We start from the raw sequence: 57,671 nt of genomic DNA, 5'->3' as shown, positions 1-57,671 counted from the left end.
TTCCAGCGTGCGCTGGCTGAAGCGCTAAGCCATCGCCCCGCCGCCAGCCGCGCCACAATAGAACCGCTCACCCCGCCAGAAGACGCACCGCTGCCGGAAGTGTTCGGCAACAATCGTCGCAAGCGCGATGAAGACAGCGCCGATGCGCCAGCCACGGAGCCCGCAGCGCCCGTTTTCGCGCTGGATGAACCGCCCGCTCCCCCGGCCGCCAAGCCGAGGTCGGCGCACCACTACGGCGATCTGGGCCTGGATGAAGAGGCCCGCGAGGAAGACGTCGCACCGCGACGCCGTCACCCCGCCCTGAACATACTGATGGGTGTGCTGGGGATTTTGGGCGTGCTGCTGGTAGCCGGTCAGCTGGTTTATTTCAACCGCACCCGCATTGCGGCGGAAGTACCAGAGATGCGCCCCACGCTGGAAAGCCTGTGCAAAGCCGCGGGCTGCGCCGTCCCCTGGCCGACCGATGTTTCGCAGATCCGCACGGAATGGTCCGAACTTGCCTTCGTGCCTGACCACCCCAACCTGATCCAGCTTTCCGCCACACTGAAGAATCACGCATCTTTTGCGCAGACATATCCGATGCTGGAGCTGTCGCTGAAAGATGCCGACGATCAGGTGCTGATCCGCAAGGTATTTACCCCCAAGGAATACCTGAAAGCCGATGATCTCAAGCTGCAGCACTTCAATCCCAACAGCGAAGTGAAGATCACCATGCGGCTGGACGCCGGCAAGGTGAGAGCCATGGGATACAGCCTTTACTGGTTTTATCCCTGACCGGCACAACTGACGGCCATATGGCAACCTGCGGGTTGCCATTTTCATTTGTACAACGCGCTTGCTTTTCCGCACAGACCGGCCAACCATACAGGACGCACAAGGAGGAAGCCCATGAGTGAGTTCATGCTGCGATACGGCGATGAAGCCATCCCGGTGGTTGGCGATTTTCCCGAGACTGGCGACTGTCTGCCCAGCTTCATGCTGGTGGACGAAAGCAAGCAGGACATAGCGCTAGAGCGCTTTGCCGGCGAGCCCAAGGTGATTGTGACCCTGCTGTCGCTGGATGAGGAAGAACACGGCGGCATGGACCTTCTGCGCAAGATCCGTCGCGATCTCGCCGCCTGGCCCATGCTGCGGCTGATCGTCATCAGCGTTGACTCCCCCTCTTCGCTGCAACGCGCCCGGCGCGAGCATGGTCTGCCCGGCGTGGTGTTGTTGTCCACCCTGCGCGGCCGGGACTTTCACAAGCAGTACGGCGTGCTGGCCATGGGCCATCCGCTGAGCGGCTATACGGCGCCTGCCATCCTGATTGCAGATGCCAACGACCGCGTTTATTACGCGGAAAGGCTGGTCAGTACAACCGGCCACTTCGACATGGACGCCATCACCGCCTTGCTGCTGCGAGAAAGCGAAGCACCTGCCTCTTCCGGTACGGAAGAAGACAAACCAAGCTGACCAGCCCGCCGCCAACAATTACCCCTGCACGCCTCGCCCTTGCCCAGCCCGCCCTCAGCATGCCTGCCGGCGGGTTTTACGCTTAAAATAATTTACCAAAAAGAAACAGTTTATAATTTTTTGCGATATTTATCTCAAATTATCACGCAAATATACTGGCATCACACTTAAGCGCTGCCAGACAGCGCGCTAACCAAGGATGCCCGTCATGAAAACCGTTGCTATCGCTCTTTCCGCTCTTGCTTTTTCCACCGCCGCCTTCGCTGAAGGCGTGCAACCGTCCACGCCCACCCCGGCAACCGTCGCCGCCTGGAACGCCGATCAGGCCGCCATCCGCGACAGCTACGCCAAACTGCCCGCTGCCGACCAGCAGGCCCTCCAAGCCACCAATGCCTATTGGGCTGCGCAAAGCCAGCGCGAAAACCAGCGCAATCACTAAGCGCACTATTCGCTACGAACAAAACCGCCTCCCAATGGGAGGCGGTTTTGTTTTGTCTTGGTACAAATGGACTCGGCACAGGCTGAGCAAACGATGCCGTCAATGACATGCGAGTCAACTGCCAGTAAAGCGGGTCGACTCTGGCAGGTCAAGAAAGTTTCCCCATTATTGAGTAATTATAGTAAACAATAAGTTGATTAATTCCATATTTATCATGCCAATTCATACCAATATACTGGCTTCACATTTTCAGCGCTGACTGACAGCGCGCTACTCAAGGATGCTAATCATGAAAACCGTTGCTATCGCCCTCTCCGCTCTTGTCCTGTCCTCTGCTGCTTTTGCCCAAGGCGTTCAGCCGTCCACGCCGGCGCCGGCCACCGTCGCCGCCTGGAATGCTGACCAGGCCGCCATCCGCGACAGCTACGCCAAGCTGCCGGCCGCAGAGCAGCAAGCCTTGCAAGCCACCAATGCCTACTGGGCCGAAAAGAGCTTCAAAGAAAACCTGAGCCGCCACTGAGCCTGGTTGCCGCGCCAACGTGCGGAAATGCAAAAAGCCTCCCGTCGGGAGGCTTTTGTTTTGCCGGGCCTTGTCGCCGCTCAGGCCAGCGCGCCGCCGCCTTCCGCTTTGGGTGAGCGGCTGAGTAACCCTTCCACCGCGCGATGCGGGTCTGTGCCCTGATACAGCAAACCGCATACGGCAGCCGTGATCGGCATGTCCACTTCCAGCCGCTCAGCCATGGTCAGCACCTCGCGAGCGGTCGGCACGCCTTCGGCGACGTGTCCCAGCTCGGCCAGAATGACCTCCAGCGATTTGCCTTCGGCCAACTTCAGGCCCACTTGCCGGTTGCGCGACAGCGCGCCGGTACACGTAAGGATGAGATCCCCCATGCCGGACAGACCCATCATAGTGTGCTGACTGGCGCCCAGCGCGCTGGCCAGACGCGTGATTTCCGCAAGGCCGCGAGTAATGAGCGCCGCGCGGGCATTCATGCCGAAACCCAGGCCATCGGCCACGCCGGTAGCAATGGCCATGACGTTTTTCACCGCGCCGCCCACTTCCACGCCCACCAGATCATCATTGGCGTACAGGCGCAGCAGGGAGCTATGCAGCTCGCGCACAATGCGGCGCGCGAAGGCGTCGTCGTCGGAAGCAATGGTGACCGCCGCGGGCAAGCCCTCCGCCACCTCTCGGGCAAAACTGGGGCCGGACAAGACGCCGCAGGGGTGATCGGGCGGCAGCTCTTCCGCCACGACTTGGTGCGGCAGCAGACTTGAGCCGGCTTCGAAACCCTTGCAAGCCCAGAGTACCGGGGGAAGACGGGATGTCAGCGCCGTCAGCGCGCGCAAGGTGGGCCGAAGGCCGACGATGGGCGTGACGATGAGAATGAGTTCCGCGCCCTGAATGGCGCGCGGCAGTTCCGCCGTCAGCGTCAGGCTGTCGGGAAAGGGGCAGCCGTCCAGATAGCGCTGGTTGATGCGACTGGCGGCCATGTCGGCCACGTGAGCCGGGTCGCGCCCCCAGAGAATGACATCATGATGGCGGGCGAAGGCCATGGCCAGGGCCGTGCCCCAGGCGCCGCTGCCGAGAATGGCCAGCTTCATGGCTTACAGCCCCCAAAGATCGGTAATGCGGGCATAGCCTGCGGTACCGTCGCGGTGCTTGACCTTGGCCCAGCCTTCCTTCGGCGCTTCCACCAGTTGCAGCACGCCATCGCGGGCCATGCTGAACAAGGGTTTGCCGTCGGCCGAAGCACTGTCGCGCACTTGCGTCTGTTCCGCCGTGACCAGCACCCAGCGCTGCGAAGACAAGGCCGCAGCGGGAATCCAGCTGATGCCGCCGGTGGCGTCGCGCACGCGCGACCACTCCTTCTGGCTGGACAGCACTTCCACCGGGTAATAGCGGCTGACCGCGAACAACTTCTTCGCGGTCAGGCTGGGCGCCTCGTACAGCGCCACGCCGGTTTCCTTGACCGAACGGAACTCCAGGGCATGGGCGGACATGGCCGCCATGCCGCCCAACAGGGCCAGCAGGGTGACGAGGCGTCTTGTCATCAGGCGTTACCGGCTTCGGCCTGTTGCGCGCGTTGCTGCATGTACAGGGCTTCGAAGTTGATCGGGGACAGCAGCACCGGCGGGAAGCCAGCGCGATTGATCAGGTTGGACACGGTTTCGCGAGCGTAGGGGAACAGGATGTTCGGGCAAGCCACGCCGAGGATGGGCTCCACGTCTTCAGCCGGTACGTTGGCGATGCGGAAGATGCCGGCTTCGGTCACTTCGCACAGGAACATGGTTTTTTCCGGCAGCTTGGCGGTAACGGTAACGGTCAGGGCCACTTCGTAGAAGCCTTCGTCGATTTGCTTGCCTTCGCTAGCCAGCTGCATGTCGATTTCCGGCTGGGCGTTTTCCAGAAACACTTGCGGGGCGCCCGGCACTTCCAGCGACAGGTCTTTGACGTAGATCTTCTCGATGGAGAATACCGGTTGCAGCTCTTGTTGTTCGCTCATGTCTATGTCTCTTGCGGGGCCGCGGGGCGCGGCCGGTTGATGTAAAAATCCAGCCTCGCATCATCGCATGAAATACGAGCGCGCAGCCAGTTGCCGTCGCATCGTTCATGACGACGATCAGGCGGCGCGCCAGTATGGCGACGGCGGGTTGCGCGCTGATGAAATCGGCCCGGCGCGGCGACTCAATCCGCCAGCAGCACGTCCAGTTTGCCGGCCTGGTTCAACGCCACCAGATCGTCGCAACCGCCCACATGGGTGTCGCCGATGTAGATTTGCGGCACAGTGCGGCGGCCGGTGTCGCGCATCATGCGATCGCGGGCTTCCGGGTCGAGGTCGATGCGGATTTCTTCAATGCCGCTCACGCCCTTGCTGGCCAGAAGTTGCTTGGCGCGAATGCAATAGGGGCAGACGGCGGTGGTGTACATGGTGACGGGTTTCATGATGCTTCCTGCTTTTCAATCGAATAGTCCGGCGAACCGGCCAGAGATTTCATTATACGATATGTATCGGCTATTGCGCACTTGAATCAAATTGACGAATTGCATCGCCAACCACAGCATCCAGCGCCGCGCCCATCTCCAGGGCGCGCGGACTGTTGACGATGGCCACCAGCGCAAGCCGCCGACCATCCGCCGCCTGCCAGTAGCCCGCCAGCGCCTTGACGTTCTTGAGCGTGCCGGTTTTCATGCGGATGCGCGGCCCCCAGACGGCGAAGCGCTTTTTCAGCGTGCCATCTTCGCTGGCGATGGGCAGGCTGGCGATCAGCTCGCCGCCATACGGACCACGCGCCGCGTCGCGCAACACTTCGCCAAGCATGCGCGCGGTCACCCGCTCGCGGCGGGACAGCCCACTACCATTTTCCAGCACCAGCGCCGAGGCATCGATCTGGCGTGAAGCCAGCAATTGCCGTACTGCTTTGCCGGCATCCGCTACCGGGTTGTCGCCGCCGGCTTCATGGCCGATGGTGAGGAACAGGGTGCGGGCCATGGTGTTGTTGCTGTATTTGTTCATGTCGGCCAGCGCCGCCGTCATCGGCTCGGATTGATGGCTGGCCAGTTCACGTGCGCCGGCTGGCGCGGTTCCCACGCCAAAACCCTGAGGACCGGCGCCGCCCTGCTCTTGCCACCAGGCGCTGAAGGACTGATTGGCGAAGCTGTTGTGATCCAGCACATTCAGGTAGGCGCGCGCACCGTCGCAAGCGCGCGGCAGCACGCCGCTGATACTGACCTTGTCGCCCTCTTGCCGGATGCTGGCCCACTGGCGCACATCCTTGCAGCTTTCATTGCCGCTCGGCCTGAGCGCGCTGTTGACGCTGATGCCCGGCAAGGGCGGATCCAGTACCACGCGCGCACCGTTCTCATCATTGAAGAAACGCAACCAGGCCACCTTGAGCCCGGTAAGGTGACTGTCCGGTCCCACGGTAAAGGTTTTGCCTTCGTCTTCCTCAAAGCCGTCGGCGTTGGACAGTTGGCCGAAGACGCTCTTGTCCAGCATCAGCCGGCCCTCGATGCGGCGCACCCCGCGCAGACGCAGATCGCGCAGCAACTGAGAGAGGTCCGCTTCGCTGAAGCGCGGATCGCCCGCGCCTATCCAGTAGAGGTCGCCTTTGAGCGCGCCGTCCACCACGGGCGCGTCGCTCACCAGCCGCGTGGTCCAGCGATAGGTTGGCCGAAGGATTTCCAGCGCCGCCCAGCTGGTGACCAGTTTCATGGTGGAGGCCGGATTCACCGGCGCATCCGCCCTATGGGCCAGCAACTCGCCCTTGTTTTCCACCGGCGCCGCCCACAGGGCGATTTCATCCGGGCGCAAGCCATGCAGATCCAGCGCCGCGGCCTGACCGGCCAGGACGCACAGACTCAAGCACATCCAGACTGACTTCTTCACTCAACACTCCTGCGGGTCGACATCAAGCGACCAGCGCAAACCGCGCGACTGACGACGGGCCTCAGCCTCCGCCAGCGGCAACAATTGATCTATGAAAGCGTGCAGCGCCTGCCGGCTGGAGGACTCCAGCACCAGTTGGGCCCGCTCGCGATTGGCCAGCCGCACCATCAGCGCCGGCGCGGGGCCGGACACCAGTACGCCTTCGGCTAGGCTCTCCGCCGCCGCGCGCACCGCGGTGAGAAAACGGCTTGCGTCCTGCAGCGCCGGGGCATCGGCCCGCAACATGGCCTGATAGGCGGCGGGCGGGAAGCCCAGTTGACGGCGCTCGCTCAGCAAATGCCGGGCGAAACCGTCAAAATCGTGGCGAATCAAGGCCTGGTATAGCGGATGATCCGGCCATTGCGTCTGCACCAGTACTTCGCCCGGCGCATCCGCGCGCCCGGCACGGCCGGCCACTTGCATCAACTGGGCAAACAGCCGTTCGGCGGCGCGAAAATCAGCCGAGTACAGTCCGCCGTCCGCGCCCAGCACCGTTACCAGCGAGAGGTTGCCGAAGTCGTGGCCTTTGGCCAGCATCTGCGTCCCCACCAGGATATCGACTTCCCCGGCGTTGACGCTGCGGTATATCTCATCCCACGCCTGCTTGCGTTGCGTGGTGTCCCGGTCGATGCGCAGAATGCGCGCTTGGGGAAAACGCTGAGCCAGCGCGGTCTCCAGCCTTTGCGTGCCCTCGCCCAGCGGTTTGATGTCCGGCGCGCCGCACTCAGGACAAGCCGGCGGCACCGTTTCTTCCCAGCCGCAATGGTGGCAGCGCAGTTGTCGCTCACGCAGATGCAACACCAGCCGCGTGGAACAGCGCGGGCAACCGCTGGTCCAGCCGCAATCGGTGCAGGCCAGCACCGGAGCAAAGCCGCGACGGTTGATGAACACCAGGCTCATTTCCCGTTTTGCCAGCCGCGCCTCCAGCGCCGACATCACCTGGGGCGACAAGCCGTCCTGCAGGCGCAAGCGACGGGTGTCGATCAGCCCCACGCGCGGCAAGCTGGCCGCCCCGTGTGCGCGTTTGTCCAGCACCAGCCGGCGATAGCGCCCCGCCTCCACATTGGCCATGGTCTCGAGGCTGGGTGTGGCGGAGCCCAGCAGCACCGGTACGCCGGCTTCGCGCGCGCGCCATACCGCCAGATCGCGGGCATGGTAACGCAGGCCATCCTGTTGCTTGAAGGAACCGTCATGCTCCTCGTCCACCACGATCAAACCCAAGCGCGGCATGGGCGTAAACACCGACAGACGGGTACCGATCACTACATCCGCCCTGCCCTGCCAGGCATCCACCCAGCCGCGCAAGCGCTCGCCATCGGCGAGATTGCTATGCTGCACGGCAATGCGACTGGCGGGAAAACGCAGCAGAAAGCGGTTGATCAGTTGCGGCGTCAGATTGATTTCCGGCACCAACACCAGCACCTGCCGGCCTGCCGCCAGCAGCCGGGCTATCCATTGCAGGTAGACCTCGGTTTTGCCGCTGCCGGTCACCCCGTGCAGCAACCAGGCCGAGTAGCCTGCCGGCGCAGCGTAAAGCTGCTCTAGCGCCGCCGCTTGCTGCCCGGTCAAGGGCGGCGTATTGCCCACCACCAGCGGCGTGGGCTCGGGCTCAACCCGTTCCACCCGGCCGGCGTCCAGTTCTTCGGCCAACCACTTGCCGGCCTGCGCGTATAACTCACGTGCAGCCGCCAGACTGACGGGACCGTCCTGCATGGCCTGCCACAAGGCCAGGCGGCCGCGGCTGCGCGCCGGTGGTGCTTCTGCCAGCCCCGCATCGGTCAGGCCGAAGAGACGTTCATCAACCCGGCGGATGTCTTTGGGATCGCGCAAGGCGGTGGGCAGCGCCGTGAACAGGGTCTGCCCTTCCGGGTAGTGGTAGTAAGCGGAAGCAAAGGAAACCAGCCGCAAAAAATCCGCGGGCAACGGCGGCAGCCCCTCCAGCGGGCGGATGATGGACTTGAGTCGACTCTCGTCTACACCCTCGGGGGGTATGCCAGTGACAACCACGCCACACAACTGACGTTTGCCGAAGGGAACGACCACGCGCTGCCCGGCCATGACATCAAAATGAGACAGGTAGGTGAATGCGCCAAACAGGGGCACATCGACAAGCACCTGGTGGCGGACGGCGGGCTGGTTCAACGGTTCCTCGCTGGCGAAGGCAGGTCTGACAAGGCTTTGCGGCACCTATGCACAGAAGCTGTGGATATCTTTGTGGACAACAGCTGGCGATGCAATAAAAAAGCCATGAACAGGCTGTTTCCATTGGATTGCACAAAAATTAATCAAATTTAAATATCTATATTTTTCATATAGTTAGCATCAGCGCACCGATTTTGCCCATCCGGCTTGACAAACGCGCCGCTTGCCGGTTCCACGTGTGCATAACTTTGAGAACACCAGCCGGCTCTCCTGTCAACCACCCCGTCACCCGGCCATGACAAAAGACAAAACATCGGGGAAAACCCACACCCGGATTGGAAGAATACCCCCAATGCCGCGTCACCGGCCAAGCCTGGTTCTGGCTTTAAAATCACGGCGTCATTATGGATGAACGACTGAAAAGACCGGTTTGAGACGCGATGCAGACTGAGGCTCCGGACGGTAAGCGGCGAACGCCGCCCCGAATCCGCCTATTTAACTACCTGAGCGCGAGGCTGCCAAGCATGGGTCGCAAGACGGAAACAACTGGCCCGCCTTGCGGCGGGCCGGGCAACTTACAGATGGTAGGGACGGGACAGCTTGTGCACCGCTTCAACCAGCGCGGCGGCGTGGGAAGGGTCCACATGCTGGGAAATGCCGTGGCCCAAGTTGAACACATGACCGCTGCCCTTGCCATAGGCAGCGAGGATGCGGCCGGCTTCGCGCTCGATGGCGGCCGGTTCGGCAAACAGGGCGTTGGGGTCGAAATTGCCTTGCAGCGCCACTTTGTCGCCCACCCGGGCACGGGCCAGGCCGATGTCGGTGGTCCAGTCCAGCCCGACGCAATCCGCGCCGATGGCGGCGATGTCCTCCAGCCACTGACCGCCGTTCTTGGTAAAGACGATTACCGGCACGCGACGACCGTCAGCTTCGCGCTTCAGGCCGGTGATGATGCGCTGCATGTAAGCCAGCGAGAACTCCTTATAGGCCGCGTGACTGAGCGCGCCGCCCCAGGTATCGAAAATCTGCACCGCTTGCGCGCCGGCGTCGATCTGGGCGTTCAGGTAGGCGGTGACGGTATCCGCCGTGACGGACAGGATGTGATGCAGCAGTTCCGGGCGGCTGTAGAGCATGGCCTTGATGTGGCGGAAATCATCGGAGCCGCCGCCTTCAATCATGTAACACGCCAGGGTGAACGGGCTGCCGGAGAAGCCGATCAGCGGTACGCGGCCATCCAGCGCCTTGCGAATGCTGGCAACGGCGTCGAACACGTACTGCAGGCGGCCAAGATCCGGCACGGCCAGCGCGCGAATGGCGGCTTCGTCGCGCAGCGGACGCTCGAACTTGGGGCCTTCGCCTTCGGCGAAATACAGACCCAGCCCCATGGCGTCCGGCACGGTGAGGATGTCGGAAAACAGGATGGCGGCGTCCAGCGGGAAGCGGTCCAGCGGCTGCAATGTCACTTCGGTGGCGAAGTCAGGGCTGGTGCACAGCCCCATGAAGCTGCCGGCGCGAGCGCGGCTGGCGCGGTATTCCGGCAGGTAGCGGCCCGCCTGGCGCATCATCCAGATCGGGGTGTATTCAACCGGCTCCTTCAGGAGCGCGCGCAGGAAGGTGTCGTTCTTGAGCTGGGTCATGGTGGCGCGTCGTAATGAAATCAGCCGGCATTATACCTGTCGGCCCTGCCTTGCGCAGGGGTATTACCGGGAGCGACGGCGCGGGATGCGCGCGCCACTGTCGCCGCCACACGGCCTGCCAGTAGCGGCCATCCCAGCAGCTGGCCCCGCGCGCGAATGCCTCGGGCAACGATTGCCAGCCAAGATCGGGCCGCCGATGGTGCATGCCGCGCAAATGCGCGTTGAGCAGTGCTGGCCCCAAGCAGCGCGGCAGGGAGAGATTGGCCGCCAGCGACGGATCGCCCAGCCCTTGGCCGGCGAAGCACGGCTGATCGCCCAGAGACACCAGCAAGGCCCGCGCCGCCACGGCCAGCGCCAGCATCCAAAAGGCATCACCGTACAGCCAGGCGGCCAGTCCGTACAGCGCCGCGCCGGCGCCGGCGTCCCAGCGCAGACGTCTGGCGCGCCGGCCATGGCGCAGGGCCAAACGCAAACCTTTCGGCAAACCTCGCCGCCGCAGCCAGCACGCCGGCAAAAGACAGGCGAGCCCGGCCAGTACCGCCATCGCATAAGCTCCGCCCAGCAGTCGCAGCCACAAAGCCAGCCGGCAACGCCAGCGTTGCCACGGCCCCGGTTCATACACATCCACCTTGCCGCAGCGGCTGCGGCCGGCAACGTGATGCCAGCGGTGCGCCAGTCGCCACAAGTCGAAGGGCACCAAGAAGCACACCCCCATCACGCGCCCGCTCAGATCGTTGCGGCCACGCTGCGGCAGCAGCAGCCCATGCGCCGCCTCATGCAGCAATTGCCAGCGCAAGGGCGCAAACAAGGCAATGGCGATCAAGGGCAAGGCGCAGCGCGGATCGAACCAGCCCACCGCCAGCGGCACCGCCACCAGCTCGGCAAAGGCGAGCCGCAGCGACAAGGCGGTCAGCAGCAGATTGAGGCGCGCGCTCTGGCGGGAAAGGGTCACTCGTCGGCTCCGGAAACGGGCGTGGCCTGCAGACGGCGGGCCAAGCCGAGTGTGCCCGCAGACGATGAAACTGGCGTGACAGACTGGAGCAGGCGCGACGAGGCGGGTAAGCTCGTCCCATGAAAAAACGCACTCTGCTTTCCTGGAGCAGCGGCAAGGACAGCGCCTGGGCGCTGCACATCTTGCGTCAGGACCCGGAGGTCGAGCTTGTCGGCCTGTTCACCACCATCAACCAGGCCTTCGACCGCGTGGCCATGCACGGCGTGCGCGCCGAGTTGCTGCGCGCCCAGGCCGAAGCCGCCGGCCTCCCTCTGGACATCATCGCCCTGCCCTGGCCTTGCGACCACGCCGACTACGCCAGGTTGATGGCGGACTACGTGGGCGACTGCAAAACGCGTGGCATCAGCCACATGGCCTTTGGCGATCTGTATCTGGACAGCGTGCGTGCTTATCGCGAAGAGAATCTGGCCGGCAGCGGCATCGCGCCGCTGTTTCCACTATGGGGTCAGTCCACCCGCGAGTTACCCCACACCATGCTGGCGGCTGGCCTGAAAGCGCGCATCACCTGCCTGGACGGGCGCAAACTGCCGGCAGCCCTTGCCGGCAGCCGCTACGATGCGCAACTGCTGGCCGCCTTGCCGGCGGACTGCGACCCTTGCGCGGAAAACGGCGAATTCCACACCTTTGCCTGGGACGGGCCGATGTTCCGCCACCCCGTGGCGCATCGGGTGGGCGACACCGTCGAGCGCGACGGCTATCTGTTTACCGACCTGCTGCCCGCCTGCTGATCACACCCATCCCGCCACGCCGGCCAGCGCGCCGGCCGCCAGCAACCACAAAGGATGAATGCTGGTGCGCCAGGCCAGCGCGGTAACCAGCGCGCACAACAGCCATCCCGTCGGGCGGCCTTCATTGGCCGCGCCGCTCATCAGCCAGGCGCTGCCCGCCACCAGCCCGATGGTAAGCGGGGCCAGCGCGCGCTCGATGGCCCGCCGCCAGTGCGAATCATGCAAGCGCAACCAGAGACGGGCCACGTGATAAGACAACACCGATGATGGCCCGCACATGCCCACCGTGGCCGCCATCGCGCCGGCCAGGCCGGCCACCTTCCAACCGATCAGGCTCACTACCAGCACATTGGGGCCGGGCGCGGCCTGTGCGATGGCGAACAGCGAAGCGAATTCGGCGCTGCTCATCCAGCCATGGCTTTCCACCACAAAGTGATGCATTTCGGCAATCAAAGTGACCGCCCCGCCCACCGCCATCAGGGAAAACAGCGAAAACATCCCCAGCAACAGCAAGATCACCATGCTCCCTCTCCTTTCAGCCGCCCTCGCGCCAGCCACAGCGACACCGGCGCCAGCAGCAGCAGCACCGGCAGCATCGGCCAGCGCAACACGCCCACGGCCACGAACATCATCAGCGCCAGGGTCAGGCACTGCCAGTGGCGCTCCATTTTCCAGGCCAGCCGCAGGCACATGGCGGCCAGCAAGCCGGCAGCGGCGGAAGCGAGACCGTGCAAAGCGCCTTGCACATACGGCAACTGGCGGTAGTGCTCATACATCGCGGCCAGGGCCAGGACGATCACCATTGGCGCCAGCATGAGGCCCGCCACCGCCAGCAGCGCGCCGGCCACGCCGTGGAACCGCGAGCCGATGGCTACCGACATATTGAGGATGTTCGGGCCGGGCAGAATCTGCCCCAGGCCCAGCAGTTCGCTGAACTGGGCGTCGTCCAGCCAGCGGCGATCCTGTACCAGCTTGCGGTGCGCCAGGGGCAGCACGCCGCCAAAGCCGCTCAGGCCGATGGCAAAGAAGCCAGCAAACAGTTCTTTGCGCGTTGGGGTAACAAGCGATTTTTCCATAGATCAAGACTACGCTGCGTTTCAGCAGGCCACAAACGAGTAATAATGACTTTCTTTGTGAGCTAAACTCACCAGCATGAACCGCAAGATTCCCCCGCTGAACGCCCTGAAAGCCTTTGAAGCCGCCGCGCGGCTGGGCAGCTTCACCGCCGCCGCCGCCGCGCTGTTTGTGACCCACGGCGCCATCAGCCGGCAGATCCAGCAACTGGAGGCCTGGCTGGAGCTGCCGCTGTTTGAACGCCATGGCAGGCGGGTGCGGCTGACGCCGGCCGGACAAAGCTATCTGCCCGCCATCCAGTCCGCGCTGGACAATATTGCCGAAGCCACGGAAAAACTCAGCGCGCGCAGCCAGTCGCGCCGGCTCAATATCAACGTCACCCCCACGCTGGCCATGCACTGGCTGCTGCCCAGGCTGACCCGCTTTCAGCTGCGCTACCCGGGCGTGGAGCTGCGGCTGGCCACCTCGGACGCCAGCATCAACAATCAGAATGCCGATTTCGACATCGCCATCCGGCGCGGCAAGGATCACTGGCATGGGTTTGTCTCGCGGGCCTTTCTCACCGAACGGGAAATCCCGGTATGCAGCCCTGCCTTGCTGGCCAGACTGCCGCTGGAAAAACCGGAAGACCTCCGCCGCCATACCCTGCTGCATTCGGAAACCCGCCCCGTGGCCTGGGAGCGCTGGCTGGCGGCCGCCGGCGTACCGGCGCTGCAATCCGCGGCCGATCAGCATTTTGATCATTACTACCTAGCCTTGCAGGCGGCCGTGGACGGGCTGGGCGTCACGCTTGGGCCCTTGCCGGTGATCGAAAACGAGTTGGCTTCAGGCAAGCTGATAGCCCCCTTTACCGGCCCTGTCGTACCGGTAAAGGGCTATTCCTGGGCTGTGCCGCAAAGGCTGGCGGGTGATGAATTGGCGATGGCGTTTTGCGACTGGCTGGAAGAAGAAGGCGCTCAGCGCACCGGGACGGATTGGTGAGTATGCCGGCCCGACATGGTTGGTGGAGATATCGGCACGCCTGCTACGGCCCTCCCCCCCAGCAACAGCAGATTGAGTATCAGGGCTGAAACCACAGCCGCTTGTCCTCGAGCGGCGTGGCTTCGGGCAACAGCGGATCATCCAGCTCAATCACCACCCGCTTGGCCAACTTGAGCTCGCGAATGGCTTCACCGTTAAAGCGCATGAACAGTTGATTGAAACTGCCGTCCGCCACCGCAGCCTTGAGCCCACTGTCCAGCATGCTGGCCAGTTCCGGACGATGCCGACTGACAAAAAAGTAAAAGGCCGCCGGATAATGAATGGCGATGTGGTCGTCTATAATCAGCCCCTTGGCGGCCGCCGAGCGGACCTCCTGCCGCACTTCGATGACGCTGCGCGGGAAATAATCGTAACGACCATGACGCAGCATGGGGATCAGATTGCCGTAATCATTGGTCGTCAGCACCGGCAAGCCAGCGTTGCGCAGAATGCCGGTATCAGGCCAGTCTTCAGCCTGTCCCGCGTGAAAAGCGGCCAAGTCCGTCCGGGTTTTCACTTTGGCCAGCAATTGGGAATGGGCGTCGGTCACCAGTGCTACCCGCCAGCCGATCAAGCCTTTATACAGCGGCACGCGCACCGGCAGGGCAAGCTCCTCGCGGCGACGGCTGGTCATACCCCAAAACAAGTCCAGACCGCTGTCTTTCTTTTGCATCTGCGTCAGCGCCCGCGACTGGTTCATGTCCAGGGCCGGGCGGGATGCACAACGGGTTTTGGCCTTGTCGCAGGCCAATTGAAGCAGCGCTTGCATATAGGGCAGATGCGGGTCGTCAACGCCCGAGACTTGCGCATAGGTAAAGTTCATGACGCCGTCCGCCCGAGTCGCAGGCAGGACGAAAAGCAGACCGGAAACGGCCAGAATCAGGCAAACGACGCGCATGATGTCTCCCAGAGACGAGGTCCGAGCGCGGCAGGCGGCCGCTTCCCGCTTGGCCGACAGCCTTCGCAGAATCAGCGACTGCCAAGCGCCGATAAGCGGAAAGCATACTGCTTTCGGCCAACCTTGTAATGCCCCCGCTACCGAACCGCCTAGGTCTGCGCGCTACCACCCAGCTTGCGCCGCGTCCACAGCCTGAAACTGTCCAGATAGCTGTACACCACCGGCACCACAATCAGCGTCAGCGCGGTGGAGGTGATCATGCCGCCGATGATGGCGTGCGCCATCGGCCCGCGGGTTTCCGAACCGTCGCCGCTGCCGAAAGCCATGGGCAGCATGCCGAAAATCATGGCCAGACTGGTCATCATGATGGGACGCAACCGCACGCGCCCCGCTTCGACGATGGCGTCCTCCCGGCTCATGCCTTCGCGGCGAGAATGGTTGATGAAATCCACCAGCAGAATGCCGTTTTTGGAGGCTAGGCCCATCAGCATGATGATGCCGATCACCGAGAACATATTGAGCGTGGAGCCAAAGGCCAGCAAGGCGACAAACACACCGACGAAAGCCAGCGGCAGCGCCATCATGATGGAAATGGGCAGCGTGAAACTGCGGAACTGCGCCGCCAGAATCATGTAGATGAAGATCACGCCCATCGCCAGCGCCTGCACGGCGTAGCCCAGCGATTCCTCCATGTCGCGCCGCTCGCCCTCCTGCGCCAGCACCACCCCGGTCGGCAGTTTGAAGCTGTCGGTCAGTTTGGCGATATCGGCAAACACCGAGCCGGAATCGCGCCCGGCGATGTTGGCGGTGATGGTCACTTCGCGCAGCAAATCCACCCGGTCGATCTGGCGCGGGCTGAGGCCGCGACTCAGCTGGGTAACAGTGGACAGTGGCACCATGCTGGCCACGCCATTGGCGTCCGCCGAACCGGCCACGGTCAACACGTCCAGCAGCTCGCGCCGTCGCGACTCCTTGGGAATCTGCAACAGCACGTCGTAGTTCTCACCGTCCGGCGCTTCCCAGGTGCTGACCGTTTCGCCCGCCAGCAGCATGGACAGCGTATTGCCCACGCGGCTGAGATCCACGCCCAGTCCGGCGGCGGCGTCGCGCTTCACGGTGAGATTGATGGCGGGGTCGGCGTCGTTGAGGCTGCTCTGCATGTCGCTGACGCCGGGCACCTTGCCCAGCTCGGCCATCAGCCGGTCCGCGGTGGCCGACAACAAGGCCAGATCAGAGCCGCGCAGACCAATGTTCACCGGCTTGCCGCCCGGACCTTCCTTGCCCAGCTCCTCCACCGACAGGATGTCAACGCCGGCCACCAGCCCGGCTTGCTGCCGCGCTTGGCGCATCACGTCGAACAGATTGGCCTGCCGCTCGCGTTTGGCACCCAGATCCACTACCAGCCGGCCGTCGGTTTTGCCACTGCCGAAACTGCCGTCGCCCGCTGTCATGCTGACCGACTGTACGGCGGGCAGGCGGCGCATCAGTGCGGCCAGCTCCAGCCCCTTGCCTTCGGTGTACTCCAGCGATGAACCCGGTGCGGTCTTGAACGAGAGCGCAAACTTGCCCTTGTCCTGCCGGGGCATGAACTCTCCGCCCACCACCGGCACCAGCATGAAGCTACCCACCGTCAACAACAGCGCAGCCGCCAGCACCGTCTTGCGATGACCCAGCACCCAGCGAATGACCTTGACATAGATTTCTGCCAGACGGTCCAGCGAACCCTCGAACCAGTCCAGCATGCGGCCCAGCGGTCCGCGATGACGGTCACCGTGATGATGCGGGTCCGGCCAGATAGAAGACAGCATCGGGTCCAGCGTGAAACTCACCAGCATGGAAATCAGCACCGCCACCGTGACGGTGAGGCCGAACTGGTGGAAAAACTTGCCGATGATGCCGCTCATGAAACCTACCGGCAGGAACACCGCCACGATGGTGAGGGTGGTGGCCAGCACGGCGAGGCCGATCTCGTTGGTGCCATCCAGCGCCGCCTGGAAATGGCTCTTGCCCATATTGGCGTGGCGGACGATGTTCTCCCGCACCACGATGGCATCATCGATCAACAGACCGATGGACAAGGACAACGCCATCAGCGTCATCAGGTTGAGCGTGAAACCCAGCGCCTGCACGGCAAACAGCGTGCCCACCAGTGAGACCGGCAAGGTGAGGCCGGTGATGACGGTGCTGCGCCAACTGCCCAGAAAGAGAAACACGATCAGCACGGTCAGCAGTGCGCCTTCCAGCAAGGTGGCCTCCACATCCGCCAGCGACTTGCGCACTTCTTCAGACTTGTCGTAGGTGTAGCGCACATGGGTACCTGGCGGCATCTGCTTTTCCATCTCGCGGATCACCTGCTTCACCCCGTGCGCCACTTCCACCACATTGGCGCCGCGCGCGGCGCGGATGTCGATGCTGACGCCGGGCTTGCCGTCGATCAGCGAGATACTGCTTTTTTCCGCCTCCGCGTCAGCCACGCTGGCAATGTCCGCCAAGCGGATCGGGTTGCCGTGGCGATAGCCGATCACCAGCGTCGCGAAATCATCCGGCGACTTGAGCTTGCCCGCCACACGAATGCTCAGCTCGCTGGCGGCGGTGCTCAAGGCGCCGGCGGGAAAATCGCGATTGGCGGCGCGGATGCCGTCGGCCACTTCCTGCAGCGACAGGCCGGAAGACTCCAGCCGGTAGGGGTCGACATCGATGCGGATCTGCCGCTTCACGCCGCCCACCACCCGTGCTTCGCCCACGCCGGACACGGTCTGGATGCGTTTCTTGAGGGTGTTTTCCACCCAGGTGGTCATGGCGCGCGGCGTAGCCTCCAGCGAGCTGAAGGTCACCGACAGCAAAGGCTGGTCATTGGGATTGAACTGCGACACCGACGGCGTGCCGATTTCACGGCGGAAGCGCCCCTGCACGCTACCCACCCGGTCGCGCACGTCCTGCACGCCGGCATTGGGGTCCACGCTCAGTTCGAACTCCACCACGATGGTGGAATTGCCCTCAAACGAGTAAGAACGGATGTGCTTGATACCGTTGATGGTATTGATGGCCTCTTCCAGCGGGCGGGTGACCTCGCTTTCCACCACCTCCGGCGATGCGCCGCCGTAACTGGTGCTGACCACCGCCACCGGGAAACGGATGTCGGGAAACTCCTCCACCGGCAAGCGATACCAGGCGAACAAGCCCAGCACCAGCAGCGCCATCATCAGGACTGTGGCGAAATAGGGATTGCGGACGCTGACGCGGGTAAGCCACATGACGCGTTCCTCAGCGAACCGACGGCGGCAAGCTTACCGCTTCGCCGGCGATGACGCCCAGCAGGCGCGCCGCCAGCACCGGTTCGCCCGGGCTGACGCCGGACACCGCCGCCACGCGCTCGGTTTCGGACAACAGCGCTATCCGCACCGGACGCTTCACCAGCCGGCCTTTCTCGATCGCCATCACCCAGGGCTTGCCCTCCGGGTCTTGCACGGCGTTCTGCGGCAGCAGGGTCTGGCCGGCGATCTCGCTCAGCACGATGCCGCCCTTGGCGAACAAGCCGCCCTTCAGCCGCCCGTCGGGGTTCTCCACCCGGATGAACACGGTAAAGCTGCGGGTGCCGCTTTGCGCCACCGGATTGATGCGAGCCACCAAGCCACTGTAGGCCTGCGCCTGCCCTTCCACCGTGAAGCGCGCCGTCATGCCGGGCTTGACCAGCGCCACGCGTTGCGAAGGTACGCTGGCGCTGACTTCCAGTTCGCGCAGGTCGGCCACGGAAAACAGCTTGGCGTTCTTGGCCGCCACTTCGCCCGGATTGATCTTGCGTTCGTACACCACGCCGTCGATGGGCGCTTTCACCACGCTGTCGGCCTGCAGACGGCGCGCGCGCGCCAGTTGGGTTTCCTGCGCTTTAAGCTCGCCGGCGCGCACGGTGTAGTCGCTTTGCACCTCATCGAAAGCCAACTGGGAGATGAAGCCCTTTTGCAGCAGCTCTCGCTGCTTGTCCAGCTTGATCTTGGCCAACTGCAGGCGGGACCGGTTGTTGGCCAGCTGGGCTTCCTGCTCGGACACCGACTGATCCAGCGCTTCCGCGTCCAGCACTGCCAGCACCTGGCCCTTACTCACCCGCTCGCCTTCGCGCACCCGCACTTCTTTCACCCGAGCTTCCACCTCGGCGGCGATGCTGGCGCTGGAGGGCGCGCTCAGCGTGCCGGTAAAGGGCAGCATGTCAGCCAACGCGCCTGCCTTGGCCACCACCACATCGGCTTCGGCCAACTCACGCGCAGCCGGGGCGGAAGCGGCGGCCTTGCCGGGTTTGGCGTCGCCGCCCTCATGGCGGGAGCAGCCGACCGTCAGGCCAGCCGCCAACAGGAGAAGCATCAATGCAGATCGCATGTCGTATCCGTTTATTGTTTTGACTCGCCGCCGAACCACGCAGCGACAAATGGCCGCCGGCAATGCCGTATGACCTGATTTTTGTCGACCCGCCCCCGGGACCGACAGCGTCAAACACCCAGCCCTGCCTTTGCCGGCGGCGCTTGGCGCCGCTGACACAAACTTGTGAAGACCCTGCCGCCACAGCCCGTACCCGGTGTACGACAAGCAGGCGAAAGGCAGGGGCAGGGGTTTTGTTTACGGCTCTTACTGTGCCGAGGCCATGGCCGGGGTGACGCCCTTGGGCAACAACATCCACAGGCTGCCCGTCTGCTTCATTCTGCCGGCGTACATGCCGGCCTCAGCGCCATAACCCCAGAAGAAGTCGGCCCGCACCGCGCCGCGAATGGCGTTGCCGGTATCCTGCGCATGCACCAACCGGTTAAGCGGCTGCTGGCTCAGCGGCAAAGTGGTGGAAAGATACACCGGCGTGCCCAGCGGGATGTAGCGCGGGTCCACCGCAATGCTGTAGCCCCCGGTCAGGGGTACGCCCAGCGCGCCGGTGGGGCCGCTGTCGCCGCCGGGCAACGCCTTGAAGAACACATAGCTGGGATTGACGGCGAACAGCTCCTGCCTGCGATTCGGATTGGCCTTCAGCCAGCCCTGAATGCCCTGCATGGAGGCGTTGGCCAGCGTCAGCTCGCCCCTGTCCACCAGCCACTTGCCGATGGACTGATAGTTGTAACCGTTCTGTTCGGCAAAACCCACGTGCAGGAAGCTGCCGTCGTCCAGCTGGATGCGGCCTGAACCCTGTACCTGCAGGAAGAACAATTCCACCGGGTCCTCCACCCAGGCCAGCACCGGCGCGCTGGACACGCCCTTGCCTTGCTCGATCTCGGCGCGGGTGTAATACGGCAGCAGGCGATTGCCTTCCAACCGGCCCTTCAGTCGCGTGGTGCGGGCATCGACGGTGAAATCAGCCGGCCGCACTTCAATCTCTCCGGCGCCGGCCACGGTTTTGCCGGGCTGCAATTGCAAGCGGTTGGCCGAAGCCTTGCGCGCCACCAGCACACTGCGACCGCGCAAGCTGGCCGGGTAATCCAGCGACAGCAAATCCGCCGGTACGCCGTATACCGGCCAGGGAGCGCGTTCGCTGCGCTGACGGCTGCCATTGAGCAGCGGTTCGTAATAGCCGGTAATCAGTCCGCTGTCGGTACTGCCGTCGCGTACGCGCCAGGCGTTGAAACGGCTTTCAAAGAAACGGCGCACGGCGGCGGCATCGCCGACCGGCAACCGCGCCGCTTCCTGGCAGACCGTGCTCCATTGCGGCTTGCGGCCCGTTACGCGGCAGCTTTGCAACAAGGCCTGCAGGGTGTCGCCCACCGGCTGCTCGTTCCAGGCGGGCAGGCTGGCCGGACTACCCTGCTGCGCAGGCGCGCCGCTCTCGCCAAGCGGCGGCGTGGAGGTGGAGCAGGCGGCAAGCCACAGCAGTGGCAACAGAATGAGAAGGCGTTTGAGCATGAATCAGGGCTTTGCGGACGGAAGGTGCTTAGAGATGCGGCGCAACTGCGCACGGCAAGCCGCCATGTTAACCCGGCAGCCGCGCGGCTGCACGTCGCGGTGAAGGCGTCGGACAGTCCGGCAAGCCGCGAGTTCTGCCGGAAAGACACACCCGCGCACGCAAGACGGGACGCTTCATGGTTTCGCAACAAAAATGCAAACAAAGCTCGCTACCATGCTGCCATCCAATCGAGATAACCGGCAGGCCCATCGCAGCCGCCGACCATGACGCCGCTTGTTTTCAGGAGATCATTCAGATGAAGCGCATTTTCGCCCGTTCCGCCCTGCTGGCCACCCTCGCACTGCAAGCCGCCTTTCTGCCGGCCATCGTTCACGCCGAAGACGCGCCGGTAACCGACGAACAACTGGCCGTGAACGTGAAGTCCGCCCTGGACGCCGATCCGGAGCTAAAAGCCCTGGACCTGAAAGTAAGCAGCAAAAAACAGGAAGTCACCATCGACGGCAAGATGTCTGATGACCAGCAAATGTACAAAGCCGGCGTGATCGCCGAGAAGGTGCCGGGCGTCAAGTTCGTCATCAACAACATGAATATGTAAGCGCTCCGCTTGCCGATACGAAAAAGCCGCTCATCCGAGCGGCTTTTTTTGCTGCAGGCACAGTCATTGGATGACATTAAGCAGAACCCGGCAAAGCCGGGCCTTCCGACTTACTTAGCGATTCCGCAGCCTTCCATTTCTTCCCCATCCCCCCGCCCTTGCCCGGCAAGGGCGCCTCGCATTCTCACCAGAAAGCGAGCAATCGGTTGTCAATCATCTGCAAGGCGCTTACACGTTTTCCAGCGCCAGCAATTCCGCCATCGTCTGGCGGCGACGGATCAAGCGGGCAGCGCCGCCATCCACCATCGCTTCGGCCAACAGGGGGCGGCTGTTGTAGTTGGAGGACATGGTGGCGCCGTAAGCACCGGCGTCATGGAACACCAGCCAGTCGCCCACGTCCGCCGCCGGCAGATCGCGGCTTTCCACCACGCCGCCTTCCTGCTGGGTGAACACATCGCCCGATTCACACAAGGGGCCGGCCACCACGGTAGGCACCGCGCCGCTTTTCTCCACGCCCTCGGGCGTCAATACGGAAATGGCGTGATAGCTGCCGTACAGCGACGGGCGCATCAGATCGTTGAAACCGGCATCCACCAGCACGAAATGGCGGCTGCCCATGTTCTTGACCGCGCGCACTTCGGCCACCAGCGCGCCGGATTCGGCCACCAGGAACCGGCCGGGTTCGATCTCCAGCCGCACGGCATGGCCCAGCAGGCCTTCCACTTCTTTGCGCGCCGCGTCCCACAGCGAGAAATAGTGCTCGGTGTCGATACGGCTGTCGCCGTCGCGGTAGGGGATGGACAAGCCGCCGCCGGCGGAGATGCCTTCGATGTCGCGCCCCATGCGCTTCACCAGCGCCACCATCGCGCCGCACACTTGCTGCAGATGGCTGTAATCCACGCCGGAGCCGATGTGCATGTGTATGCCCGCCAGCTTGAGACCGAACTGATCGATGACCGCCAGCGCCTCGTCCAGATCCTCATGCCAGATGCCGTGCTTGCTGTTTTCGCCGCCGGTATTGGTCTTCTGGCTGTGGCCATGGCCAAAACCCGGATTGATGCGCAGCCACACCTTGTGGCCGGGCGATGCGGCGCCCAATTGGCGCAGCATGTCGATACTGCCGGCGTTGACCACAATACGCTCCGCCACCACCACAGCCAGCGTAGCGCGATCCAACACGTCGGCGGTAAACACCACCTCGGACGGTTCGCCCGAATCCAGCTGGAAACCGGCCTGGCGCGCGCGTTCGATCTCGCCCAGCGACACGGCGTCCACCTTCACGCCTTGCTCGCGCATCAGGCGCAGGATGTGCGTGTTGGAGTTAGCCTTTTGCGCATAGCGGATCACGTCAAAACGCGACAGCTGGGCGATGCGCTCACGAATGACCGCGGCGTCGTATACCCACAGCGGAGCACCGTATTCATGGGCAAGCGCGGCCAGCTGGGCGGCGGAGAAAGTTTTCATGGCGGACACCTGATTCAATGATGTATCGATGGTGACGCAGCCCACGGCAAAAATAAAATATCAATTTATAGTCACATCTTTCATTTATGATATGACCCGACTCTCATTTTCCAGCCTGCCATGTCGCCGTTCAGCCTGCGCCACGTGGAAATCTTCCACGCTGTCATGACCAGCGGCAGCGTCACCGACGCCGCCACCCTGCTGCACACCTCCCAGCCCACGGTCAGTCGCGAACTGGCCCGGCTGGAACAACTTACCGGCCTCACGCTGTTTGAGCGCGTGCGCGGCCGGCTGCGCCCCACGGCCGAAGCGCTGCAACTGTTTGAAGAAGTACGGCGCGCCTATCTGGGGCTGGACCGCATCGCCGAAGCGGCGCGCGCCATCCGCCAGTTCGAACACGGCAGCCTGTCGCTGGCCTGCCTGCCGATGTTCTCGCAAGCGGTGCTGCCGGGCGTCTGCCAGCGTTTTCTGGCCGAGCATCCCAGGGTGTCGCTCAACATCGCGCCGCAGGAGTCGCCGCTGCTGGAGGAGTGGCTGTCGGCCCAGCGCCATGATCTGGGCCTGACCGAAAGCCACCACGCGCCGGCAGGCACCCGCATCGAGCAGGTATTCTGCGCCGATGAAGTGGCCATCCTGCCCGCTGGCCATCCGCTGGCTGCCCGCCCGCGGCTATCCCCCGCCGATTTTCACGACCAGCCTTTCATCAGCCTTTCCGCCAGCGATATCTACCGGCAGCAACTGGACCGGCTCTTCGGCCAACATGGCGTGGAGCGTCATATGGTGCTGGAAACCCACAGCGCCGCCTCGGTGTGTTGCATGGTGCGCGAAGGCGTGGGGCTGGCGGTGGTCAACCCGCTCAGCGCCGCCGCCTTTGCCGGGCAAGGCGTGGCGGTGCGGCCGCTGACAGTGTCCATCCCCTTTACCGTACAGCTGGTGCGCCCCTTGCACCGGCCCGCCTCAGAGCTGGTGGACCGATTCGCCGCACTGCTGCGCCAGACGCTGGCACAGAGCGAGGCGGCTTCGGCAAACCCCTGAGCCGGAACAAGACTTGCTACAATACGGCTTGCCTCCGGCCCCTTAGCGGCCGCCCCAGCCAACCGTTTGCGGACGCCTCCCCACCTTGAAACTGCGCACCTTGCTCCGGGTCCTGCTGGTTCTGGTGCTGATGATCATTGCCGGCATCAGCGCCTTCCGCGCCAGCGTGGACGATTCGCTGACCGATCTGCGCAATAGCACCACGCAGCGGTTGGAGATGTACGCCAACAGCCTGGACAGCGAAATCGGCCACTACGCCCGCCTGCCCAGCCTGCTGGCGCTGTCCCCCTATGTGGACCGCCTGCTGCGAGAGCCTGGCAACGAACAAGAACGCCAGGCCGCCAACGACTATCTGGACCGTCTGAGCCAGCGCACCGGCGCCAGCGCCATCTACATCATGAGCACCACCGGCATCGTACTGGCCACCAGCAACTGGCACAGTCCGGACAGCTATCTGGGCGAGGACGATTCCTTCCGCCCCTACTTCACCGAGGCGATGGACGGGCACCCCGGCCGCTTCTTCGGCGTGGGCACCACCCGCAGCGAACCCGGCTACTACTTGTCCGAGCCTTTGTTGAGCCGCGGCCGCATCATTGGCGTGGCCGTGGTGAAGATCAACATGGATTACCTGGAAAAACTGTGGCGCGAGAGCAAGACCACGGTGATGGTGTCCGATCAGAACGATGTGGTGATTCTGGCCACCGAGCCCGGCTGGAAATTCCGCACCCTGCACCCCTTCAGCGACGCCCTGCGCGACGCCTTCGACCGCAATCGCCAGTACAACCGCATCCCCTTGCGCCAGCTGGGCCTGAAAGAGCGCCGCCAGCTGGATGACGGCAGCCGCATCTGGCGTGTTACCGAACCGGCCAAGGCCAGTTGGCGACGCCTAGCCTACCCGCGCGACATGCTAGGCCAGTCACAGTTGTTGCCGGTGTCCAACTGGAAGCTCACCGTGCTCTCCAGCCTGGACCCGGTCTACCAGCTGGCGTACAACCGCGCCGCGCTGGCCGGCCTGCTCACCGCCTTTAGCGCCACCGCCATCCTCTGGCTGAACGAGCGCCGTCGCCGCCTGCGCGACAAGCTGGCCGCGCGCGAAGCCTTGCAGCAGGCCTATCAGCAGCTGGAGCGCAAAGTGGAAGAACGCACGGCCGACCTCTCTCACGCCAACCTGCAACTGCAAGCCGAGGTGCAGGAACGCATTCGCACCGAACAACACCTTCGGCAAACCCGGGACGATCTGGTGCAGGCCGGCAAGCTGGCGGTGCTAGGCCAGCTGGCCACCGGCATGGCGCATGAGCTAAACCAACCGCTGGCCGCCTTGCGCACCCTCTCCGGCAACGCCATCAAGTTTCTCGAGCGCGGCCAACCCGACACCGCGCGCAGCAATCTCAATACCATCTGCCAACTGGTGGACAAGATGGGCGAGCTGACCGGCGCCCTGAAGTCCTATTCGCGCAAATCCACCACCAGCGTCGGCGTGGTGGACGTCAGCCGCGCGCTGGACAACGCCTTGCTGCTGCTGGCCAACCGGCTGCAGAACACCGACACCCGCATCCTGCGCCACGGGCAACCGGAAAGCTGGAAGGCCCGTTGCGATCCCAACCGTTTCGAGCAGGTGCTGGTGAACCTGCTTGCCAACGCCCTGGACGAGCTGCAAGGCCGGCCCGATCCGCTGATCGAAATCAATGGCTGGCTGGCCGACGGCCAGGTAGTGCTCACCATCCGCGACAACGGCCCCGGCCTGCGCGACAGCGTACGCGAACACTTGTTCGAGCCCTTCGTCACCACCAAACCCGCCGGCATCGGCCTCGGGCTGGGGCTGACGCTGTCGGCCGGCATCATTACAGAAACAGGCGGCAGTCTGAGCGCCGACAATCATCCGGAAGGCGGCGCGCTGTTCACCGTCTGCCTTCCCCAGGCTACAGAGGAACAAAGCCATGTTTGATGGCATGCAAGTGGTAATCGTCGAGGACGATCCGGTCGTACTGATGGGCTGCGAGCAGGCGCTTGCGCTTGAGGGCCTGCAAACAACGGGCGTCGCCAGCGCCGAACAGGCGCTGACGCTGATCGAACCGGGCTTTGCCGGCGTGGTGGTCAGCGATATCCACCTGCACGGCCAGGACGGCATGGCGCTGATGCGCCAACTGCGCGCGCGCGACGCCGACCTGCCGGTGATCCTCATCACCGGCCACGGCGACGTCAGCCTGGCGGTGCAAGCCATGAAAGACGGCGCCTACGACTTCATCGAAAAGCCCTTCTCGCCGGAACGACTGCACGATGTAGTCAGCCGCGCCATGGAACAACGCCGGCTGAGCCTGGAGGTGCAAAGCCTGCGTCGCCAGCTGGAAGACCGCAACAGCCTGGCTTCCCGCCTGATCGGCCGCTCCCCGGCCATGGAAAACCTGCGCCGCATGATTGCCGACGTGGCCGACACTTCGGCCAACGTGCTGATCCACGGCGAAACCGGCACTGGCAAGGAACTGGTGGCTCGCTGCCTGCATGACATCAGCCGCCGGCAGAGTCGCAACTTTGTCGCCCTCAACTGCGGCGGCATGGCAGAAAGCCTGTTTGAGAGCGAGATCTTCGGCCACGAGGCTCATGCCTTCACCGGCGCGAGCAAACGCCGCATAGGCCGTATCGAATACGCGGACGGCGGCACGCTGTTCCTCGACGAAATCGAAAGCATGCCGCTGCCGCTGCAGATCAAGCTTCTGCGCGTATTGCAGGAACGCACAGTGGAAAGACTGGGCTCCAACACCCCCATCCCGGTGGACTGCCGGGTAATCTCCGCCACCAAGTCTGACCTCAAGGCCATGGGCGGCAGCGGGCACTTCCGCAGCGACCTCTACTACCGCCTCAACGTGGTCAGCCTGCATTTGCCGCCGCTGCGCGAGCGTCGCGAGGATATCCCGCTGCTGTTCGAATACTTCCTCATGCAGTCCGCCACCCGTTTCGACCGCCCCACGCCGCAACTGGAAGCCCACGAGCAAGCCTCGCTGCTGGCTTACGACTGGCCGGGCAATGTGCGCGAACTGCGCAATGTGGCGGAACGCTATGTGCTGGGCATCCGCACGCCCTTGTCCGAAGCCGCCCACCTGAGCCAGGCGCTGCCGCTGGCTGAAACGGTGGAAGCCTTCGAGCGCGCGCTGATCGCGGAAGAATACCGCCGTCAGGGCGGCAGCCTCAGCCGCACCAGCGAAGCGTTGAAGGTGGCTAAAACCACCCTGTTCGACAAATTGAAGAAATACGGACTGCAGCAAGGCTAACGCCGCGCTGCCGGACGGCGGCGAGCAAGGCAAAAAAAGAGGCCGGGCTATGCCCGGCCTTGCTTATTGACGGTTTGTTCGCATCGCGCCCGGGATACCCGCCGCTCTTCCGGCGGTCGGGTTGGCCAAGCCCTGTCGAGAGGGACCGGGCGGATGCGCTAGCGGGACAAACCATCATGGCTGCGACTCCGGGCTTTCAGGACCGTCCCTTGGCTGCACCGGATCAAAGTCTGGGGGCAGACTTCAAACCGGCAAGCCGTCACGGCCCGTCTTTGACTGCCTCCTGGCGGAGGCGGGTTGGGGGATGTCGTTCCCGGAGTCCAACCGCCACCGGTTCGGCAGCGCCGCAGTCGATTCCGACTGAAGGCGCGACCGCCGGCATTCTCTTCTGTATCTGTTGCGCTGCCTCTTACACCCGGTCTTCGGCCAACACCGGATTCTGCATCGCGGCTTCGCGGTCGATCTCGCCTTCGGAGCCGGCCACCACGGTAGTGGCAATGGCGTTGCCCAGCACATTGGTGGCGGTACGGCCCATATCCAGGAAGTGGTCGATGCCGAGGATCAGCAAGATGCCGGCATCCGGCAGATTGAACATCGGCAGCACGGCGGCCACCACCACCAGCGACGCGCGCGGCACACCGGCGATGCCCTTGCTGGTTACCAACAAGATCAGCAGCATGGTGATCTGTTGGGTCAGGGTGAGGTTCACATGGAACACCTGGCTGATGAACAGCGCGGCGAACGAGGTGTACATGATGGAACCGTCAAGGTTGAAGGAATAACCCAGCGGCAGCACGAAGCCGGAAATCTTCTCCTTGATGCCGAAGCGTTCCAGTTGCTCCAGCAGTTGCGGATAGGCGGCTTCGCTGCTGGCAGTGGCAAAACCCAGCATCAGCGGCATGCGGATCATCTTCAGCAGGGCGAAGATCTTGCGGCCGACAAAGGCGTAACCGCCGGAAATCATCAGGATCCACAGCGTCAACAGGGCCAGGTAGAAACTGCCCATGAACTTGGCGTACACGGTCAGCACGCCCAGGCCTTCGGTGGTCACGGTGGAGGCCACGGCGCCGAACACGCCCAGCGGCGCAAACATCATCACGATATTGGTGATGCGCAGCATGATGTTGGACAGCTCTTCCAGACCCTTGATCAGGAAGGTGGGCTTCTCACCCTTGTAGGTGATGATGCCCACGCCGAAGAACACCGAGAACACCACCACTTGCAGCACTTCGTTCTTGCTCATGGCATCGAAGAAGCTGGTGGGGAACATGTGGGTGATGAAGTCCTTCAGGTTCAGCGCGGAAGCCTTCACACCGCTGGTAGCGGTCACATCCGGCAACGGCAGGTTATAACCCACGCCCGGCTGCAGCAGGTTGGCGAAGAACAGACCAAGGAACAGCGACACCAGCGAGGCGCACAGGAACCAGGCCATGGCCTTCAGGCCGACGCGACCCACGGAACGGGAATCGCTGCTGGCGATGCCGTGCACCAGCGTAGACATCACCAGGGGCGCGATGATCATCTTGATCAGTCGCAGGAACACATCGGTCAGGATGGAGAAGTAGCCGGCAACGTCTTTCAGTTGCTTGGCGTCAGTGATGTTGGCGTGGCAGAAGTAGCCCACGGTGATGCCGAGCACGAGAGCGATCAGCACCCACAACGTAATCTTATTGGTTTTCAAGCAGGTTCTCCTAATGTAGTCCGGTCGCAAAACCGGCAACGAGCCTCCCGCTTATGGCAGGAAACGTGCCAGGAAAACGTCACAAAACCAAACAGTAAGTCTTTGATTTGTATGGTTGAAAAACATCAAGAGAAAATCGTGATTCGGATTTCCGAACAAAAGACCAAAAACCCGTTTGGAAAACCGACTGGAAAGCGGGAAAAAAAACGCCCGCGGGACAGCGCGGGCGGGAAATATCTCACCAGAAGAGTAAGGCCGGTTCTTTCACCCCTCCGGCAGGGGCTTGGAGCGGCGGTTGGGGAAACCGCCTGACTGGAAAGATCAGTCCTCGCCATGGGGATGGCACAGTCTGCGAACAAACAACAGGCAAGACCGACATGAAGCTGGTGTCTATCGTCCAAATGACAGCAAGTGACCACGCCGGTCTTGCCTGTTGCCTGTCCATAAGTGCAGCACTTAACGAAAGACCAAGGCATGCAAAAAGAGTTCACGATTAAGTGAAACTACCTATCCGCAGTCAATAAGATGAAACTCCCTCGCTGGCCGGCCCGTGGGCGTACAAGCCGTGCCCGGCAACGGCCAGCCACACATCTAGGCGAGGCAAGCCCTGTCAACGCCAACCAGACCGGCGCTGCACAAGACCGCTGGTTTTTCATCATCCCATCGGGAAAACATTGAGAAAGCCGCCTGCCGGCGGCCTTATACCGCCACGCGTATCTGATTGCGCCCCAGATGCTTGGCCTGATACAGCACATCGTCCGCGCGACGAAGCAGGTTGTCCGCCACGTCCTCCGCCCGATGAAAGGCAATACCAATGGACAGGCTCAATTGCAGCGGTTTGCCTTCCCACGTCACCTGCAATCCCGCCACCGCATTGCGCAAGCGCTCGGCAGCCACCAGCGCCGCCTCCGGCGCCATGGCCGGCAGCACGACCAGAAATTCCTCGCCGCCCACCCGCCCCAGCAGATCCGTGCGGCGCGACACCTCCCGCAAGGCGGCAGACACCTCTTTCAGCGCCAGATCGCCGGCTGCATGGCCATGCTCGTCATTGATAGCCTTGAAGTGATCCAGATCCATCATCAGCACCGCCAGCGCGCCGCCATAACGCTGTGCCCGGGCGATTTGCAGCTCCAGCTCCCCCATCACCGCCCGACGATTGAGCAAACCGGTCAGCTCGTCAGTGCGCGCCAATCGCATCAGCGACTCCCTCAGCTCGCGCTCCTTCTCCAGCCGCTCGTTGAGCTCCTCGCTCAAACGCAGCACCGCCAGATTGCTGGAGGCCGCCGCCCGCGAGCGCAGGTTGGCCGAACGCCCCACCACGCCGATCATGCCGACAAACACCAGCAAGCTCAGCAGCAAGACACCCTTGGGCTGGACATAGTCGTGCGTCAGGACAAAAACCGCGAGCATCAACACGATGGGAGCGACATAGGCGGTCAGTACCAACAGGTTGGACGATAAGGTGGACATGATGAAAGCGATGGCGGTGGCAAGAATCATCAGTCGCAAATGATAGAGCGCATCCATGCCGCCGCTGTCGAACAGATACAGCATCGCTCCCCAGCCCAAGCCTGTCAGCGCACACAGGATGGCCTCGCCGCGCACAAAGCGCAGCCTGCCCTCGTCCCCGGCAACCAGCGCCCAACTGGCATGCAGCATGCGCCAACACAATAGCGAGCCCATCCCCGCCGCCCAGATGCCCACAAGACGGCTTTGCGCTTGCCAATGCGGCAGCGCCGTCACCATCACGCCCAGCAAAGCCACCATTGCGGACACCCTGCTGCGGTGGAAAAGATCCACCGCCAGCGCCTTGTCCACCTCCGCCTCGTCCTTGTTCATGCCGCCCCCCGACTGGTCACCGCCTGTTTTGCTGCAGTATGGATCAGTGTCTGCCGCCTTTCCGGACTTACTGCGCCGCGCGATCGCAGAAGAATGAACAAAGCTTGATTTATGCAAACTTCTGTCAGACAAAAACACAGTATGTTGGCGACTATCCGCAACGGTTCAGCGCGCCAGCATGCTGATGGCGTGCGACAGGTCATCATCCTGTCGCCAGCGGCGGGCTTATCCGGCCCGCCACCGCGCGGGGCCGCCTCCGGGTGGTCAGCATCATCCCCCAACAGGAGACAAGTCATGGACAAGCATGCAAAAACCGTTATCGAGGATCTGATCCGCATCGCCACCGGCGAAATCAAACACATCAACCGCGCCAACTGCCCCACGCAGGGCTCGGTGGATGACCGCCAGGATGACTGCCCAGCCTGCCAGGCCATCGTGCGCGCGGAAAAATTCACCAACCCGCAATGGAAAGACGCGGCGCAAGCGTTTGAAACCGTGATCCGCAAGCTGGATATCGGCTGACCCCCGCCTCGACCTCGCGCCAAAGCCCTGCCTTGCAGGGCTTTTTGCTGTCTGCACAAGCATGCCGGCATGAGCGTCCTGTCTGATCCTGATCACAACAGGACTCGCGCACGGCGATGAATCGCGCCGGAGCAGCTACAAAGAAATGAAAGCCGCAAACATGAAGCGGCCTGCAGCCAATGGAGGGAGAGCGATTTGGACGACAGCGCGCTGTGCATTGATTTGCGGCAGATGATTCTGGCCATTGAAAACGCCGTGTCGCTGGTGGGCATGAACGATACCCATCACGGCAAGCGGGTGGGCTATATCGCCTGCCAGATCGGCCAGATGCTTGGCTTCAGCGAAGAAGACCTTCGCTACGCCTTCGAACTGGGGCTGCTGCACGATTGCGGCGTATCCACCTCGCAGATGCACGCCAATCTGGCCAATTATTTTGATTGGCACGATGCCCATATCCACTGCGAAATCGGCTACCGCCTGCTGAAGGATTTCGAACCGCTGGCCAAATTCGCCTTGCCGGTGCTGCACCACCACACCCACTGGCAGCAATTGCGCCAACTGCCGCTCAGCCGCCAGGACGCCCGCATGGCGAATCTGATTTTCCTGTCCGACCGGATCGACGTGCGCGCACTGCCCCACTACCACAGCGACATCCTGCTGACGCGCGACGAGATCGTCGACAATGTGGCTCGCGCGCACAGCGGCACGCTGTTCGACCCGGAACTGGTGGATGCGCTGCAGCAGGCGCACCGTTCCGAGGCCTTCTGGATCGCGCTGGAAGACCGCCACATCCAGCGCTACACCTGGGACATGGGGCAGGTGGAAACACCACATCAACTCACACTGGCGCAGTTGCGCCAGCTATCCATGATCCTGGCCTATGTAGTGGATCAGAAGAGCCCGTTCACCGCCCGCCACTCGGTGGGCGTCGCCGATCTGGCCAAGTATCTCGCCTCGGCCTACGGCCTCTCCGAGCAGCGCTGCCTGAAAATTGAAATCGCCGCGCTGCTGCATGATCTGGGCAAACTACACATGCCGGACAGCATTCTGGAAAAGGAAGGCCCGCTGGACGATACCGAGCGCTCCATCATGAACCAGCACAGTTTTGAAACCTACGAAATCCTGCGGCACATCCGCGGACTGGACGAGATTGCCCACTGGGCCGCCTACCATCATGAAGGCATCAACGGCGGCGGTTATCCGTTTCATCCCCGTCAACGCGACCTGAGCGTGGAGGCCAGACTGATTGCGGTAGCCGATGTGTTTCAAGCGCTGGTGCAGGACCGCCCCTACCGCAAAGGCATGCCGCTGGAAGCGGTCATCGCCGAACTGGATCGACAGGCTACGAGCGGCCGGCTGGACCCTGGACTGGTCGATCTGGCCAAGGAGCGCGGCGCGCGTTGTTTCGACATTGCTCGAGGCCAGGACTCTGCCTGCAATCCCGAGTATCTGCACATGCTCACGCCAGCCTGAGTGCGCCCGCGCAAGGTTGGCCGAAGGCCGTTGGCTCAGCTGGTCTGATGATGCATGGCCTTGACGCGGTACATCGAGTGGTCGGCTCTGTTGACCAGATCCTCCGCGTTATCGCCGTCGCGCGGATACAAGCTGTAGCCGATGCTGGCGCCCACATTCAGACTGACGCCATCCACTGAAATCGGCTCGCCGATACTGCGCATCAGCTTGTCCAGCAACTCGCCCAGCGCCGTTTCAGAGGCGATGCCCGACAACAAGACCAGGTATTCATCGCCCCCCAGCCGCGCCACCACATCACTGCTGCGCACGCCGTGCAGCAATCGGCGCGCCACAATCTGCAGCACCTGATCCCCCAGCGCGTGACCGAAACGGTCATTGATGTCCTTGAAACGATCCAAATCGACAAACAACACAGCAAAAGCGCGCTGATCGCCCGCGACGCCGGCCAGACGCTGCTCCAGCCGCTGGAAAAACAGCGAACGATTGGCCAGCCCGGTCAGCGCGTCATGATGCGCCAGATAGTCCAGCTCGCGCTGGTTGTCGTACAGATTCGCCATGTGCTGGTGCAGCTGGCGTTGCATGCTGTCGAAATTACGCGCCAACACGCCAATTTCGTCATCCCGCTCCACCGGCAGCGGCTGGTGCTGCCGCGTATCGCTAAAACGGGTCGCCGCCTCCGCCAGGGTGTTGATGGGCCGCAGCAAGGCGCGGGCAAAAATCACCGCCAGCAGGATGGCGATGACACTGCAGGCCAGCACGATATGCATGATGCGCAATCCCAGCGGCTGGGCGTTCGCCAGCACACTGTCCAGCGGCTCCACCAGCCCGGTTACCAGAAAATCATTGCCGACGCCCAGGCCAAACGGCTGGCGGACAAAGGCCATGATGCTGCCGGGCGCCAGCTCAGGCTGATCCAGCCCGTTGACGACCTGAGTATTGGCACCATGCTCGAACAAGGGCTTGGCCGCCGGAAAGCTGTCCTGCATGAACACCCTCCGCCCGCGGTCAAAACCGAAAGTCTGGCCCGGATCGGGATGAACGAGAAAATCCCCCCAGCTATTGGCGAGATAAAAACGATAGCCGCGGGGCAAGTCAGCGCGCACAGGGCCGATCAACTTGTTCAGATCCACATTGATCACGACCAACCCGCCCGGCTGGCCGTCATGACGTGGCAGAGGCGTAGCCAGCATGATGCTGGGCACCCCTTCCGCATCATGAGAAGAGCGTTCGTGGTTCACGGTGATGGCCGACTGATACACCTGACCGGCAGGCAGGGCCAAAGTGTCGAACATATAGGGATAGTGGGCCTTTTCCTGCAGGGCGTCGCCAGCCACGCGCAGCGTCAACCCGCCGGCGCTATCCATCCGCACCAGCTCCAGACCATTGTCCGCAGAGCCGATCAGACGCACCTGCAAGTATTCCGGATGCAAAGCCAGCATGGAGGCAAAGGCCTGAGCCAGCTCGTCCTTGGCGCGCTCGCGCTCCGGACCATCCGGCATGCTCAGCGCCCGGTCCACCTGCACCAGCCGCGACAGCATCAGCACATCCTCAGTGGCTTGCTCCACCGAGATGCCCAACCGGCGATTAAGATCCTTGACCGCTCCCATCAGCGTGGCTTGCGCCGCCGACACCAACAGCGCGCGATTGGCGCTGTAGACGTAGTAACCGGTCAGACCGGAGGAGAGAATGCCGATGACCGCCAACAGCAGCACCAGCTTGAACAACAGGCTGGAGCGCATCAGAAGCTCCCCGGGCGGTCGCCCGCCATGATGCGCTGCCACAGCGCTTCCCGCCGGCCGGCATCCTCCACCGGCTGCAGCCACAGTACCTTGGCCTTGTCCTGCAGATCCTCGCTTTCAACCAATGTATTGGCCAATCCCTGTCGTTTGGGCAGCAAGCTGCTCACGGACGGCTCCAGCATGTAGTTGATCCACTGCTGGGCCAGCATCGGATCCGCCGCGAAGCGCGTCATGGCCCAGCAATCCAGCCAGGCCAGCACGCCCTCCTTGGGCAGCGCGTAGCCCACATCCGCGCCGGCTCGTCGCAAGGAATTGAGCTGCTGGGTGCCATAATTGCCAAACATCACCGCAACCTTGTGCCGCACGAACAGCTCGGTCGCTTCCTCCGGCAGATTGTAGAAAGTGAGCACATTGCGGCGCAGATCAATCAGGCGGCGAGTCAGCCGGGCGCGCTCGTCATTGCTCAAGCGGAAAGGATGTTCGATACCAGAGGCCAGCGCGCTAAAGGAAAAATTGTGCTGCCCGCCGTTGAAGTCGAGCACTTTGTGGCGAAAACGCGGATCCCACAGCACATTCATCGAGTCCGGCGGCGAGGCGAACTGCCGCTTGTCGTAAATGATGCCCATGGTGGAATAGGTAAACGGCACGGCATAGAGCACTCCCAGCTGCTCAAGCCCCGGGATGCGCTGACGCTGGCGAAAACGGGGCAATTGCCGGGCCAGGTTTGGCAACGACGTCGCATCAAGCGGCTTGAGCAACCCGGCCGCGTAATAGCGTTGCATTTCGGCGGTGTTGGCCGCCAGCACATCAAAACGCGGGCCTTCTTTAGCGTTCATGCGCGACCAAAGCCCCTCGTCCGAATCAACGAAGGTCACCTCCACCCGGGCCTTGTAGCGTTGCTCAAACGCCTTCACCACGTCCGGATCGGCATAGCCTGGCCAAGCCAGCACGCGCAGCAGCGCTTCGGCCGACACCCCGCCGCAGGCCAGTATCAGCACGCACAACACCAGCATCAGGCGAATTGTTTTTCCCCGCGACACGTTTACCGCCCCTTGCAAACGCCGCCCGGCCTTCGCCCGGCGACCCATCCTCGTTATGTATTTTCACTGCCGCAACGGTGCTCCCCCGCTCTCGTCCCGGCATCATCATAAATGCACAGCATGACAAGCGCAGGCGGTGCCACCGCTCTAGCAATTACTGTCTGTTAGTACAGTGTAGCGCACAGATTGCGGACAAAAAGCAGGTATTACCCTTCCTGGCCTCGCCGCGCAGTGAGCGACGCCAAACCGCACCCCACCAGCTTGCCATCCACAATAAAAAAGCCTGCCAAAGACTGGCAGGCCTCTCGTTAGCGTCAATCGCTTCAGCGCGGCTGAGGCCTCAAGGACCGAACAGCCGCGCGCTTGCCCAGCACAACGGTAATAATCACCCCCAACGCATATAACCAGGCATAAGACGCCACTTCTTCACCAAAAAACAGCGCGGAAAACGCCAGCGTGAAAAAAATCTGCAGCAGCTGCACCTGACCCACCCTGGCGATGCCGCCCTGCGCCAGCCCGGCATACCAGGCAAAGAAACCGATCAGTTGCGAGAACAGGGCTACATAAGCGAACGCGAGCCAGGTTTTCAGCGCCACCGGCTCCGGGTGCGCCGCATGATGGCTCCAGGATAAGCTGGCTACCGGCACCATCAATACCGGAGCCGACACCACCAGCGCCCAGCAAATCACTTGCCAGCCACCCATCTGCCGCGCCAACCTCGCGCCTTCGGCATAGCCCAGCGCCCCCAGGCCCACCGCCGCCAGCATCCATACATCCCCGCCATGCAAAGCGCCATCACCGGCCTGCAAGGCGAAGGCCACTACTAACGCGCTGCCCGCCACTGCGCACACCCAGAAGCCCGGAGACGGCCGCTCCTTTGACAGCCAGGCTGCATAGATTGCCACCAGCAAAGGCTGCAAACCGTTGACGACAGCGCCATGCGAAGCGGGCAAGCTCTGCATGGCCAACGCCGAAAACACCGGATAGGCCACAATCACACCCAGCGCCACCACGGCAAGGCTCTTGAGCTGAGGCAGGGTTGGGCGTTTTTCTGCGCGCCAGGCCAGCAACAAGGCGGCAGGCAGCGCCGCCGCCAGCGCGCGGCCCAGGCCATTCAACAAAGGAGGAAGTTCTGCGACGACAATGCGCGTCATCGGCAAGGTGAGGCTGAAGATCAGCACACCAACCAGCCCGAGCAACATGCCGCGGGTTTCAGAGGATTGAGTCATGAGCAAGCCGAAGAAAAAGACCAGACGGACAACCGGCATGCTTGATGCTGCGAGCCTGCCGAACTGCAGCCAAGTCTATCGCGGAAGGGGCCGGCTATGGCCGGGTGTCTGCGCAATTATCATGCGGATTAGTCCGAGCACGGCCGGCCGGTATCAAGCCGGCAGCCGAAATAGAAAAGGACCCGCCGCTCTCGCGACAGGTCCTTGATTTCCTTGGTGGGCCCTCCGGGGCTCGAACCCGGGACCAAAGGATTATGAGTCTCACAGAGAAACCATTCCATCACGTTGATGCCAATTGATAAAACTCAACTAAACTCTTTATCTACAAGGGCTTCATCGTTTTTTCAATAATTCTTGAGTTACTTTCCGTTGACCGAAATCGACTCAAAACAAGTACACTACAAGTACACAGCGACTCTCCACCTCCTGATTCGACTTGTTCGGAACCACAAATGGCAACTTTCAATTTTACACTCGACCGTATTGACAAGCTCAGCAGCGAAGGCAAGGCCGCCGCATACCATTACGATACGGAAGCCCCAGGCCTTGGCATCCGAGTGACACAGAAGGGGGTCAAAAGCTACATCTTCCAAAGCTACGTGTTTGACCAGCAGTTCCGCATGACGATTGGCGATGTGAATACTTGGCGTCTTGATGCGCCAACGCGAAGCACTGAAAACAGCGCAAGAAAAGAAGCACGTCGCCTGCAATCCCTCTGCGACGCAGGTATAGACCCACGCCGGGCCAAAGAAGCACTCAAGGCCGAGAGCGTTCGTCAGCAGGCCGAAGAGGCACGCAAAGACACCACCCTTGCCGACGCATGGAAGCACTACATCAAAGCAAACTCCATCCGATGGAGCACAACACACTTAAAGGCACATGAGCGCCTAGCTCATCGTGGGGGTGAACCACGGACACGAGCCAAGGCGAAAACAACCATCCCCGGACCACTCGCAGCTTTATTAGACGTCAAACTATCCGAGCTAAGCGCAGACCGCTTGGCAACATGGGTGGAGGAAGAGAACACCAGCAGGCCCACCGTAACGGCCCTCGCCTTCCGAATGCTGCGAGCCTGCTTGAACTGGTGCAACGAGCAACCAGAGTACATCGGACTAGTGCCTAGAGGAGCACACGCATCCAAGAAGGTTCGCCACAAAGTCGCCAAGCCCAGAGCCAAGGACGATTGCCTTCAACGCGAGCAACTAGCCATCTGGTTCAGTGCGGTTCGCCTGCTCCCTCCCGTATTCGGCATCTACCTGCAAACTCTGCTGCTGACCGGCTCACGCCGTGAGGAGCTAGCGGATCTTCGTTGGACAGATGTTGATTTTCAATGGAACAGCTTACGTATCGCGGACAAAGTGGACGGCGAACGTATTATCCCCTTAACCCCCTATATCGCCACTCTTCTTGCCAGCCTACCTCGCAGAAACGAATGGGTGTTTAGCAGCCCCAGTGCCGCTTCCGGGCGCATTCAAGATCCGCGAGATGCTCACAACCGGGCACTTACGATGGCAGGCCTACCCCATCTGACATTGCACGGTCTCCGCCGCTCGTTCGGCACGCTAGCCGAATGGGTGGAGTGTCCAATAGGCGTAGTGGCGCAACTCCAAGGCCACAAACCCAGTGCAACCGCTGAGAAACACTATCGCCGCCGCCCTCTGGACCTATTACGGCTCTGGCACTCTCGGATTGAAAGATGGATTCTGGAGCAAGCTGGAATCGAGCAACCCTCAACCGAAACAGGCAAGCCAGGCCTCCGCTTGGTCACACAGGAAACTCAGAATTAAGCGATCGCTCGCCATGACTCATAAAAAGAATAATACGTCAAGCACATCTTGACAAATTTCAAATTATGGTGTATAGTGGCTACATAAATGCAACAGCGCCCCCTCCTCGGGGGCTTGACTCACACTCTGCATACAACCCGTCTGCACTGATACTCCGACTCACATCGGAACTTCAGCGTTTGCGTCATTGACGTACACCACCCGCAGGCCTCCCAAAAACCCATCTCGTGCACAGCCTCTGAGCCACTTGTGTAACAGCAATCGGCACGCAGTCCTTTGCGCCCCAAAAATGTCATTGACATAAAAAAGGAAAGTATATGGAGAAACAACGCAGCTCCAATTCCCCAACCCCAAACCTTGACGCACTCGCAACCACTCGAGACTTTGTCAGCACAGAAGAAGCGGCTGCCCTCTTGAACCGCAAGCCGCAGACCTTGCGGAAGTGGTCCTGCTACGACAAAGGAGCACTGCGCCCCATCCGCGTCTATGGCCGCCTGCAATGGTGCATCAAAGAGATTGCCGCCCTACTACGCGGAAATGGCTCGACACTAAACTCCGCACACAGTTGAAAGGCCCGCACCCAACCGAAGAACAACACACTCAGCGCGGCATCGCCAGATATTTTGAATTTGCGACGACCGCCCGCTGCTCGAACTGGAGTCGGATAGGCAGCACAGGCGATTTTGTTTGCAATCCACCAGAGCCCCCCGCGGCTCTCAAATGAGATACACAAGGACTCTCAAAAGAGATACCACCCCTCTCAAATGAGATACAAGGGGTAGCTCAAATGAGATACAAGAGGTGGCTCAAATGAGATACCCCCATCTCAAATTGAGATACAAGGGGTAGCTCAAAAGAGATACCACCCCTCTCAAATGAGATACAAGGGGTAGCTCAAAAGAGATACACAAGGAAATTCAGAGGGCATCACCACCACTACATCCAAGTTGAAAACCTTGAAAAAACAACGCGAAATTGGCAGATTTTGCGAGAAACGGAAACAGCCAACAATGGGATTAGCACCTTACAACCTTGATTCTACGGAGACTTGCCAAGCAAGAGATACGCTTAAAATAGCATCTCGCTGAAAATTGTGACTTGCAGGATTTCAACGATTTTTTGCCGAGCCGTAGTTAGCAGACTCCCCATCCCGATGCTTGACTTTTCAAGTGGGCGTGCTTTACAAACGAAGCGGAAGTAGTTTAGTTCCGTCATCCTAGCGAAGAGACACCACATGGCCATCACAAGTATGATTCTTCTCCTCCTGGGCGGCATCATGCTCTGGAACGGTCACAGACAGAACAAGGTCAATGCGGAAGCCGATGCCAAGGCAAGGGAGAGCAAAGAAGGGCGCAAACGCCTCAATCGCCATGCGGTCATGTACCGCAAACGCTGACAGTCATCCAACCATCGCGCATCCGCCGCACAGCACCACCCAATCCAAACACCAGAGTGCGTCCGCAAACCAATGCGGCGCTTTCGTGCGCCTGTAGTACCACACCACCTCGCGTCTGCTAGACCCCGGCACACCTGCGCCTGGCCTGCTGGTATAGCTACCCCAAAAGGAACTGAAGATGACGTAACTTTTAACGTGAAATCCGCAATCCAAACGGAGCAAATTGGCCACAAGATGGCCCCCGGAATGCAGTAATCACAAGGGATTCAGCCGATATGGCACATCCACAATTCAACCCAGCAACAGCGCCTTTTGGCCATGGTATATATATTCATGAGTATCCTCCTCAGGATACGAATAGTATGTAATACCAGTGGTATCTATCCCTCGATGACAGGAAGGAAGGTGTGTTGCGCTTTATAAGATTTAACCCCAATGCGGAACAAATTCGCTCTCAAGCGAGCTGTCCAGTTCGTCAAGAATTACGTTAACCAGCGTAGCTGGAAATCTAACGCAACGTACCACCAGCGTTGCGCCGAAATCGGACTCGAAGCCATTTCAACAATGGGTAAGCCCACAGCAGTAATGCTCACCTTCTGGCCCGGTGATGCACATTCGGGTGAGGCTCCATCCAAGATATTCCGCGAACTTGAGAGTAAATTCCTTAAGCATCCATGCAAGAACTCCCAACACAAGATCACCATTCAATGGGTACGAGAGAAGCGCGAACCGACTCCCAGTATGCATGGTCTGCCCGGTATTCCTGGTGGCTGGCACTATCATGCAATGGTGGTAATGGATTTCAGCAAGGTATCAATGAAATACCTTATCAAGATCGTCAATGACATGAAGCACGAGGGATATTTCCACAAGTACTGGCTTTCCCGCGTGAATGGCAGTCGTGACGACAAAGCACTCGTACAGCTTCATGACCTTCGCTCTGATAAAGGGTGGGCCGAGTATCTGGGACACGCGGAGTATCTGGCAAAGGAACGCACCAAGGTCAAAACCGAGGGCCGCAGGAATAGCAATGGTTCCCAAGTGACCCGGCTGCCCGAATGGTTCAAGCAGCTCTTACCTGGCGGAACCCTGGATAACGTACCGGTGCCGGCAGGAAGTCTGGCATGGTGATGTATTCAACAATCCGCCGATTTTCGAACGCTGCAACGAAAATTATCGCCTCAGGATCACCACGTTGCATGGCACATGATCATATAGTTGCCACCGACCGTTTCGGGCCGATGGCTGAGCCCACTTCTCGCCTATGCATGTCTGCTTGTTGCTGGGCAGCGCTCTGAGCAGGCACGACAGCTTGCATCTGGAGCATTGAAAGGATTCGGCATAATGGTTGTCTCCCGCTTTTACCACCATGCCAGGTAGACGAAGCGGGGCACCAACAGTTGGTCGGTCATTATCGTCATTCGTTTAGCAACTTGGGCAAAGCTTTAAGAACCGATTAACCTGTCGTTCAATTAGTCATGGCGGCAATCAAGAAAGAAATTGACACCGCATCTTTTGGCTTCCACTTACGAAACTTACGCTTCACCTTCAACGTCTTGCGGCACCGGATCAAGATCGAAGTAGATGTACCTTGGTTCGCGTCTGAGCCCATCAGCTGGATACGTGCGCACCAATCGTCGGTGCTCCTCGTCGAAGGTCATACCGTCCACCAAGCACGCCTCGGCAACGCGCGGGTTGTACCCGTGCAGCCATAGAAAGTTTCTCCTCGTCCAAGCCAGTACGGCTCTTTGAAGCGCCCGGCTGTCCTTATCGCGGTCGCCCTGCCTGACAATTAGCCCCATCACGTTTAGGCAGAAGCCGAGAATCCTCGCGCCCTTGAAATTCGGAAAGCGCTTCATGTCAGCAATCTCATCGTACAGGAGCCGTCGCACCTTGAACTTCACCACCTTGCCGGCGGGGCCGTCGAGGTCATTAAAGTTGAACAGTTCGCCCCATACCGAGTTGTGCTGAATCGTCCAGCATCCCCACTGCGGCGATCTGACCGCTGAAGCGTGAAAGATCACCTCGAAGATCATGCTTGCTATGTGATCGTAGAAAGTCTCGTGTGGATGGCCGTGATTCTCCCGCACACGAATGCGTACATGATCGGGAATCCCCTTTTCGTCGAGAATCTTGACTGCGCCTTTGACGAACTCAATGACAACGCATAGACGTCGGAACGAGTCGGCGTCCAAAGCGCTTGGGAGTTCGTTCAATTTGTAGAGGTCTGAAGCCGCTTTTTCGATGTAGCCCTTCGCGCGATACAGCACAAACGAATGGCTCTCATACCCTCCTTTCACGTAACTGTTGAAGGTCATCAACACTACCCTGCAGTAGCCCTCCCACTGCGTGGCATCCCACTCCAACTTGCCATATACGTCGGGGTCAAGAAGAGTTCCAATCGTCTCGACCATCTCATAGTTAGAGAATATTGCCTGGCAAAGGGGCTTATGGTAGCCGATGAGGCCTGATTCGTAGCCTTTGGCCTCGTGATAGAGGAATGAGTCTTTGTTTGCCAGCGCCTCGTTGACAATATTCCTGGAGAAGGTCTCCACCTGGATGCCGTATTTCTTCATGTCAGCCATTGCCTGAAACACGACCAGCGCAGTGCCCGGTGACGACTCGACAATTGAACGGCACAACCTCTTGTCGGCGATGAGCAGAAGCAGGGAGTTAGCGTATCCTTCCACCTTCGGCGGATCCTTCTCCTTCTCATCGTCACGCTCAAGCCGATAGCTCCCAAACCCACCTCTATCCGTGGCGTATTGAACAACCGCTCGGGCCGAGTGGGCGAGCTCATCTGCGATGACAGAAAGCTCCACAGGAGAGCCCTTGAGGATGAATCGATACAGCGTCTGTACGAAACGCTCGGCATTGTACCTACCGTAGGTTGGCGGCCGGATAAACGCGAACCACGTCCAGGTTAGGAACGTCAGCAAGAACAGCCCACCCAGGATCGCTTGCCACGACGCAGGGGACAGAAGGTTGCCCTTTGGAACTAACCACTGCTCTGCGCGCCAAAGGTCTGTCAGTAACGTGAGCACACCGATGGTGGCGACGACCGCAAACGTGATACCTTGCAGTGGAATGGGGGCAGTCTGGACCCGGAACCGGTAGCGGACGTCGGCGATTGTCCAAGCTAACACCATGAGTGCGAGGCCCGCGAGAAATTCTGCGAAGCCAAAAAATTTCTGTCCGTTGCCATCCAGTGCGACGAAGCAAACGTCCCAAATGCACTGCTGCCCCCCCATTAGATTCCCCTCTCGTGTCTGATTTCCCCTCCGGGGCGATCAATACAGAACTATATGGCCGAATTTAGTGTGAGGCATAGTGCGTGCAATTACGCAAACCGCTCAGTCCTCGTCGACTAATATACCTTTTCAACACTTGAACACATGCGGAGCATGCACACCATAAGCCGCACACGTTGGCACGCTCTCGTTAGTCTTTGCGACCCAACTATTCATGATCTGGCCTTCGAATATGAGTCAGTGAGCCTTACCATCGAAGCACACCCGGTCTTTTTAAAGCAGGTATCCAGCAAGGTTGCAGCTTAGAGCTTTCTACTGCCCTGAGTTCTGCATGATGGCCGCCAAGATGGAACAGGACGACAACCTCGTAGTGACGAACTCGATCGCCTAAGCCGCAGCGTCACAAACGTGGTTACTACTGCCGAAACCCTGACCTATGCAAGCATAAAGGTAGCGCGCATTCAGTTGGCGATACTGATCTGACTTCGGAAACTGGTACGCTGCGGATGCAGTTGCTTACTGCTGTCACAGAGTTTGAGTGTTCGCAGCCGTTTGAGCACACCCAATCCCGGCTAGTCCGCATGACGGAGGAAGGAAAAAAGCTGGGACGCAAGCCAAGCTACAACCAAGAACAAGCGGAACTCATCAAGGCGGATACGCTATTGGCGACAGAAGCATCCACCAACTGGCACCAAAGCACGGTGCACACGTAGGAACTACCCATACTCTGGTGAGGAGCGCATAGCGAAAAGTAGTCAAATTCGCCCAGTCACCAGCCGAGCTTTCCCAGCCAACAAGTACACAGCGAGTACACAGACATTGGAAAAGGAAAACGGCCCACAGCAAAAGTGCCGTAAGCCGTTGATTTGTTTGGTGGGCCCTGTGGGACTTGAACCCACGACCAAAGGATTATGAGTCCTCTGCTCTAACCGACTGAGCTAAAGGCCCGAAGCGGCGCATTATATCAGAGTAAAAGAAAAATCCCCACACCGCAGGGCATGGGGATTTTATCGAATACCTCAGGCAAGAATTACTGGCCGCCCGGCTCGTTGTCGAGGAAGCTGCGCAGACGCTCCGAACGGGTCGGATGACGCAGTTTGCGCAGCGCCTTGGCTTCAATCTGACGAATACGCTCTCGCGTTACGTCAAACTGTTTGCCCACCTCTTCCAGCGTGTGGTCGGTGTTCATGTCGATGCCGAAGCGCATGCGCAACACCTTGGCCTCGCGCGGCGTGAGGGTGTCCAGCACTTCCTTGGTAGCATCCTTGAGGCTGGAGTACATCGCGGCATCGGACGGCGCCAGGTTGTTCTGGTCCTCGATGAAGTCGCCAAGATGGGAATCGTCGTCGTCGCCGATCGGGGTTTCCATGGAGATAGGCTCCTTGGAAATCTTCATGATCTTGCGAATCTTCTCTTCCGGCATTTCCATCTTTTCGGCCAACTCCGCCGGATCCGGCTCGCGACCGGTTTCCTGCAGGATCTGACGCGAAATGCGGTTCATCTTGTTGATGGTTTCGATCATGTGCACCGGGATACGGATGGTGCGGGCCTGGTCCGCGATGGAGCGGGTTATGGCCTGACGAATCCACCAGGTGGCGTAGGTCGAAAACTTGTAACCGCGACGGTATTCGAACTTGTCCACCGCCTTCATGAGGCCGATGTTGCCTTCCTGGATCAGATCGAGGAACTGCAGACCACGGTTGGTGTACTTCTTGGCGATGGAAATCACCAGGCGCAAGTTGGCCTCGATCATTTCCTTCTTGGCGCGACGGGCCTTGGATTCGCCCGCCGACATCTGGCGGTTGATCTCCTTCAGCTCCTTGATCGGCAGCATGGCGCGGTCCTGCAACTCGGACAGCTTGGTCTGCTTCTCAATGATCGCGTACTTGAAGCGGGTCAGCGCTTCGCTCCAGGCCTTGCCTGAAGCGATTTCGTCTTCCACCCAGGCGGTGTTGATTTCATTGCCCGGGAACACCTTGATGAAGTGAGCGCGGTCCATGCGGACGCGGCTGACACAGATGTCCTGAATATCGCGCTCGAAGGTGCGGATTTCGTTGACGCGGCGGCGCAGCGATTCGCACAAGGCTTCGATCTGGCGAGTGGCAAAGCGCACCATCATGAATTCGGTGGTGATGGCGTCCTGCAGTTCAAGGTATTCCTTGGACTTGGAACCGTGCTTGTCCAGCACCTTGACCATCTTGTCGAACATCATGCGAACGCCGGCGAAGTGCTCCAGCGCTTGCTGCTTGAGCTCTTCCAGATTGGCGTTGTTGGCCGCCTCGGCACTGCTGCCGTCGTCGTCCTCTTCTTCCTCTTCTTCCTCGTCGAGCAGCTCATCCTCGTCAACGGCAGGTTCGGCGAAGGGCAACGCCGCTTCTTCCGCATCGGCGTTGGGGTCGATGAAACCATCCACCACTTCATCAACGCGGATTTCTTCCTTGCCGATGCGCTCGATCAGCTCCAGCACTTCCGCCACCGTGCCCGGGCAGGCGGAGATGGCGAGGATCATGTGCTTGAGGCCGTCTTCGATGCGCTTGGCGATTTCGATTTCGCCTTCGCGTGTCAGCAGTTCAACCGAGCCCATTTCGCGCATGTACATGCGCACCGGGTCGGTTGTGCGGCCGAATTCGGAATCCACCGAGGAGAGTGCCGCTTCGGCTTCTTCCACGGCGTCTTCGTCCGCAACCGCCGGGGTGGCGTCGGACATCAGCAGGGTTTCGGCATCAGGTGCTTCGTCATACACCTGAATGCCCAGACCGGAAATCATCGTGATGATGTTTTCGATCTGTTCAGCATCGGATACGTCTTCCGGAAGGTGGTCGTTGATCTCCGCATAGGTGAGATAACCACGTTCTTTGCCAAGGGCGATGAGCTGGCGCAGGCGCTTGCGCTGTTCTTCCAGGCTCATGACGCCCTGTTGGGAGTCTTGTACGTCTTTCTGATTTTCGGGAGAGGCCGCCATTTCGCTTCCTGCTTAAAAAAGCCGAAAAAAACAGTTGATTATAACACAACCGCACCAGTCCTGCCCTGGCCTCAGTTCGAGGCGCCCAGCAGTTCCTTCAGCAGTTCCCTGAAAAGTGCCTTTTCCTCCGGCGTGAGTCCTTCCTGCCGGTCTTTCAGTTTTAGCCTCTCCAGTTGGGCTTCACGCAGCATTTTCATCAGCTTTTCATTGCCGTCCTGAAATTGCGTGCGATCGTCTTCGCCCGGATCGGCAAACTCGTCCTGGTCCTGCATCGCCTGTTGCAGGATGCTGTCGATCATGCCTTCGTATGGGGTGCCTCTAAGGCCCTCCAGCAGTTGCGCGGTATTCGGCGGCTGATCGTGCTCTTGCACGCTTTCGGCCAACATGGCGAAGCAGGCCAGTTCGTCGGACAGCGGCACGCTGTCCGGCAGCCGCACATCGCCCGCCCACGCCGGATTCATCAGCAGCCATTTGATTTGCTTGCGGATGATGGGGGTATGGATCTGGCGGTGCGACTCCTCCGGCAAGCGATACTCACGCTTGCCCTTGCGTTCCGGTCTGGGCTTTCCGGTTGTCAGCATGTCGAATTCGTCGACGTCAATGCCGGCCAGTTCGGCCAGCCGTTTCCTGATGATGAAGCCCAGCGCCGGAGCGGCAATCTGTGCCAGAAGCGGCGAAGCCTGACGAATGAGGTCGGCCCGCCCTTCCGGGGTATTCATGTCAACGCGGCCAGTCAGCTCGCGGGTAAAGTAGGCGGACAGCGGCAGGCTCTGCTCTTCGAGCAGCTTTTCAAATGCCTCCGCGCCGAATTCGCGCACATAGCTGTCCGGATCGTGCTCGCTTGGCAGGAACAGGAAGTTCAGCGACTTGCCGTCCTGCAGCTGCGGCAGGCTGTTTTCCAGCGCCCGCCAAGCCGCCTTGCGGCCGGCGTTGTCGCCGTCAAAGCAGTAGTACACCTGGTCGGCATGACGCAGCAGCTTGCGCACGTGATCGCCAGTGGTGGCCGTGCCCAGGGTGGCGACTGCGTAGGCAATGCCGTATTGCGACAGCGCCACCACATCCATATAGCCCTCCACGACCAGCACGCGGTTTTTTTCGCGTATGCTCTGTCGCGCTTCATACAGCCCGTAAAGCTCGCGGCCTTTTTCAAATAGCGGCGTTTCCGGCGAGTTCAAGTATTTGGGCTCGCCCTTGCCCATCACCCGGCCGCCAAAGCCGATGATGGCACCCCGCTGGTTGCGGATGGGAAACATCACGCGATCGCGGAAGCGGTCGTAGCGTTGGCCCTTTTCTTCGTTGACGATCACCAAGCCGGCATCCGCCAGCTTGTCGTCCTGATACTGCGGAAACACGGCCTGCAGGTTCTGCCAGTCACCGGGGGCATAACCCAGCCCGAAACGTGCGGCCACCTCGCCGGTTACGCCCCGCCCTTTCAAGTAAGCAATGGCGTTGGGCGCGGACTTGAGCTGTTGCTTGTAATAACCGGCAGCCAACTGCATGGCCTCTTCCAGCGACATCTGGCGCTCTCGCGCTTTGCGGCTGGCTTCGGGATTGGCCACCTTTTCTTGCGGCACCTGCATGCCGATGCCTTCGGCCAACAGGCGCACGGCATCGACGAAACCCAGCCCCTGGTACTCCATCACAAAACCGATGGCGGAACCGTGCGCGCCACAACCAAAGCAGTGGTAGAACTGCTTGGACGGGCTGACCGTGAAGGAGGGGGATTTTTCTTTGTGAAACGGGCAGCAGGCCAAATAGTTCTGGCCCGCCTTTTTCAGCGGGACGTAACGATCCACCACGTCGACAATATCGACGCGGGACAACAACTGATCAACAAAGTCCTGCGGAATCAATTCGCATTACCTGCCGGCAAAGCCGGCCAGCGTCATCAGGCCGACAGTTTGGCCTTGATGCGGGCGGACACCACGCCCATATCGGCGCGCCCAGCCAGCTGCGGACGCAGCAGACCCATGACCTTGCCCATATCCTGCATCGACGCGGCGCCGGAATCGGTCACAGCCTTGGCTACCAGCTCGTCGATTTCGGCTTCGGACAATTGCTGCGGCATATAAGCCATCAGCACAACCATTTCGGCCTTCTCTTTGTCGGCCAGATCCTGGCGCTGAGCGGCTTCATACTGGGTAATCGAGTCGCGTCGTTGCTTCAACATCTTGTCGATCACGGACACCACGCCGGCGTCATCCAGCTCGATGCGCTCATCCACTTCTTTTTGCTTCAGCGCGGCCAGCAACAGACGAATGGCGGCCAGACGCTCGGTTTCCTTCGCCTTCATGGCGGACTTCATGTCTTCGGTGATGCGGGCTTTGAGGCTCATGTCGTGCTCACGAGGATGCCGCCGGAATGGCGACAGAGGAAAATCGGGGAGTACAAATGGCAAAACCGCAGGCATGGCCTGCGGTCCTGCTTGTAGCCGGGAGAACTCTTAGAAGAGTTTCGGCGGCAGCATCTGGCTGCGGATGCGCTTGTAGTGGCGCTTAACGGCAGCAGCGTGCTTGCGCTTGCGTTCGGTGGTCGGCTTCTCGTAGAACTCGCGAGCGCGCAGTTCGGTCAGCAGGCCAGTCTTTTCAACAGCGCGCTTGAAGCGGCGCATGGCGACTTCGAACGGCTCGTTTTCTTTAACGCGAATGTTCGGCATTGAATCAAGTATCCTTAGTTTCGTAAGCAGGGACGCAGCCTTGCCTATAAAAAACGGCATTTTAACAAGGTTGCGCGAATTGGAAAAGCGTAAAGCGTTCCCGGCAAGGTTTTTGTGGCGCTTTGCGCATCACAGCTTGCGGGAAGAAATCACCCCCTCACTTGGAGAACTAGGTACGGCACTATAAAAACGTTTCGGCATCCGCCCCGCCCGGAAGGCGGCGCGGCCTGCTTCTACAGCCAGTTTCATGGCGCTGGCCATGAGCACCGGTTCGCCAGCTGCGGCGATCGCGGTATTCATCAGCACGCCATCGCAGCCCAGCTCCATGGCGACAGCCGCATCGGATGCGGTACCGACGCCGGCATCCACCAGCACGGGGACGCTGGACTGCTCGATGATCAGTTTCAGATTCCACGGATTGAGAATCCCCATGCCCGAGCCGATGAGGCTGGCCAGCGGCATGATGGCGCAGCAACCGATTTGCTCCAGCTCGCGCGCAATGATGGGATCGTCCGATGTGTACACCATGACGTCGAAGCCCTCGGCCACCAGCACTTCGGCGGCTTTCAGCGTTTCCTTCACATTGGGAAACAGGGATTGCGAGTCGCCCAGCACTTCCAGCTTGACCAGGCGATGGTCGTCCAGCAGCTCGCGCGCGAGGCGCAAGGTGCGAATGGCGTCTTCGGCGGAATAACAGCCCGCCGTATTGGGGAGCAGAGTGTAGCGGTTTTTCGGCAGAAAATCGAGCAGATTGGGCTCGCCCGCATTCTGCCCCAGATTCACGCGGCGAATGGCGACCGTGACGATATCGCAGCCGGAAGCGTCCAGCGCCTCGGCGGTTTGCTGAAAATCACGGTATTTGCCCGTACCCACCAGCAAACGCGAGTTGTACGCCTTGCCGGCGATGACCAGTTGATCCTGCACCTTCTCTCTCCCCACCGAGCGCTCAGCCTCCGCCAACCGCCACCACGATTTCAAGCACATCCCCTTCGGCCAACATGGCGGTGCCATGCAGACTGCGGGGCACTATCTCTCCATTGCGCTCCACGGCGACGCGCTTGCCAGTCAGCTCGAGCGCCGTCACCAGATCAGACACCGTACGCAAGGAGGCGAACTCGCGCTCCTCGCCATTGATGCTAAGACGCATCGTCTATCTCCTCTCGGCGCGCTGCACCACCACCAGGTTTTGCACCTCGCCCAGCACTTTTTCCAGATGCGCAACGCTCTCCACCTGCAGGCGGAAATGAATGTGGATGAAGCCATCGCCCACGTGCGTGTCTTGCGTATCGACACTTTCGATGTTGGCCGAAGCCTGGGAGATGGCGGCGGCAATGTCGGCGAGCGCGCCGCGCTCATTACGCGCCAGCACACTGACCGCCACGCCATACATGCGATCGCGCTGGGTCTCCCAGTTCACATCCAGCAACTTGTCGTGATCAACCCGCTGCACATTAGGGCAGCCCACGCGATGAATCACCAAGCCCTGCCCCTTGGTGATGACACCCAGAATGTCGTCGCCAGGCAAGGGATTGCAACAGTTGGAAAGTTGCACGGTGCCGCCTTCGTTGCCGCGAATCACCACCGGCCCCACTCGCACCTCTTCGCCCAGTCGCTCGCCGGCCAGCTCAACCAAGCGGCGCGCCACCGCGATGGGCAGCAGCTTGCCGGCGCCAATATCAGCCAGCACCTCCTGGAAGGAGGTCAGCTTCTCGCCATAATGCGCAAGGTATTCAACACGCAGATCGTCATCCAGCACCAGCGGGGATACCGCCAGAGCGCCCACCGCTTGCCGCAGCAGCTTGTCGCCGAGCGCGGCAGCCTCTTCGCGCTGCAGACTCTTCAGGTAGTTGCGGATGCCGGAGCGGGCGCGACCGCTCTGGACGAAAGTCAGCCAAGATGGATTGGGCTTGGCCTGGGTGGAGGTGATGACCTCTACGGTATCGCCATTGCGCAGCACCGTGCGCAGCGGCATCAGCACATGATTGACGCGCGCGGCAATGCAGCGATGCCCCACATCGGTATGCACGGCATAGGCAAAATCCACCGGTGTGGAGCCTTGCGGCAACACCATGATCTTGCCCTTGGGCGTAAAGACGTAAACCTCGTCCGGAAACAGGTCGATCTTGATGTGCTCGAGGAATTCGACGGCGTCGTCGCTTTCCTCCTGCATGTCCAGAATGCTCTGCAGCCACTGGTGCGTGCGCTGCTGGGCCGTATTGATGCCGGCGTCGCCGCTCTTGTACATCCAGTGCGAAGCCACGCCCACTTCCGCTACGCCGTTCATTTCACGCGTGCGAATCTGCATTTCCACCGGCGTGCCGTAGGGGCCGAACAGGGTTGTATGCAGACTCTGGTAGCCATTGCCCTTGGGAATGGCGATGTAATCCTTGAACTTGCCCGGAATGGGCTTGTAGAGGCTGTGCAGGGCGCCCAGCGCGAGATAGCAACTGGGAATGTCGTTGACCACGACGCGGAAGCCGTAGATATCCAGCACCTCGGAAAAAGACAGATGCTTTTCCTGCATCTTCTTGTAGATGCTGTAGAGGTTTTTCTCGCGCCCCTTGATGGTGGCTTCGATATTGCTTTCCACCAGACGCTGGCTGACCGACTTGAGAATCTTGTCCACTACCTCGCGCCGATTGCCGCGCGCGGCGCGCACTGCTTTTGACAGCACGTTGTAGCGATGCGGATGCAGGTGCTTGAAAGCCAGATCCTGCAACTCGCGATAAACCTTGTTCTGACCGATGCGATTGGCGATGGGCGCGTAGATTTCCAGCGTTTCCAGCGCGATGCGCTGGCGCTTGTCTTCCCGCATGGAATCCAGCGTGCGCATGTTGTGCAGCCGGTCCGCCAGCTTGACCAGGATGACGCGGACGTCGCGCGCCATGGCCAGCACCATCTTGCGGAAATTCTCCGCCTGGGCCGTTTCCTTGGTCTGGTACTCCAGTCGCTCAAGCTTGGACAGGCCGTCAACCAGATCGGCCACCACCTTGCCGAACTTTTCCGCCAGCGTGGGCTTGGTGACGCCGGTGTCTTCCAGCACGTCGTGCAGCAAAGCGGCACACAGGCCCTGCACGTCCAGCCGCCAGTCCGTCAGCATGGTGGCCACCGCCAGCGGGTGCGTGATGTAGGGCTCCCCGCTCTTGCGGGTTTGCCCTTCATGCGCCTCCCGGCTGACCTGAAAGGCCTGCCTCAGCAGCTGAACGTCTTCCGGCCTGAGGTAACGCCCTGCGGCGTCGAAGAAGGCCGCGGCCTCCTGCTCGATCATGGCGTCGTAATCGACCGCCGGTTCGCTCCCGGTCTCCATGCGCACCCAGCTCGCCGCGACGATCAGTTTTTGTTGCGGCTCAGGATTTCCTTGCCGACATGGCCGGCTGCGATTTCGCGCAGCGCCACGACGGTGGGCTTGTGACGGCCGGCATCCACAAAGGAGGTAGCGCCAGAGGCCACTTGACGGGCGCGGTAAGCCGCTGCCAGGGTCAGGTCGAAACGGTTCTGGATGCGATCCAGGCAATCATCAACGGTAATACGGGCCATGTTGCTCTTTCGTGAAATGCGTTAACTGCGGAAAACTATATCGGATTTGCGCCGATCCACCAACCGGGCTCACCCCTGACGGGTGCCCATGCGCCCCAACTGGGAAGCCAGCCGGGCTTGCTGCACGACCGCCCGCAGGCGACGCGCGCGAAAAATGCTGATCAGGTCAACGCGAGCGCGTTCGAAGTCGTCGTTCACCACGATGTAGTCGTACTCGCCGATGCGATCGATCTCCGAGCGGGCCGACGCCAGACGACGCAGGATCACTTCTTCGGTATCGGTGCCGCGACCGCGCAGACGTCGCTCCAGTTCTTCAATGGACGGCGGCAGGATGAAAATGCCGACCGCGTCCGGAAATACCTTGCGCACCTGATCCGCGCCCTGCCAGTCGATTTCCAGCAAGATATCGCGACCTTCGGCCAACCTCGATTGCAACCAGCGCACGCTGGTGCCGTAGTAGTTGCCGTACACCTCGGCGTACTCGAGGAAGTCGCCGCGATCAATCATGGCCTTGAATTCTTCCTGGCCGATGAAGTGATAATGCTTGCCGTCCACTTCACCGGTTCTGGCCGGGCGAGTGGTGTAGGAAACCGACAGCTCCACGGTGGATTCAGCTTGCAGCAGCGCCGTCACCAGCGAGGTTTTGCCGGCGCCGGAAGGGGCGACGACGATGTAGATATTGCCGACTGCCTTGCTCATCGAGCGGGCTCCTGCCTGATCAAGAGTAATTTTTCAGGATATCACAGAAGGTAGTTCCGGTTAATACCAAAGATATCTTCATGTCAAGATTTAGGTATTTAGCTTCACGCCGAAGTAAAATCTTGCGTTTTTCCAATACACAGATAACAAAGGCTCGGAGCTCAATACTCATGCAAATACTGGAAAGCTTTTTCAAGCTGAGGGAACACGGCACATCGGTCAAGACCGAAGTGATCGCCGGCTTCACCACCTTCCTGACCATGGCCTATATCGTGCTGGTCAACCCGCTGATCCTGTCCGCCACCGGCATGGACCTGAACGCGGTATTCGTGGCCACCTGCCTGGCCGCCGCACTGGGCACCGCCATCATGGGCCTGGTCGCCAACTATCCTATTGCGCTGGCCCCCGGCATGGGCTTGAACGCCTACTTCACCTTCAGCGTGGTCAAGGGCATGGGCATTCCCTGGCAAGCCGCGCTGGGCGCCGTGTTCATCTCCGGCATCGTCTTTCTGATCGTCAGCCTGTTCAAGGTGCGCGAAGCCATCGTCAATGCCATTCCGCGCTCGCTGAAGTTTGCCATTTCCGCCGGCGTCGGCATGTTCCTCGCCATCATCGCGCTGAAGAACGCCGGCGTGATCGCGCCGCATCCGGCCACCTACCTGACGCTGGGCGACATGCACAACCCGACCACGCTGCTGGCCATTCTGGGCTTCTTCGTGATCGTGGCGCTGGAATATCGCCGCGTGCCGGGCTCCATCATCATCGGCATCCTGATTGTGACCGTGCTGTCCATCCTGATGGGTCTGTCCAAGTTCGAGGGTATTTTCGCCCCTGTGCCGAGCATGGCCCCCACCTACATGGCCATGGACATCCATAGCGCCCTGAACGCCGGCCTGATCGGTGTGATCTTCGTATTCTTCTTTGTCGACCTGTTCGACACCACCGGCACCCTGGTGGGTGTATCGCACCGCGCCGGCCTGCTGGACAAGGACGGCAAACTGCCGCGCCTGAAGCGCGCCCTGCTGGCCGACTCCGTCGCCATTACCGCCGGCGCCGTGATGGGCACCTCCTCCACCACCGCTTACATCGAATCCGCCGCCGGCACCGCCGTGGGCGGTCGTACTGGTCTGACCGCCATTGTGGTGGCAGCGCTGTTCCTGGCTTGCCTGTGGATTTCCCCGCTGGCCAAAACCGTACCGGCATACGCGACGGCGCCGGCGCTGTGTTATGTCGCCGTACTGATGGCGCGCGGCCTGGCCGAGATCGAGTGGAACGACCTGACCGAATCCGCGCCGGCTGTGATGACCGCGCTGGCCATGCCGTTCACCTTCTCCATTGCCGACGGCATCGCTTTCGGCTTCATCAGCTACGCCGTGATCAAAATTCTGGCCGGTCGCTTCGCCGATCTGAAGCCGGCCGTGGTCGTCATCGCCGCGCTGTGGATCTTCAAACTGGCTTTCTTCGCCTGATCGCCGGATAATACGAAGGACCCGAGGGCCTGCCGCATTGCGCGGCGGGCCTTTTTCCTGTTGGCAAGCGCCCTTTCCGGGACACGATTCATACCATGGAAAACCTGAGCAATCTCGACTACTCCAGCTATCTCAAAGGCTGGATCCGCACCGTGCCGAACTGGCCCAGCCAGGGCGTGATGTTCCGCGACATCACCCCTCTGCTGCAGAATCCGAAAACTTTCCGCATGCTGATCGACATCTATGTGCATCGCTACATGTCGGAAAAGGTGGATCTGATCGCCGGCCTGGACGCGCGCGGCTTCATCATTGGCTCCGTACTGGCCTACGAGCTGAACGTCGGCTTCGTGCCCATCCGCAAGAAAGGCAAGCTGCCCTTCACCACGGTGGCGGAAGAATACGAACTGGAATACGGCAACGCCACGGTGGAAATGCACACCGACGCCTGCAAGCAGGGCGACCGCGTGATTCTGATCGATGATCTGGTGGCCACCGGCGGCACCATGATGGCCGGCTACAAGCTGCTGAAGAAACTGGGGGCGGATGTGCTGGAAGCCGCCGCCATCATCGAACTGCCCGAACTGGGCGGCGGCAAGCTGATTCGCGACAGCGGACTCGACGTCTTTACCGTCTGCTCCTACGACGGGCACTGAGTCTCCGCACGCCGTCGCTGAACAAAAGACGGACCCATCAAGGGTCCGTTTTTCATGGTTGGCCGAAGGCATCAGGACTCCGTCCGCCTGGCCCTGTCCAGCAAGCCCAGCTGGTAGCGCCCATAAGACATCAGGCCGCGCCAGGTCCAGCGCGCCAGCAAGTAGCACAAGAACAGGCCGCCGCCGCCCAGCATCATCAAGACGATGCCGGTAGCCAACATACCCTTGCGGCTGACGCCCCAGCCGATGCCGTCAATATCCACGCTCCCCTTGTCGTCCTCGATGCGCAACCGGCCCACGGCGTCACTGGCGCCGCGCTCCAGGCTGATCGAGCCATCGCTGGAGAGAATATGGATGCTGGCGCGACCGCTGGATGCATCACGCAGCACTTCCACCTTCTCGCCGCCGTCGCCGTTGATATGGATGTTGGCCGAAGGCCCGCCCTCTTCAAGCGCCGACCATACCGCCCGCACATCCCGGCCTTCGTGAATGGCCGGCCAGCCAAACAGCTCATTGCAAACCAGCGTGCCGAATACCACGACGCCGCCAATCAGGATGCCCGTGGACGCCAGAGCGGCCATGGTGAGCATCCATAGGTAGAACATGAAGGGGATGGCCAGCAGAAAGTTGAGAAAACCCAGCCCGGCAATGGCGCCGACTACGGCGAACAAGTTGCCGAAGCTTTTGCGGCTTTCCCATTGCTGAATGTGATGGCGCGCGGCCAGCTCTCGCGCCAGCTGACGCGGGTCGCCCAGCCCCGCCGCAATATCGGCCTCGCTGCGCCCCGCTTCCGCGCCATCACGGAAATACTCGCGATAGTCGTCGAGAATTTCCTGACGCTCGCGCTCCGGCAAACGGGACAAGGCCTCCTGCAACTGACGGATGAATTCCTGCTCGCTCATGACGACTCTCCTTCTGCGGCGCCGGCCGCCAGGCCCAGCACACCGTTCACTTCATTGACGAATTCCCGCCACTCGCGTTGCATCCAGGCCAGCTGTCGCCGGCCCTCCTCGGTGAGGGTGTAGTACTTGCGGGACGGCCCGCTGGCCGACTCCACCAGATAAGTGGAGACCCAGGCTTCCGCCTGCAGGCGGCGCATCAGCGGATACATGGTCCCTTCGCTGACTTCCATGGTGCGCGACAGGATGCCCACCAACTCGTAGGCGTAACTGTCGCCAGCGGCCAGCGCCGCCAGTACGCACATGTCCAGCGTGCCTTTTTTCAATTGTGTTTTCATTGATCGGCTCCCCCTCTACCTTGCATTGCACGATAGATGATCGCATGCCGGAGAGGACAAGGCTCATGGTAGCGCTCAATACCTTGCTTTGCAAGGTACATGGTAAAACCACGTAGTCAGCATCAACGAAAACGTACCTCAAAATTCAGAAATTTCGTAACTATAAGCACTATATTTCTGATTCATGCGGCATAATTCACCCAAATAAAACCATGTGAAGGTTGGCCGAAGATGGCGAAAAAGAAAAAAACGCTAGCGCTGGTACTGGGAGGGGGCGCACCCAACGCCACGCTGATGGCGGGTACGCTGGTGGCCTTCATCGAAGCGGGCGTGCAATTCGACATCATTTCCACCTCGGGCGCCGGTGCCATTGTCGGCCTGCTCTATACCGTTCCCAAGCAGGGCGACGCCCGCGCTGCGCTCAGCCGTCTCGCCGACATGGGCGTGGCCGATGCGATTTACCGGCAGTTTCCGGTCAACTTCAAGGTATTCAACAAACCAGGCTGGCTGGCTGACGGCTGGCGGCAGTGGCAGCGCGCCAACCCGCTGTTGCAGGCCATACAAGCCCAGGCCAACCAGGGGCCGCTGCAACGGTTGGCGGCGGACTGGATGTCGCTGACCATGGCCACGCTCTGCCCCAGCGACCTGTCGGCGCAAAGTACTGGCCTGTGCGCCCACGTGCCTTTCATCGAGGATATCGTCGATTTCAAGGCGCTGCGTGAAATTGCCCCGCGCTTCTATCTGAACGCCTACAACCTCAGCCGGAAACGCATGGATTGCTGGGGCAAGGACACTATCAGCCATGCGCATTTTCTGGCGGCGCTATCCTTTCCCTTCATTTATCCGCCCTATCTGTTGGACGGCGACTACTACATCGAAGGCGCCGCCATCGACACGCTCAACTTCAAGCGGCTGTTTCAGGATCACCCCCACATCGATACGACAGTGGTGTTCGATGTGCTCGGCAGCGAGCACCTGCTGCATCCGCCCCGCGATCTCTACGACGCTTGGGTACAGTCCATCATCACGCCGCTGACGGAGATAGCCCGTGATGATCTAAAGCTGTTTGAAGCGCTGCACAACAAGGATGCGGCCGGCAAACCGCGCACCAGCGTGCTGCGCGTGCCTTATGATCGCTTCATCCCGCCGGAACGGCGCGAGGAAGAGCTGGACTGGTCTTACTCCAATCTCTCAGGCCTGTATCGGGCAGGCTATGCCGCCGGCCAGTATCTGTGCCGGGAGCATGCGGCGGAGCTGGGTTTGCACCAGGCGGACTGAGTGCGCCGCACAGGAGGTGCTGGCAAGCCTGTCCTGCCTTCGGCAAACGCAACAAGGGCCGCCCTGGGGCGGCCCTTGCCATTCACACTGCGCAACCCGTCCCTCTGGACAGGTCGCTCACTACCGCATCAATACCACTCGATGCCGGTTTTCTCCGTG

At 61.0% G+C, this 57,671-nt stretch carries 50 protein-coding genes and 1 tRNA gene (1 of these 51 running past the window's edge); 18 read left to right on the top strand and 33 right to left on the bottom strand.

Annotation, left to right across the window (positions count from 1 at the left end; genetic code table 11):
• From Q0P52_RS09405 to Q0P52_RS09390, 4 genes are all read left to right on the top strand, one after another.
• Positions 1 to 774, top strand: partial view of a DUF3426 domain-containing protein gene (locus Q0P52_RS09405; RefSeq protein WP_293761113.1) — the 3' portion only. It extends 369 nt beyond the left edge of the window; only the last 774 of its 1,143 coding nucleotides appear in the window; the start codon falls outside the window, past its left edge; its stop codon occupies positions 772 to 774.
• Positions 775 to 888: 114 nt separating this feature from the next.
• On the top strand, positions 889 to 1,452 hold the full coding sequence (locus Q0P52_RS09400; protein ID WP_293761112.1) for a redoxin family protein: 564 nt from the start codon (positions 889 to 891) through the stop codon (positions 1,450 to 1,452).
• 208 nt (positions 1,453 to 1,660) lie between these two features.
• Complete coding sequence (locus tag Q0P52_RS09395) at positions 1,661 to 1,891, top strand: hypothetical protein (protein WP_293761110.1); 231 nt, start codon at positions 1,661 to 1,663, stop codon at positions 1,889 to 1,891.
• 289 nt (positions 1,892 to 2,180) lie between these two features.
• Positions 2,181 to 2,411 (top strand): hypothetical protein, encoded by a 231-nt coding sequence (locus Q0P52_RS09390; RefSeq protein ID WP_293761107.1) that lies wholly within the window; start codon positions 2,181 to 2,183, stop codon positions 2,409 to 2,411.
• An 80-nt stretch (positions 2,412 to 2,491) separates the two neighbouring features.
• On the opposite strand, the gene Q0P52_RS09385 is transcribed toward Q0P52_RS09390, so the two are convergent.
• The 8 genes from Q0P52_RS09385 to Q0P52_RS09350 form a co-directional block, all read right to left on the bottom strand.
• Positions 2,492 to 3,496 (bottom strand): NAD(P)H-dependent glycerol-3-phosphate dehydrogenase, encoded by a 1,005-nt coding sequence (locus Q0P52_RS09385; RefSeq protein ID WP_293761105.1) that lies wholly within the window; start codon positions 3,494 to 3,496, stop codon positions 2,492 to 2,494.
• A gap of 3 nt (positions 3,497 to 3,499) precedes the next feature.
• Entirely contained in the window at positions 3,500 to 3,946 is a 447-nt protein-coding gene (locus Q0P52_RS09380) for an SH3 domain-containing protein (protein ID WP_293761103.1), read from the bottom strand.
• Positions 3,946 to 4,398, bottom strand: a complete 453-nt coding sequence (gene secB, locus Q0P52_RS09375) for a protein-export chaperone SecB (RefSeq protein ID WP_293761101.1) — start codon at positions 4,396 to 4,398, stop codon at positions 3,946 to 3,948. Before secB ends, Q0P52_RS09380 begins: the two co-directional genes overlap by 1 nt.
• A 182-nt stretch (positions 4,399 to 4,580) precedes the next feature.
• On the bottom strand, positions 4,581 to 4,838 hold the full coding sequence (gene grxC, locus Q0P52_RS09370; protein ID WP_293761099.1) for a glutaredoxin 3: 258 nt from the start codon (positions 4,836 to 4,838) through the stop codon (positions 4,581 to 4,583).
• A 70-nt stretch (positions 4,839 to 4,908) separates the two neighbouring features.
• Positions 4,909 to 6,282, bottom strand: coding sequence for a D-alanyl-D-alanine carboxypeptidase/D-alanyl-D-alanine-endopeptidase (gene dacB, locus Q0P52_RS09365; protein ID WP_293761097.1), 1,374 nt, complete (start codon positions 6,280 to 6,282; stop codon positions 4,909 to 4,911).
• Positions 6,283 to 8,463 carry a primosomal protein N' gene (locus Q0P52_RS09360; RefSeq protein WP_293761094.1) on the bottom strand — a complete coding sequence of 727 codons (2,181 nt, stop codon included), beginning with the start codon at positions 8,461 to 8,463 and terminating at the stop codon, positions 6,283 to 6,285.
• Positions 8,464 to 9,038: 575 nt separating this feature from the next.
• Positions 9,039 to 10,100: a uroporphyrinogen decarboxylase gene (gene hemE / locus Q0P52_RS09355; protein ID WP_293761091.1), complete on the bottom strand. Its 1,062-nt coding sequence runs from the start codon at positions 10,098 to 10,100 to the stop codon at positions 9,039 to 9,041.
• Positions 10,045 to 11,052, bottom strand: coding sequence for a fatty acid desaturase (locus Q0P52_RS09350; RefSeq protein ID WP_293761088.1), 1,008 nt, complete (start codon positions 11,050 to 11,052; stop codon positions 10,045 to 10,047). The genes hemE and Q0P52_RS09350 overlap by 56 nt, the downstream gene beginning before the upstream one ends.
• A gap of 119 nt (positions 11,053 to 11,171) precedes the next feature.
• On the opposite strand from Q0P52_RS09350, the gene Q0P52_RS09345 reads away from it, so the two are divergent.
• Positions 11,172 to 11,840: an adenine nucleotide alpha hydrolase gene (locus Q0P52_RS09345; RefSeq protein ID WP_293761085.1), complete on the top strand. Its 669-nt coding sequence runs from the start codon at positions 11,172 to 11,174 to the stop codon at positions 11,838 to 11,840.
• Here Q0P52_RS09345 and Q0P52_RS09340 read toward each other — a convergent pair whose 3' ends face one another.
• On the bottom strand, positions 11,841 to 12,362 hold the full coding sequence (locus Q0P52_RS09340) for a chromate transporter (protein ID WP_293761083.1): 522 nt from the start codon (positions 12,360 to 12,362) through the stop codon (positions 11,841 to 11,843).
• A complete protein-coding gene (locus Q0P52_RS09335) occupies positions 12,356 to 12,916 on the bottom strand; it encodes a chromate transporter (RefSeq protein ID WP_293761080.1) in 561 nt (186 codons plus the stop codon). Before Q0P52_RS09335 ends, Q0P52_RS09340 begins: the two co-directional genes overlap by 7 nt.
• A gap of 76 nt (positions 12,917 to 12,992) precedes the next feature.
• Between Q0P52_RS09335 and gcvA the strand changes: the two genes are divergently transcribed.
• A complete protein-coding gene (gene gcvA, locus Q0P52_RS09330; RefSeq protein WP_293761077.1) occupies positions 12,993 to 13,895 on the top strand; it encodes a transcriptional regulator GcvA in 903 nt (300 codons plus the stop codon).
• Between the two features lie 79 nt (positions 13,896 to 13,974).
• Here the strand turns inward: gcvA and Q0P52_RS09325 are convergent, their stop codons facing one another.
• The 4 genes from Q0P52_RS09325 to Q0P52_RS09310 all read right to left on the bottom strand — a co-directional run bounded on the left by Q0P52_RS09325 (position 13,975) and on the right by Q0P52_RS09310 (position 20,703).
• Positions 13,975 to 14,832 (bottom strand): hypothetical protein, encoded by an 858-nt coding sequence (locus tag Q0P52_RS09325; protein WP_293761074.1) that lies wholly within the window; start codon positions 14,830 to 14,832, stop codon positions 13,975 to 13,977.
• A gap of 149 nt (positions 14,833 to 14,981) precedes the next feature.
• Positions 14,982 to 18,086, bottom strand: a complete 3,105-nt coding sequence (locus tag Q0P52_RS09320; RefSeq protein ID WP_293761071.1) for an efflux RND transporter permease subunit — start codon at positions 18,084 to 18,086, stop codon at positions 14,982 to 14,984.
• Between the two features lie 10 nt (positions 18,087 to 18,096).
• A complete protein-coding gene (locus tag Q0P52_RS09315) occupies positions 18,097 to 19,203 on the bottom strand; it encodes an efflux RND transporter periplasmic adaptor subunit (RefSeq protein ID WP_293813704.1) in 1,107 nt (368 codons plus the stop codon).
• A 246-nt stretch (positions 19,204 to 19,449) separates the two neighbouring features.
• Positions 19,450 to 20,703, bottom strand: a complete 1,254-nt coding sequence (locus tag Q0P52_RS09310; RefSeq protein WP_293761065.1) for an MltA domain-containing protein — start codon at positions 20,701 to 20,703, stop codon at positions 19,450 to 19,452.
• 296 nt (positions 20,704 to 20,999) lie between these two features.
• Between Q0P52_RS09310 and Q0P52_RS09305 the strand changes: the two genes are divergently transcribed.
• Positions 21,000 to 21,299, top strand: a complete 300-nt coding sequence (locus Q0P52_RS09305; protein WP_293761062.1) for a BON domain-containing protein — start codon at positions 21,000 to 21,002, stop codon at positions 21,297 to 21,299.
• A gap of 228 nt (positions 21,300 to 21,527) precedes the next feature.
• Here Q0P52_RS09305 and lysA read toward each other — a convergent pair whose 3' ends face one another.
• Positions 21,528 to 22,763: a diaminopimelate decarboxylase gene (gene lysA, locus Q0P52_RS09300; RefSeq protein WP_293761060.1), complete on the bottom strand. Its 1,236-nt coding sequence runs from the start codon at positions 22,761 to 22,763 to the stop codon at positions 21,528 to 21,530.
• 120 nt (positions 22,764 to 22,883) lie between these two features.
• On the opposite strand from lysA, the gene Q0P52_RS09295 reads away from it, so the two are divergent.
• The 3 genes from Q0P52_RS09295 to Q0P52_RS09285 all read left to right on the top strand — a co-directional run bounded on the left by Q0P52_RS09295 (position 22,884) and on the right by Q0P52_RS09285 (position 27,064).
• Positions 22,884 to 23,798, top strand: a complete 915-nt coding sequence (locus Q0P52_RS09295; protein WP_293761059.1) for a LysR family transcriptional regulator — start codon at positions 22,884 to 22,886, stop codon at positions 23,796 to 23,798.
• 85 nt (positions 23,799 to 23,883) lie between these two features.
• Complete coding sequence (locus Q0P52_RS09290; RefSeq protein ID WP_293761056.1) at positions 23,884 to 25,743, top strand: ATP-binding protein; 1,860 nt, start codon at positions 23,884 to 23,886, stop codon at positions 25,741 to 25,743.
• Positions 25,736 to 27,064: a sigma-54 dependent transcriptional regulator gene (locus Q0P52_RS09285; protein ID WP_293761053.1), complete on the top strand. Its 1,329-nt coding sequence runs from the start codon at positions 25,736 to 25,738 to the stop codon at positions 27,062 to 27,064. Before Q0P52_RS09290 ends, Q0P52_RS09285 begins: the two co-directional genes overlap by 8 nt.
• Positions 27,065 to 27,473: 409 nt before the next feature.
• Here Q0P52_RS09285 and Q0P52_RS09280 read toward each other — a convergent pair whose 3' ends face one another.
• Positions 27,474 to 28,745, bottom strand: a complete 1,272-nt coding sequence (locus Q0P52_RS09280; RefSeq protein WP_293761050.1) for a dicarboxylate/amino acid:cation symporter — start codon at positions 28,743 to 28,745, stop codon at positions 27,474 to 27,476.
• A gap of 699 nt (positions 28,746 to 29,444) precedes the next feature.
• Positions 29,445 to 30,584 carry a GGDEF domain-containing protein gene (locus tag Q0P52_RS09275; RefSeq protein WP_293761047.1) on the bottom strand — a complete coding sequence of 380 codons (1,140 nt, stop codon included), beginning with the start codon at positions 30,582 to 30,584 and terminating at the stop codon, positions 29,445 to 29,447.
• A 294-nt stretch (positions 30,585 to 30,878) separates the two neighbouring features.
• Between Q0P52_RS09275 and Q0P52_RS09270 the strand changes: the two genes are divergently transcribed.
• Together Q0P52_RS09270 and Q0P52_RS09265 are read left to right on the top strand one after the other, a co-directional pair.
• The gene (locus tag Q0P52_RS09270) at positions 30,879 to 31,106 is read left to right on the top strand and encodes a hypothetical protein (RefSeq protein WP_293761044.1); all 228 of its coding nucleotides are present in this window, start codon (positions 30,879 to 30,881) and stop codon (positions 31,104 to 31,106) included.
• Between the two features lie 195 nt (positions 31,107 to 31,301).
• Entirely contained in the window at positions 31,302 to 32,579 is a 1,278-nt protein-coding gene (locus tag Q0P52_RS09265; RefSeq protein WP_293761041.1) for an HD domain-containing phosphohydrolase, read from the top strand.
• A gap of 35 nt (positions 32,580 to 32,614) precedes the next feature.
• Here Q0P52_RS09265 and Q0P52_RS09260 read toward each other — a convergent pair whose 3' ends face one another.
• The 3 genes from Q0P52_RS09260 to Q0P52_RS09250 form a co-directional block, all read right to left on the bottom strand.
• Positions 32,615 to 34,318 carry a diguanylate cyclase gene (locus Q0P52_RS09260; RefSeq protein WP_293761038.1) on the bottom strand — a complete coding sequence of 568 codons (1,704 nt, stop codon included), beginning with the start codon at positions 34,316 to 34,318 and terminating at the stop codon, positions 32,615 to 32,617.
• A complete protein-coding gene (locus Q0P52_RS09255; protein ID WP_293761035.1) occupies positions 34,318 to 35,358 on the bottom strand; it encodes an extracellular solute-binding protein in 1,041 nt (346 codons plus the stop codon). The genes Q0P52_RS09260 and Q0P52_RS09255 overlap by 1 nt, the downstream gene beginning before the upstream one ends.
• A gap of 323 nt (positions 35,359 to 35,681) precedes the next feature.
• A complete protein-coding gene (locus tag Q0P52_RS09250) occupies positions 35,682 to 36,587 on the bottom strand; it encodes a DMT family transporter (RefSeq protein ID WP_293761032.1) in 906 nt (301 codons plus the stop codon).
• Positions 36,588 to 37,039: 452 nt separating this feature from the next.
• On the opposite strand from Q0P52_RS09250, the gene Q0P52_RS09245 reads away from it, so the two are divergent.
• From Q0P52_RS09245 to Q0P52_RS09235, 3 genes are all read left to right on the top strand, one after another.
• Positions 37,040 to 38,374, top strand: coding sequence for an integrase family protein (locus Q0P52_RS09245; protein WP_293761029.1), 1,335 nt, complete (start codon positions 37,040 to 37,042; stop codon positions 38,372 to 38,374).
• Positions 38,375 to 39,608: 1,234 nt separating this feature from the next.
• Complete coding sequence (locus Q0P52_RS09240; protein ID WP_293761026.1) at positions 39,609 to 39,770, top strand: hypothetical protein; 162 nt, start codon at positions 39,609 to 39,611, stop codon at positions 39,768 to 39,770.
• Between the two features lie 435 nt (positions 39,771 to 40,205).
• Positions 40,206 to 40,901, top strand: coding sequence for a hypothetical protein (locus Q0P52_RS09235; protein WP_293761023.1), 696 nt, complete (start codon positions 40,206 to 40,208; stop codon positions 40,899 to 40,901).
• 404 nt (positions 40,902 to 41,305) lie between these two features.
• On the opposite strand, the gene Q0P52_RS09230 is transcribed toward Q0P52_RS09235, so the two are convergent.
• The 11 genes from Q0P52_RS09230 to gmk all read right to left on the bottom strand — a co-directional run bounded on the left by Q0P52_RS09230 (position 41,306) and on the right by gmk (position 52,875).
• Positions 41,306 to 43,021, bottom strand: a complete 1,716-nt coding sequence (locus Q0P52_RS09230) for a hypothetical protein (protein WP_293761020.1) — start codon at positions 43,019 to 43,021, stop codon at positions 41,306 to 41,308.
• An 871-nt stretch (positions 43,022 to 43,892) separates the two neighbouring features.
• Positions 43,893 to 43,969, bottom strand: a tRNA-Ile gene (locus tag Q0P52_RS09225).
• Between the two features lie 82 nt (positions 43,970 to 44,051).
• The gene (rpoD, locus tag Q0P52_RS09220; RefSeq protein ID WP_293761017.1) at positions 44,052 to 45,983 is read right to left on the bottom strand and encodes an RNA polymerase sigma factor RpoD; all 1,932 of its coding nucleotides are present in this window, start codon (positions 45,981 to 45,983) and stop codon (positions 44,052 to 44,054) included.
• A gap of 71 nt (positions 45,984 to 46,054) precedes the next feature.
• Positions 46,055 to 47,836, bottom strand: coding sequence for a DNA primase (dnaG, locus tag Q0P52_RS09215; RefSeq protein ID WP_293761014.1), 1,782 nt, complete (start codon positions 47,834 to 47,836; stop codon positions 46,055 to 46,057).
• 35 nt (positions 47,837 to 47,871) lie between these two features.
• Positions 47,872 to 48,318 carry a GatB/YqeY domain-containing protein gene (locus Q0P52_RS09210; protein WP_293761012.1) on the bottom strand — a complete coding sequence of 149 codons (447 nt, stop codon included), beginning with the start codon at positions 48,316 to 48,318 and terminating at the stop codon, positions 47,872 to 47,874.
• A gap of 108 nt (positions 48,319 to 48,426) precedes the next feature.
• Complete coding sequence (gene rpsU / locus Q0P52_RS09205) at positions 48,427 to 48,639, bottom strand: 30S ribosomal protein S21 (RefSeq protein WP_059284939.1); 213 nt, start codon at positions 48,637 to 48,639, stop codon at positions 48,427 to 48,429.
• A gap of 129 nt (positions 48,640 to 48,768) precedes the next feature.
• Complete coding sequence (locus tag Q0P52_RS09200; protein ID WP_293761484.1) at positions 48,769 to 49,563, bottom strand: thiazole synthase; 795 nt, start codon at positions 49,561 to 49,563, stop codon at positions 48,769 to 48,771.
• 22 nt (positions 49,564 to 49,585) lie between these two features.
• Positions 49,586 to 49,786, bottom strand: coding sequence for a sulfur carrier protein ThiS (gene thiS, locus Q0P52_RS09195; protein WP_293761000.1), 201 nt, complete (start codon positions 49,784 to 49,786; stop codon positions 49,586 to 49,588).
• Between the two features lie 3 nt (positions 49,787 to 49,789).
• Complete coding sequence (locus Q0P52_RS09190) at positions 49,790 to 51,946, bottom strand: bifunctional (p)ppGpp synthetase/guanosine-3',5'-bis(diphosphate) 3'-pyrophosphohydrolase (protein WP_293761481.1); 2,157 nt, start codon at positions 51,944 to 51,946, stop codon at positions 49,790 to 49,792.
• 23 nt (positions 51,947 to 51,969) lie between these two features.
• Positions 51,970 to 52,176: a DNA-directed RNA polymerase subunit omega gene (gene rpoZ, locus Q0P52_RS09185; RefSeq protein ID WP_293760997.1), complete on the bottom strand. Its 207-nt coding sequence runs from the start codon at positions 52,174 to 52,176 to the stop codon at positions 51,970 to 51,972.
• A gap of 69 nt (positions 52,177 to 52,245) precedes the next feature.
• Positions 52,246 to 52,875 (bottom strand): guanylate kinase, encoded by a 630-nt coding sequence (gmk, locus tag Q0P52_RS09180; RefSeq protein WP_293760994.1) that lies wholly within the window; start codon positions 52,873 to 52,875, stop codon positions 52,246 to 52,248.
• A 170-nt stretch (positions 52,876 to 53,045) separates the two neighbouring features.
• Here gmk and Q0P52_RS09175 point away from each other — a divergent pair, with 170 nt between their 5' ends.
• Both Q0P52_RS09175 and Q0P52_RS09170 read left to right on the top strand, forming a co-directional pair.
• Positions 53,046 to 54,344, top strand: a complete 1,299-nt coding sequence (locus tag Q0P52_RS09175; protein WP_293760992.1) for an NCS2 family permease — start codon at positions 53,046 to 53,048, stop codon at positions 54,342 to 54,344.
• A gap of 95 nt (positions 54,345 to 54,439) precedes the next feature.
• The gene (locus Q0P52_RS09170; protein WP_293760990.1) at positions 54,440 to 54,997 is read left to right on the top strand and encodes an adenine phosphoribosyltransferase; all 558 of its coding nucleotides are present in this window, start codon (positions 54,440 to 54,442) and stop codon (positions 54,995 to 54,997) included.
• A 71-nt stretch (positions 54,998 to 55,068) separates the two neighbouring features.
• Here Q0P52_RS09170 and Q0P52_RS09165 read toward each other — a convergent pair whose 3' ends face one another.
• Positions 55,069 to 55,899: a DUF1700 domain-containing protein gene (locus tag Q0P52_RS09165; protein WP_293760987.1), complete on the bottom strand. Its 831-nt coding sequence runs from the start codon at positions 55,897 to 55,899 to the stop codon at positions 55,069 to 55,071.
• Complete coding sequence (locus Q0P52_RS09160; RefSeq protein ID WP_293760985.1) at positions 55,896 to 56,234, bottom strand: PadR family transcriptional regulator; 339 nt, start codon at positions 56,232 to 56,234, stop codon at positions 55,896 to 55,898. Before Q0P52_RS09160 ends, Q0P52_RS09165 begins: the two co-directional genes overlap by 4 nt.
• 231 nt (positions 56,235 to 56,465) lie before the next feature.
• Between Q0P52_RS09160 and Q0P52_RS09155 the strand changes: the two genes are divergently transcribed.
• Entirely contained in the window at positions 56,466 to 57,512 is a 1,047-nt protein-coding gene (locus tag Q0P52_RS09155; protein WP_293760982.1) for a patatin-like phospholipase family protein, read from the top strand.
• Positions 57,513 to 57,671: the final 159 nt, after the last annotated feature.

The sequence above is a fragment of the uncultured Aquitalea sp. genome, from assembly GCF_945957525.1.
In the GTDB taxonomy this organism is placed as follows: domain Bacteria; phylum Pseudomonadota; class Gammaproteobacteria; order Burkholderiales; family Chromobacteriaceae; genus Aquitalea.
The sequence above is the reverse complement of the archived record's forward strand: the minus strand, read 5'-3'. Positions and strand labels throughout refer to the sequence as shown.

What these genes read in the sequence shown, in the direction of transcription:
- Q0P52_RS09400 (WP_293761112.1), top strand. Translation starts at nt 889, where the DNA reads ATGAGTGAGTTCATGCTGCGATACGGCGATGAAGCCATCCCGGTGGTT.
- Q0P52_RS09395 (WP_293761110.1), top strand. Translation starts at nt 1,661, where the DNA reads ATGAAAACCGTTGCTATCGCTCTTTCCGCTCTTGCTTTTTCCACCGCC.
- Q0P52_RS09390 (WP_293761107.1), top strand. Translation starts at nt 2,181, where the DNA reads ATGAAAACCGTTGCTATCGCCCTCTCCGCTCTTGTCCTGTCCTCTGCT.
- Q0P52_RS09385 (WP_293761105.1), bottom strand. Translation starts at nt 3,496, where the DNA reads ATGAAGCTGGCCATTCTCGGCAGCGGCGCCTGGGGCACGGCCCTGGCC.
- Q0P52_RS09380 (WP_293761103.1), bottom strand. Translation starts at nt 3,946, where the DNA reads ATGACAAGACGCCTCGTCACCCTGCTGGCCCTGTTGGGCGGCATGGCG.
- secB (WP_293761101.1), bottom strand. Translation starts at nt 4,398, where the DNA reads ATGAGCGAACAACAAGAGCTGCAACCGGTATTCTCCATCGAGAAGATC.
- grxC (WP_293761099.1), bottom strand. Translation starts at nt 4,838, where the DNA reads ATGAAACCCGTCACCATGTACACCACCGCCGTCTGCCCCTATTGCATT.
- hemE (WP_293761091.1), bottom strand. Translation starts at nt 10,100, where the DNA reads ATGACCCAGCTCAAGAACGACACCTTCCTGCGCGCGCTCCTGAAGGAG.
- Q0P52_RS09345 (WP_293761085.1), top strand. Translation starts at nt 11,172, where the DNA reads ATGAAAAAACGCACTCTGCTTTCCTGGAGCAGCGGCAAGGACAGCGCC.
- Q0P52_RS09340 (WP_293761083.1), bottom strand. Translation starts at nt 12,362, where the DNA reads ATGGTGATCTTGCTGTTGCTGGGGATGTTTTCGCTGTTTTCCCTGATG.
- Q0P52_RS09335 (WP_293761080.1), bottom strand. Translation starts at nt 12,916, where the DNA reads ATGGAAAAATCGCTTGTTACCCCAACGCGCAAAGAACTGTTTGCTGGC.
- gcvA (WP_293761077.1), top strand. Translation starts at nt 12,993, where the DNA reads ATGAACCGCAAGATTCCCCCGCTGAACGCCCTGAAAGCCTTTGAAGCC.
- Q0P52_RS09325 (WP_293761074.1), bottom strand. Translation starts at nt 14,832, where the DNA reads ATGCGCGTCGTTTGCCTGATTCTGGCCGTTTCCGGTCTGCTTTTCGTC.
- Q0P52_RS09320 (WP_293761071.1), bottom strand. Translation starts at nt 18,086, where the DNA reads ATGTGGCTTACCCGCGTCAGCGTCCGCAATCCCTATTTCGCCACAGTC.
- Q0P52_RS09315 (WP_293813704.1), bottom strand. Translation starts at nt 19,203, where the DNA reads ATGCGATCTGCATTGATGCTTCTCCTGTTGGCGGCTGGCCTGACGGTC.
- Q0P52_RS09310 (WP_293761065.1), bottom strand. Translation starts at nt 20,703, where the DNA reads ATGCTCAAACGCCTTCTCATTCTGTTGCCACTGCTGTGGCTTGCCGCC.
- Q0P52_RS09305 (WP_293761062.1), top strand. Translation starts at nt 21,000, where the DNA reads ATGAAGCGCATTTTCGCCCGTTCCGCCCTGCTGGCCACCCTCGCACTG.
- lysA (WP_293761060.1), bottom strand. Translation starts at nt 22,763, where the DNA reads ATGAAAACTTTCTCCGCCGCCCAGCTGGCCGCGCTTGCCCATGAATAC.
- Q0P52_RS09295 (WP_293761059.1), top strand. Translation starts at nt 22,884, where the DNA reads ATGTCGCCGTTCAGCCTGCGCCACGTGGAAATCTTCCACGCTGTCATG.
- Q0P52_RS09285 (WP_293761053.1), top strand. Translation starts at nt 25,736, where the DNA reads ATGTTTGATGGCATGCAAGTGGTAATCGTCGAGGACGATCCGGTCGTA.
- Q0P52_RS09275 (WP_293761047.1), bottom strand. Translation starts at nt 30,584, where the DNA reads ATGAACAAGGACGAGGCGGAGGTGGACAAGGCGCTGGCGGTGGATCTT.
- Q0P52_RS09270 (WP_293761044.1), top strand. Translation starts at nt 30,879, where the DNA reads ATGGACAAGCATGCAAAAACCGTTATCGAGGATCTGATCCGCATCGCC.
- Q0P52_RS09260 (WP_293761038.1), bottom strand. Translation starts at nt 34,318, where the DNA reads ATGCGCTCCAGCCTGTTGTTCAAGCTGGTGCTGCTGTTGGCGGTCATC.
- Q0P52_RS09250 (WP_293761032.1), bottom strand. Translation starts at nt 36,587, where the DNA reads ATGACTCAATCCTCTGAAACCCGCGGCATGTTGCTCGGGCTGGTTGGT.
- Q0P52_RS09245 (WP_293761029.1), top strand. Translation starts at nt 37,040, where the DNA reads ATGGCAACTTTCAATTTTACACTCGACCGTATTGACAAGCTCAGCAGC.
- Q0P52_RS09240 (WP_293761026.1), top strand. Translation starts at nt 39,609, where the DNA reads ATGGCCATCACAAGTATGATTCTTCTCCTCCTGGGCGGCATCATGCTC.
- Q0P52_RS09235 (WP_293761023.1), top strand. Translation starts at nt 40,206, where the DNA reads ATGCGGAACAAATTCGCTCTCAAGCGAGCTGTCCAGTTCGTCAAGAAT.
- Q0P52_RS09230 (WP_293761020.1), bottom strand. Translation starts at nt 43,021, where the DNA reads ATGGGGGGGCAGCAGTGCATTTGGGACGTTTGCTTCGTCGCACTGGAT.
- rpoD (WP_293761017.1), bottom strand. Translation starts at nt 45,983, where the DNA reads ATGGCGGCCTCTCCCGAAAATCAGAAAGACGTACAAGACTCCCAACAG.
- Q0P52_RS09210 (WP_293761012.1), bottom strand. Translation starts at nt 48,318, where the DNA reads ATGAGCCTCAAAGCCCGCATCACCGAAGACATGAAGTCCGCCATGAAG.
- rpsU (WP_059284939.1), bottom strand. Translation starts at nt 48,639, where the DNA reads ATGCCGAACATTCGCGTTAAAGAAAACGAGCCGTTCGAAGTCGCCATG.
- thiS (WP_293761000.1), bottom strand. Translation starts at nt 49,786, where the DNA reads ATGCGTCTTAGCATCAATGGCGAGGAGCGCGAGTTCGCCTCCTTGCGT.
- Q0P52_RS09190 (WP_293761481.1), bottom strand. Translation starts at nt 51,946, where the DNA reads ATGGAGACCGGGAGCGAACCGGCGGTCGATTACGACGCCATGATCGAG.
- rpoZ (WP_293760997.1), bottom strand. Translation starts at nt 52,176, where the DNA reads ATGGCCCGTATTACCGTTGATGATTGCCTGGATCGCATCCAGAACCGT.
- gmk (WP_293760994.1), bottom strand. Translation starts at nt 52,875, where the DNA reads ATGAGCAAGGCAGTCGGCAATATCTACATCGTCGTCGCCCCTTCCGGC.
- Q0P52_RS09175 (WP_293760992.1), top strand. Translation starts at nt 53,046, where the DNA reads ATGCAAATACTGGAAAGCTTTTTCAAGCTGAGGGAACACGGCACATCG.
- Q0P52_RS09170 (WP_293760990.1), top strand. Translation starts at nt 54,440, where the DNA reads ATGGAAAACCTGAGCAATCTCGACTACTCCAGCTATCTCAAAGGCTGG.
- Q0P52_RS09165 (WP_293760987.1), bottom strand. Translation starts at nt 55,899, where the DNA reads ATGAGCGAGCAGGAATTCATCCGTCAGTTGCAGGAGGCCTTGTCCCGT.
- Q0P52_RS09160 (WP_293760985.1), bottom strand. Translation starts at nt 56,234, where the DNA reads ATGAAAACACAATTGAAAAAAGGCACGCTGGACATGTGCGTACTGGCG.
- Q0P52_RS09155 (WP_293760982.1), top strand. Translation starts at nt 56,466, where the DNA reads ATGGCGAAAAAGAAAAAAACGCTAGCGCTGGTACTGGGAGGGGGCGCA.